At 71.8% G+C, this 55,683-nt stretch carries 54 protein-coding genes and 1 pseudogene (2 of these 55 only partly in view); 23 read left to right on the top strand and 32 right to left on the bottom strand.

The window, feature by feature from the left end; all coding sequences use genetic code 11:
- The 4 genes from M2163_RS42410 to M2163_RS42395 form a co-directional block, all read right to left on the bottom strand.
- Positions 1-1,170: the 5' portion of a hypothetical protein gene (locus M2163_RS42410; protein WP_280847542.1), read on the bottom strand. Its footprint begins 309 nt before the window's first position; the window shows 1,170 of its 1,479 coding nt (coding positions 1-1,170); it begins with the start codon at positions 1,168-1,170; the stop codon falls past the left edge of the window.
- Between the two features lie 163 nt (positions 1,171-1,333).
- A complete protein-coding gene (locus M2163_RS42405; RefSeq protein WP_280847543.1) occupies positions 1,334-3,688 on the bottom strand; it encodes a glycosyl hydrolase family 65 protein in 2,355 nt (784 codons plus the stop codon).
- A complete protein-coding gene (locus M2163_RS42400) occupies positions 3,685-4,422 on the bottom strand; it encodes a beta-phosphoglucomutase family hydrolase (protein ID WP_280847544.1) in 738 nt (245 codons plus the stop codon). The genes M2163_RS42405 and M2163_RS42400 overlap by 4 nt, the downstream gene beginning before the upstream one ends.
- Before the next feature lie 43 nt (positions 4,423-4,465).
- Complete coding sequence (locus M2163_RS42395; RefSeq protein ID WP_280847545.1) at positions 4,466-4,906, bottom strand: SgcJ/EcaC family oxidoreductase; 441 nt, start codon at positions 4,904-4,906, stop codon at positions 4,466-4,468.
- A 78-nt stretch (positions 4,907-4,984) separates the two neighbouring features.
- Between M2163_RS42395 and M2163_RS42390 the strand changes: the two genes are divergently transcribed.
- A complete protein-coding gene (locus tag M2163_RS42390; protein ID WP_280847546.1) occupies positions 4,985-5,641 on the top strand; it encodes a nucleoside/nucleotide kinase family protein in 657 nt (218 codons plus the stop codon).
- Between the two features lie 16 nt (positions 5,642-5,657).
- Here M2163_RS42390 and M2163_RS42385 read toward each other — a convergent pair whose 3' ends face one another.
- The 6 genes from M2163_RS42385 to M2163_RS42360 all read right to left on the bottom strand — a co-directional run bounded on the left by M2163_RS42385 (position 5,658) and on the right by M2163_RS42360 (position 13,864).
- Positions 5,658-7,493 carry a hypothetical protein gene (locus tag M2163_RS42385; RefSeq protein WP_280896698.1) on the bottom strand — a complete coding sequence of 612 codons (1,836 nt, stop codon included), beginning with the start codon at positions 7,491-7,493 and terminating at the stop codon, positions 5,658-5,660.
- Between the two features lie 13 nt (positions 7,494-7,506).
- On the bottom strand, positions 7,507-9,195 hold the full coding sequence (locus tag M2163_RS42380; RefSeq protein ID WP_280896697.1) for a hypothetical protein: 1,689 nt from the start codon (positions 9,193-9,195) through the stop codon (positions 7,507-7,509).
- Between the two features lie 2 nt (positions 9,196-9,197).
- Positions 9,198-10,100, bottom strand: coding sequence for a carbohydrate ABC transporter permease (locus M2163_RS42375; protein ID WP_280847549.1), 903 nt, complete (start codon positions 10,098-10,100; stop codon positions 9,198-9,200).
- Positions 10,097-11,017: a sugar ABC transporter permease gene (locus tag M2163_RS42370; RefSeq protein ID WP_280847550.1), complete on the bottom strand. Its 921-nt coding sequence runs from the start codon at positions 11,015-11,017 to the stop codon at positions 10,097-10,099. Before M2163_RS42370 ends, M2163_RS42375 begins: the two co-directional genes overlap by 4 nt.
- A 125-nt stretch (positions 11,018-11,142) precedes the next feature.
- Positions 11,143-12,465, bottom strand: a complete 1,323-nt coding sequence (locus M2163_RS42365; protein WP_280896696.1) for an extracellular solute-binding protein — start codon at positions 12,463-12,465, stop codon at positions 11,143-11,145.
- A 277-nt stretch (positions 12,466-12,742) separates the two neighbouring features.
- A complete protein-coding gene (locus tag M2163_RS42360) occupies positions 12,743-13,864 on the bottom strand; it encodes an ROK family protein (RefSeq protein ID WP_280896695.1) in 1,122 nt (373 codons plus the stop codon).
- 309 nt (positions 13,865-14,173) lie between these two features.
- Here M2163_RS42360 and M2163_RS42355 point away from each other — a divergent pair, with 309 nt between their 5' ends.
- From M2163_RS42355 to M2163_RS42345, 3 genes are all read left to right on the top strand, one after another.
- A complete protein-coding gene (locus M2163_RS42355) occupies positions 14,174-15,073 on the top strand; it encodes a BadF/BadG/BcrA/BcrD ATPase family protein (RefSeq protein WP_280896694.1) in 900 nt (299 codons plus the stop codon).
- A 173-nt stretch (positions 15,074-15,246) separates the two neighbouring features.
- Positions 15,247-17,175 (top strand): phosphatase PAP2 family protein, encoded by a 1,929-nt coding sequence (locus M2163_RS42350; RefSeq protein WP_280896693.1) that lies wholly within the window; start codon positions 15,247-15,249, stop codon positions 17,173-17,175.
- Positions 17,176-17,219: 44 nt separating this feature from the next.
- On the top strand, positions 17,220-18,947 hold the full coding sequence (locus tag M2163_RS42345; protein WP_280896692.1) for a phospholipid carrier-dependent glycosyltransferase: 1,728 nt from the start codon (positions 17,220-17,222) through the stop codon (positions 18,945-18,947).
- Between the two features lie 29 nt (positions 18,948-18,976).
- On the opposite strand, the gene M2163_RS42340 is transcribed toward M2163_RS42345, so the two are convergent.
- Both M2163_RS42340 and M2163_RS42335 read right to left on the bottom strand, forming a co-directional pair.
- A complete protein-coding gene (locus tag M2163_RS42340; protein ID WP_280847555.1) occupies positions 18,977-19,378 on the bottom strand; it encodes a DUF3662 domain-containing protein in 402 nt (133 codons plus the stop codon).
- A gap of 43 nt (positions 19,379-19,421) precedes the next feature.
- A complete protein-coding gene (locus M2163_RS42335; protein WP_280847556.1) occupies positions 19,422-19,583 on the bottom strand; it encodes a hypothetical protein in 162 nt (53 codons plus the stop codon).
- A gap of 169 nt (positions 19,584-19,752) precedes the next feature.
- Between M2163_RS42335 and M2163_RS42330 the strand changes: the two genes are divergently transcribed.
- From M2163_RS42330 to M2163_RS42315, 4 genes are all read left to right on the top strand, one after another.
- The gene (locus tag M2163_RS42330) at positions 19,753-20,676 is read left to right on the top strand and encodes a MurR/RpiR family transcriptional regulator (protein WP_280847557.1); all 924 of its coding nucleotides are present in this window, start codon (positions 19,753-19,755) and stop codon (positions 20,674-20,676) included.
- A 350-nt stretch (positions 20,677-21,026) separates the two neighbouring features.
- Positions 21,027-21,413 carry a hypothetical protein gene (locus M2163_RS42325; RefSeq protein WP_280896691.1) on the top strand — a complete coding sequence of 129 codons (387 nt, stop codon included), beginning with the start codon at positions 21,027-21,029 and terminating at the stop codon, positions 21,411-21,413.
- A gap of 49 nt (positions 21,414-21,462) precedes the next feature.
- Entirely contained in the window at positions 21,463-22,029 is a 567-nt protein-coding gene (locus tag M2163_RS42320; RefSeq protein WP_280847559.1) for an antibiotic biosynthesis monooxygenase, read from the top strand.
- A 163-nt stretch (positions 22,030-22,192) separates the two neighbouring features.
- A complete protein-coding gene (locus M2163_RS42315) occupies positions 22,193-24,574 on the top strand; it encodes a SpoIIE family protein phosphatase (protein ID WP_280897402.1) in 2,382 nt (793 codons plus the stop codon).
- 35 nt (positions 24,575-24,609) lie between these two features.
- On the opposite strand, the gene M2163_RS42310 is transcribed toward M2163_RS42315, so the two are convergent.
- The 3 genes from M2163_RS42310 to M2163_RS42300 all read right to left on the bottom strand — a co-directional run bounded on the left by M2163_RS42310 (position 24,610) and on the right by M2163_RS42300 (position 26,727).
- On the bottom strand, positions 24,610-25,092 hold the full coding sequence (locus M2163_RS42310; RefSeq protein WP_280896690.1) for a flavin reductase family protein: 483 nt from the start codon (positions 25,090-25,092) through the stop codon (positions 24,610-24,612).
- Positions 25,093-25,109: 17 nt separating this feature from the next.
- A complete protein-coding gene (locus M2163_RS42305; protein ID WP_280896689.1) occupies positions 25,110-25,781 on the bottom strand; it encodes a peptidoglycan-binding domain-containing protein in 672 nt (223 codons plus the stop codon).
- A 112-nt stretch (positions 25,782-25,893) separates the two neighbouring features.
- Positions 25,894-26,727: a hypothetical protein gene (locus tag M2163_RS42300; RefSeq protein ID WP_280896688.1), complete on the bottom strand. Its 834-nt coding sequence runs from the start codon at positions 26,725-26,727 to the stop codon at positions 25,894-25,896.
- Positions 26,728-26,863: 136 nt separating this feature from the next.
- On the opposite strand from M2163_RS42300, the gene M2163_RS42295 reads away from it, so the two are divergent.
- The 3 genes from M2163_RS42295 (at position 26,864) to M2163_RS42285 (ending at position 31,305) form a co-directional block, all read left to right on the top strand.
- On the top strand, positions 26,864-27,553 hold the full coding sequence (locus tag M2163_RS42295) for a TetR family transcriptional regulator (protein WP_280896687.1): 690 nt from the start codon (positions 26,864-26,866) through the stop codon (positions 27,551-27,553).
- A 171-nt stretch (positions 27,554-27,724) separates the two neighbouring features.
- Positions 27,725-28,138 carry an OB-fold domain-containing protein gene (locus M2163_RS42290; protein WP_280847564.1) on the top strand — a complete coding sequence of 138 codons (414 nt, stop codon included), beginning with the start codon at positions 27,725-27,727 and terminating at the stop codon, positions 28,136-28,138.
- Between the two features lie 401 nt (positions 28,139-28,539).
- The gene (locus M2163_RS42285; RefSeq protein WP_280896686.1) at positions 28,540-31,305 is read left to right on the top strand and encodes a hypothetical protein; all 2,766 of its coding nucleotides are present in this window, start codon (positions 28,540-28,542) and stop codon (positions 31,303-31,305) included.
- 65 nt (positions 31,306-31,370) lie between these two features.
- Here M2163_RS42285 and M2163_RS42280 read toward each other — a convergent pair whose 3' ends face one another.
- Positions 31,371-31,751, bottom strand: a complete 381-nt coding sequence (locus M2163_RS42280; RefSeq protein WP_280896685.1) for a PPOX class F420-dependent oxidoreductase — start codon at positions 31,749-31,751, stop codon at positions 31,371-31,373.
- 354 nt (positions 31,752-32,105) lie between these two features.
- Here M2163_RS42280 and M2163_RS42275 point away from each other — a divergent pair, with 354 nt between their 5' ends.
- Entirely contained in the window at positions 32,106-33,473 is a 1,368-nt protein-coding gene (locus M2163_RS42275) for a S1 family peptidase (protein WP_280896684.1), read from the top strand.
- Positions 33,474-33,493: 20 nt separating this feature from the next.
- On the opposite strand, the gene M2163_RS42270 is transcribed toward M2163_RS42275, so the two are convergent.
- From M2163_RS42270 to M2163_RS42260, 3 genes are all read right to left on the bottom strand, one after another.
- Positions 33,494-34,315: a DMT family transporter gene (locus M2163_RS42270; RefSeq protein WP_280896683.1), complete on the bottom strand. Its 822-nt coding sequence runs from the start codon at positions 34,313-34,315 to the stop codon at positions 33,494-33,496.
- 54 nt (positions 34,316-34,369) lie between these two features.
- On the bottom strand, positions 34,370-34,555 hold the full coding sequence (locus tag M2163_RS42265) for a hypothetical protein (protein WP_007386663.1): 186 nt from the start codon (positions 34,553-34,555) through the stop codon (positions 34,370-34,372).
- Between the two features lie 111 nt (positions 34,556-34,666).
- Entirely contained in the window at positions 34,667-35,827 is a 1,161-nt protein-coding gene (locus tag M2163_RS42260; RefSeq protein ID WP_280847569.1) for an ROK family transcriptional regulator, read from the bottom strand.
- A 166-nt stretch (positions 35,828-35,993) separates the two neighbouring features.
- Between M2163_RS42260 and M2163_RS42255 the strand changes: the two genes are divergently transcribed.
- Genes M2163_RS42255 through M2163_RS42240 form a run of 4 tightly spaced genes read left to right on the top strand, consistent with a single transcriptional unit; the run spans position 35,994 to position 40,488 of the window.
- The gene (locus tag M2163_RS42255; protein WP_280847570.1) at positions 35,994-36,959 is read left to right on the top strand and encodes a sugar ABC transporter permease; all 966 of its coding nucleotides are present in this window, start codon (positions 35,994-35,996) and stop codon (positions 36,957-36,959) included.
- Positions 36,960-36,975: 16 nt separating this feature from the next.
- A complete protein-coding gene (locus tag M2163_RS42250) occupies positions 36,976-37,905 on the top strand; it encodes a carbohydrate ABC transporter permease (RefSeq protein ID WP_280847571.1) in 930 nt (309 codons plus the stop codon).
- 10 nt (positions 37,906-37,915) lie between these two features.
- Entirely contained in the window at positions 37,916-39,256 is a 1,341-nt protein-coding gene (locus M2163_RS42245; RefSeq protein WP_280847572.1) for a sugar ABC transporter substrate-binding protein, read from the top strand.
- Between the two features lie 29 nt (positions 39,257-39,285).
- On the top strand, positions 39,286-40,488 hold the full coding sequence (locus M2163_RS42240) for a Gfo/Idh/MocA family oxidoreductase (protein ID WP_280854005.1): 1,203 nt from the start codon (positions 39,286-39,288) through the stop codon (positions 40,486-40,488).
- A 29-nt stretch (positions 40,489-40,517) separates the two neighbouring features.
- On the opposite strand, the gene M2163_RS42235 is transcribed toward M2163_RS42240, so the two are convergent.
- Together M2163_RS42235 and M2163_RS42230 are read right to left on the bottom strand one after the other, a co-directional pair.
- Positions 40,518-41,213 (bottom strand): L,D-transpeptidase family protein, encoded by a 696-nt coding sequence (locus M2163_RS42235; protein ID WP_280847573.1) that lies wholly within the window; start codon positions 41,211-41,213, stop codon positions 40,518-40,520.
- Between the two features lie 105 nt (positions 41,214-41,318).
- Entirely contained in the window at positions 41,319-42,122 is an 804-nt protein-coding gene (locus M2163_RS42230) for an SDR family NAD(P)-dependent oxidoreductase (protein WP_280847574.1), read from the bottom strand.
- Between the two features lie 49 nt (positions 42,123-42,171).
- Here M2163_RS42230 and M2163_RS42225 point away from each other — a divergent pair, with 49 nt between their 5' ends.
- Positions 42,172-42,771 carry a hypothetical protein gene (locus tag M2163_RS42225; RefSeq protein ID WP_280896682.1) on the top strand — a complete coding sequence of 200 codons (600 nt, stop codon included), beginning with the start codon at positions 42,172-42,174 and terminating at the stop codon, positions 42,769-42,771.
- Here M2163_RS42225 and M2163_RS42220 read toward each other — a convergent pair.
- The 6 genes from M2163_RS42220 to M2163_RS42195 form a co-directional block, all read right to left on the bottom strand.
- Positions 42,714-43,628, bottom strand: coding sequence for an SDR family oxidoreductase (locus tag M2163_RS42220; protein WP_280896681.1), 915 nt, complete (start codon positions 43,626-43,628; stop codon positions 42,714-42,716). The two genes, M2163_RS42225 and M2163_RS42220, sit on opposite strands and share 58 nt — an antisense overlap.
- Positions 43,629-43,710: 82 nt before the next feature.
- Positions 43,711-44,085: a DUF4180 domain-containing protein gene (locus M2163_RS42215; protein WP_280847577.1), complete on the bottom strand. Its 375-nt coding sequence runs from the start codon at positions 44,083-44,085 to the stop codon at positions 43,711-43,713.
- Positions 44,075-44,704 (bottom strand): MBL fold metallo-hydrolase, encoded by a 630-nt coding sequence (locus M2163_RS42210; protein ID WP_280896680.1) that lies wholly within the window; start codon positions 44,702-44,704, stop codon positions 44,075-44,077. Before M2163_RS42210 ends, M2163_RS42215 begins: the two co-directional genes overlap by 11 nt.
- On the bottom strand, positions 44,704-45,789 hold the full coding sequence (locus M2163_RS42205; RefSeq protein WP_280847579.1) for an S-(hydroxymethyl)mycothiol dehydrogenase: 1,086 nt from the start codon (positions 45,787-45,789) through the stop codon (positions 44,704-44,706). Before M2163_RS42205 ends, M2163_RS42210 begins: the two co-directional genes overlap by 1 nt.
- Positions 45,790-45,845: 56 nt before the next feature.
- A complete protein-coding gene (locus M2163_RS46685) occupies positions 45,846-46,322 on the bottom strand; it encodes a hypothetical protein (RefSeq protein ID WP_348541368.1) in 477 nt (158 codons plus the stop codon).
- 262 nt (positions 46,323-46,584) lie between these two features.
- The gene (locus tag M2163_RS42195) at positions 46,585-46,872 is read right to left on the bottom strand and encodes a metal-sensitive transcriptional regulator (RefSeq protein ID WP_028807630.1); all 288 of its coding nucleotides are present in this window, start codon (positions 46,870-46,872) and stop codon (positions 46,585-46,587) included.
- Between the two features lie 104 nt (positions 46,873-46,976).
- Here M2163_RS42195 and M2163_RS42190 point away from each other — a divergent pair.
- Both M2163_RS42190 and M2163_RS42185 read left to right on the top strand, forming a co-directional pair.
- A pseudogene (locus M2163_RS42190) lies at positions 46,977-47,232 on the top strand (transporter); the annotation flags it as partial.
- Between the two features lie 80 nt (positions 47,233-47,312).
- On the top strand, positions 47,313-49,067 hold the full coding sequence (locus tag M2163_RS42185) for an ABC transporter ATP-binding protein (protein ID WP_280896679.1): 1,755 nt from the start codon (positions 47,313-47,315) through the stop codon (positions 49,065-49,067).
- Positions 49,068-49,144: 77 nt separating this feature from the next.
- Here the strand turns inward: M2163_RS42185 and M2163_RS42180 are convergent, their stop codons facing one another.
- Positions 49,145-49,438 (bottom strand): hypothetical protein, encoded by a 294-nt coding sequence (locus tag M2163_RS42180; protein ID WP_280847582.1) that lies wholly within the window; start codon positions 49,436-49,438, stop codon positions 49,145-49,147.
- A gap of 172 nt (positions 49,439-49,610) precedes the next feature.
- On the opposite strand from M2163_RS42180, the gene M2163_RS42175 reads away from it, so the two are divergent.
- The gene (locus M2163_RS42175; protein WP_280847583.1) at positions 49,611-49,976 is read left to right on the top strand and encodes a nuclear transport factor 2 family protein; all 366 of its coding nucleotides are present in this window, start codon (positions 49,611-49,613) and stop codon (positions 49,974-49,976) included.
- Positions 49,977-50,032: 56 nt separating this feature from the next.
- On the opposite strand, the gene M2163_RS42170 is transcribed toward M2163_RS42175, so the two are convergent.
- A complete protein-coding gene (locus M2163_RS42170; RefSeq protein WP_280896678.1) occupies positions 50,033-50,662 on the bottom strand; it encodes a helix-turn-helix domain-containing protein in 630 nt (209 codons plus the stop codon).
- Complete coding sequence (locus tag M2163_RS42165) at positions 50,659-50,799, bottom strand: hypothetical protein (RefSeq protein WP_280896677.1); 141 nt, start codon at positions 50,797-50,799, stop codon at positions 50,659-50,661. Before M2163_RS42165 ends, M2163_RS42170 begins: the two co-directional genes overlap by 4 nt.
- On the opposite strand from M2163_RS42165, the gene M2163_RS42160 reads away from it, so the two are divergent.
- The gene (locus M2163_RS42160) at positions 50,798-51,787 is read left to right on the top strand and encodes an alpha/beta hydrolase (RefSeq protein WP_280896676.1); all 990 of its coding nucleotides are present in this window, start codon (positions 50,798-50,800) and stop codon (positions 51,785-51,787) included. The two genes, M2163_RS42165 and M2163_RS42160, sit on opposite strands and share 2 nt — an antisense overlap.
- A 57-nt stretch (positions 51,788-51,844) precedes the next feature.
- Positions 51,845-53,068, top strand: a complete 1,224-nt coding sequence (locus M2163_RS42155; RefSeq protein WP_280897401.1) for a glycosyltransferase — start codon at positions 51,845-51,847, stop codon at positions 53,066-53,068.
- A gap of 15 nt (positions 53,069-53,083) precedes the next feature.
- On the opposite strand, the gene M2163_RS42150 is transcribed toward M2163_RS42155, so the two are convergent.
- Complete coding sequence (locus M2163_RS42150; RefSeq protein WP_280896675.1) at positions 53,084-53,746, bottom strand: TetR/AcrR family transcriptional regulator; 663 nt, start codon at positions 53,744-53,746, stop codon at positions 53,084-53,086.
- Positions 53,747-53,928: 182 nt separating this feature from the next.
- Between M2163_RS42150 and M2163_RS42145 the strand changes: the two genes are divergently transcribed.
- Positions 53,929-55,173: a YncE family protein gene (locus M2163_RS42145; protein ID WP_280847586.1), complete on the top strand. Its 1,245-nt coding sequence runs from the start codon at positions 53,929-53,931 to the stop codon at positions 55,171-55,173.
- A 98-nt stretch (positions 55,174-55,271) separates the two neighbouring features.
- Here the strand turns inward: M2163_RS42145 and M2163_RS42140 are convergent, their stop codons facing one another.
- Positions 55,272-55,683, bottom strand: partial view of a cellulase family glycosylhydrolase gene (locus tag M2163_RS42140; protein WP_280896674.1) — the final stretch only. The gene runs 1,448 nt beyond the window's last position; only the last 412 of its 1,860 coding nucleotides appear in the window; its start codon lies beyond the right edge, outside the window — the gene reads right to left on this strand; it ends in the stop codon at positions 55,272-55,274.

Below are 55,683 nucleotides of genomic sequence, written 5' to 3'. Positions count from 1 at the left end.
GCGTTTCACCGTGCGCTCCAGCACGGCGTACTGCACCGCCAGGTGCCCCGCCAGCCCGATCGCGAGCAGCACCGCCGGGACGGGCCGCCACCGGCCGGCCGGGGTGGTCGCCAGGTGGAACAGCGCGTCGGCGACCGGGATCGCCAGCAGGGCGTAGGCGGGCAGCAGGAAGCGCGGGGCCGCGTACCCGATCAGGAACAGGTAGGGCACGGCGGCCGTCCCGGCGCAGGCCAGCGGAACGAGGGTGGCCCGGGTGCGCCCGGCCCGTACGGCGACCACCAGTCCGACGGCGGCCAGCAGCGGGAGGACGGCCCACCAGGCCATGACGGCGGGGTCCGGCAGCGGCCCCGTGCAGGGACGGCACAGGGACCGGCCGCTCAGGCTGCGCAGCTGGTCGTCCACGGCGAACTGCGGGCCGAGCCCGCCCTGGATACGGGAACCCTCGTGCAGGCGCTCGGCGAGACCGCCGTAGTCGAGGTACGCCTCGATCACCCACTGCGCGCCGCCCGCCACCAGTCCGGCCACGAGGGCGAGGACGGATCGTGCACTGCGGCCGACGGCTGCGGCGGCGAGCAGCGGGAGGGTGACCCACACGGCGTCGGTGGGCCGCATCCACGCCATGAGGCAGGCGCCCGCCACCACCCCCCACAGGGCCCTCGGGTTCTCGCGGGCCCGCAGGAAGCAGCCGACCGCGCCCAGTCCGCCGACGGCGACCCAGTAGTTGGGCATGGCCTGGGGACCGTAGAACACGGTGATCCACAGGGAGGCGAACAGGGCGCCGCCGACGGCGAGCACGCGGACCGGGAAGAGGCCGCGCCAGGCGCGCAGGGCAAGCCAGAGGCCGAGACCGGACAGCACGGCGAGATACACCCGCAGGAGTTCCGTCGAGGTCGACCAGCTCGCGACCGGCGCGACCAGCAGGGAGACACCGCGGGCGCGCGGGGCGCTGAAGAAGGCCGCCGGGGCCTGGGTGCCGACCTGGCTGACGTACACCGTCTCGTCCCAGCCGAGGCCCATGCCGGGGCGGACGAGGACGAGTTGGGCCAGGGTGAAGACGGCGGCCACCGCCGCGAGCGCCCAGGAGCTTCCGGAGCGCCGCAGAGCGTCGGAGGCAGCCGACGGTGTGCGCCGGTTGCCTCCGACGAGCAGGGCGCTGTCACCGTGTGCCATGGTCCATCCCTCACCCCGTGTGCCTCGGGGACTGGTCCGGTCCTCGAAGGCTTCTGTCCTCGGGGACTTCTGTCCTCGAAGGCAGGGACAACCTAACCCGGGGCCGGAGGGGGTGCAGGGCGGAGTTCGGCCAAGCGGTGCCTGTCCGGATCTCCCGTCCGGCTCAGCGGGCGTGCGGGGCGCGGTGCCGGGGCTGCTCCGGAGCGGGGCGGTCACGCGGGGCCGGGACCGGGCGGACGACGGGCCCGTCGCCGTTCACGGTGAGCGCGGTGTCGTGGTGGCGGATCGTCAGGGGCTCGCCCGACATCAGGGTGTACGTCGCCTTCTCCGGACCGATCTCCACGCGCAGACAGCGGCCGAGGAGCTGGAGGTTGAACGCGAGACGGCTGAACCGCTCGGGCAGCCGGGGCGCGAAGCGGAGGGAGTCCCCGTCGCGCCGCAGTCCGCCGAACCCGGCGACCAGGGCCGTCCAGGTGCCGGCGAGGGAGGCGATGTGGAGTCCGTCGCGGGTGTTGCTCTCCAGGTCGACGAGGTCCATCAGCGCCGCCTCGGCCGTGTAGGCGTAGGCGAGGGACAGATGTCCCGCGCGGGCGGCGACGACCGCCTGGACACAGGCCGACAGGGAGGAGTCCCGTACGGTCAGCGGCTCGTAGTAGGCGAAGTTGCGGGCGATCTGCTCCTCGTCGTGGAACTCCTCGAACCAGCCGCTGCACAGGTACATCGCCAGCACCAGGTCCGCCTGCTTGACCACCTGCTTGCGGTAGATGTCGAAGTAGGGGAAGTGCAGCATCAGCGGGTACTGGTCGGCCCGGGTGCTCTCGAAGTCCCAGCGCTGGTAGCGGGTGAAGCCCGCGTGCTGTTCGTGCACGCCGAGCTCGTCGTTGTAGGGGATGTGCACGGCCTCGGCGGCGTCCCGCCAGGCCGCGCTCTCCTCGTCGTCGACGCCGAGCTCGGCGGCCCGCTCCGGGTACCGGCCGCAGGCGTCGGCGGCGGCGAGGAGGTTCGCGCGGGCCATGAGGTTGGTGTAGGTGTTGTCGTCGGCGACCGCGCTGTACTCGTCGGGACCGGTGACGCCGTCGATGTGGAAGACGCCGTGGTGGTCGTGATGGCCCAGCGAGCGCCACAACCGGGCCGTCTCCACGAGGAGTTCGACGCCGGTGTCGCGTTCGAACTCCGTGTCGCAGGTGGCCTCGGTGTAGCGCACGACGGCGTCCGCGACGGCGGCGTTGACATGGAAGGCGGCGGTGCCGGCCGGCCAGTACGCCGACCCCTCCGAGCCCTCGATGGTCCGCCACGGGAACGCGGCGCCGTTCAGGCCGAGTTGCGCGGCGCGCTCGCGGGCGGCGGGCAGGGTCTTCTGCCGCCAGCGCAGGGCCTCGGCCACGGCACGCGGCTCGGTGTAGGTGAGCACGGGCAGCACGAACGTCTCGGTGTCCCAGAAGGCGTGCCCGTCGTAACCGGAGCCGGTCAGTCCCTTGGCCGGAATGGCCCGTTGCTCCGCGCGGGCGCCCGCCTGGAGGACGTGGAAGAGGGCGAAGCGGACCGCCTGCTGGATCTCCTCGTCGCCGTCGACCTCCACGTCGGCGCGGGCCCAGAAGTCGTCGAGGTAGGAGCGTTGTTCGTCCAGGAGTCCGTCCCAGCCGCTGTGGGCCGCGGCCGCCAGGGCCGCGTCGACCTGGTCGCTCATCGCGGGCCGGGAGCGGGTGCCGGACCAGCCGTGGGCGACCAGCTTCTCCACCCGCAGCCGCTGCCCCGGCTCCAGGACGGAGGTGACGGTCAGCCGGGCCAGGTCCACCGTCTCCTCGCTGCCCGTGGTGGTGCGTTCGGGCCCTTCGATCACGTGGTCGGCGGCCACGGCGACCCGCAGCCCGCTGTGCCGGGTGCGGTGCACCAGGCGCAGCCGGGTCCCGTCGGCGAAGCCCTCCTCGTGTTCCAGCGGCGACTTCAGCGTCTTGGAGGCGCGCGGGTCGCCGTTCGGTCCGGGCAGGCTCTCGTTGGTGACCAGCTCGGACTGGATGACCACCCGGGTGCGGCTGTCGACGGGCTCCACCTCGTAGGCCACGGCGGCGATCGCCCGCTGGGTGAGCGAGACGAGCCGGGTCGAGCGCACCCGTATCCGCGAGCCGGCCGGCGAGATCCACTCGCAGGACCGCTCCAGGACGCCCCGGCGCAGGTCCAGGCAGCGCTCGTGGGCCACGAGACGGCCGTAGCGCAGGTCGAAGGGCTCGTCGTCGACGAGGAGCCGCACGATCTTGCCGTTGGTGACGTTGATGGCGGTCTGGCCGGACTCGGGATAGCCGTAGCCGGCCTCGGCGTACGGCAGCGGGTGCAGTTCGTGGACGCCGTTGAGGTAGGAGCCGGGCAGGCCGTGCGGTTCGCCCTCGTCGAGGTTGCCGCGCCAGCCGACGTGGCCGTTGGACAGGGCGAACACGGACTCGCTCTGGGCCAGGACGTCGAGCTTGAGGTCGGTCTCGCGGACCGCCCAGGGCTCGACGGTGTAGGAGCGCTGGGTGATCACGCGTGTCCTCCGAGCTCGGCGAGGCCCTTCACGACGATGTCGGCGCCGTGCTCGTACAGGGCGTCGGTCTGCCCGACGCGGTCGAGGCCGACGACGTACCCGAAACCACCGGCGCGGCCCGCGTCCATGCCGGCGAGGGCGTCCTCGAAGACGGCGGAGCGGGGTGCGTCGAGGCCCAGGTCCGCGGCGGCGGCGAGGAAGGTGTCGGGGTGCGGCTTGCCGGGGAGCCCGCGCTCCGCTGCGACCACGCCGTCGATGCGCACGTCGAAGAGGTCCTCGGCGTCGATCGCGCGCAGGACGTCACGGCAGTTGGCGCTGGAGGAGACGATCGCGGTGCGCAGGCCCTGGGCGCGGGCCGCGCGGATGTAGGTCAGGGTGTCGTCGTAGGCCTCGACGCCGTCGGTGCGGATCTTCTCCAGGACGAGGGCGTTCTTGCGGTTGCCGAGGCCGTGGACCGTCTCCGCGCCCGGCGGGTCGTCCGGTTTCCCGTCCGGCAGTTCGATGCCGCGGGAGGCGAGGAAGGTGCGCACGCCGTCGGCCCGCGGCAGGCCGTCGACGTACTCGTCGTAGTCGTGGTCGTCGAAAGGCCGGAAGTGTTCCCCCTCGCGTTCACGCAGGAACGCGTCGAACATCTCCTTCCAGGCCGCCGCGTGCACGACGGCCGTCCTGGTGACGACCCCGTCGAGGTCGAACAGGCAGGCCTTGATCTCTGCGGGTAGACCGAGCTCCGTCATACAGGACACGGTTCCCTGCCTTTCGCTTCGTCAACAGGTGGATTCAGTCGTGCGGGAAGGAATGGTGCTCGTGGGCCACCAGCCAGCGGCCGCGCTCCTTGCGCAGACCGAAGGTGAGCCGGAGCCGGAAGCCCGGGTGCGCGGCGACCTCCTCCGGCGTGCCGCAGCGCACCAGGGCGTGGGCGTACGCGACGTCCGCGCCCGCGGTGACGTGGAGGGACTCGATGTCGAAGCGGGCGCCCTGGGCCTGCCAGGCGAACAGCGGCGGCCAGGTGGCACGGTAGGCGGCGAGGCCCCGGATGCCGTGGTGGGGTGACGCCACGTCGAACATCACGATGTCCTGGGCGTGGCCCGCGCTCACGCCGGCGAGGTCGCCGCGGTGGACGGCCGCGGCCCACTCGGTGATCAGGGCACGGATCTGCGCCTCGTCGTCACAGGCGCCGGACGCGCCCGGGGCGCCGGACTCGTCGTAGTACTGGGGCACGACTGGGGCTCCTTTCTCCCCCTTGCGCCCTCCAGGGTGCCTGGCCGACCTGAAGTCATCGAATGACACACTCGGCGTGTGCCGCTGACCTTCGACGACCTTGTGACCCGCGCGCGTTCCCTCGCCGAGCCCGGACGGCGTGCCGTGCTCGGCATCGCAGGCTCCCCCGGCGCGGGCAAGACGACCCTCGCCGAGCATCTGGTGCGGGCGCTGAACGGCCCGGGCGAGCCCTGGGTGGCGCACGTCCCCATGGACGGCTTCCACCTGGCCGACGTGGAGCTGGAACGGCTCGGGCTGCGGGACCGCAAGGGTGCCCCCGAGACCTTCGACGCCGCCGGGTACGCGGCGCTGCTGCGGCGGCTGCGCGAGGAGACGGAGGGGGACGTCGTGTACGCGCCGGGCTTCGAACGGATGCTGGAGCAGCCGCTCGCGGGGGCGATCCCGGTCCCGCCGACGGCCCGTCTGGTCGTGACCGAGGGGAACTACCTGCTGCTCGGCACCGGCGCGTGGGCGCGGGTCGGGCCGCAGCTGGACGAGGTGTGGTTCTGCGCACTCGACGAGGACGAGCGGCTGCGCCGGCTGATCGCCCGGCACGAGGAGTTCGGCAAGACGCACGAGGAGGCGGTGGCGTGGGTGCGGCGCTCCGACCAGGCCAACGCTGAGCTGGTGGCGGCCACGCGGGACCGCGCCGACCTCGTGGTGCCGCAGTCGGCGCTGCCCGGCGTGGACGTGTGACCGCCGCACCCTCGGCTCAGCGGGCGGACAGGGTCAGTTCCGGCTCGCCGTGGGCGTCGCCCGCCGGATCGCCGAGCCGGGCCGTGAACGCCTCGGTGCGGACCGTCAGTCCGGCGCCGTCACGGGCGAAGGCGGCCGTGACCGGGGCGCCTCCGGGGCCGTAGCGGACGGCGAAGGCGTGCAGGTCGGCCGGGGCGTCCGGGGCGGGGCCGGCTTCCAGGGCCGTGGAGCGGACCAGGTGGCTCCAGCCCTCGTCGGGGTTCCCGTAGCCGCGGGGGTCGGCGGCCAGCGCGAAGGCGGCCTGCTCCTGGGTCGTCTGCGAGCGGGCGTCGAAGTGGTCGATGCCCTCCGCCTCGGGATGCGTCAGCCGCAGGGCGCCCACGGAGCTCACCTCGCCCTCGGCCGTCCGGCGCACCCGGTCGCCGTCGTCCTCGGCGTACGGCAGCCCGGCCAGCAGGTAGGGCGTGCCGGGGAGGCGTTCCACGGTGACCGTGGTCCACAGCGTCGTGCCGTCGGTGACGTACAGGGACAGGAGGTGTCGCAGGACGTGGTCGCGGCCGACGACCGGCTTGGTGACCAGCTTGGCCGCGAGGCCGTCGGCGCGCACGTCGCGCACCCGGACCTCGCCCATGGGACGGCACAGCAGGAAGCCGTCCACGACCGGGCCGAAGCCGTGCTGGCGGTTGACGGCCGCGGGCAGGTAGTAGGTGCCCGCGGCCTCGACGACCGCCGGGGTCATCCTGGAGTCGAAGGCCACCGAGACGGTGCCCGCGCGCAGTTGGTGGCGGGCGCTCGCCGTGGACGGCTGCCGGTGCCAGCGTGCGGTGTCCTGGATCTGCCAGACGAGCATCCAGGCGAAGTGGCCGTCCACCCCGCCGTCCTCCTTGACCGCGTGCCGGGCCCAGCGGCTGTCGCCCCGGTAGCGGCCGAGGTCGGCGCCGATGCGGGCGCCGAAGTAGCGCAGTCCCAGGACGGACTCGAAGGCGGAGTGCTGCTCGCTGTAGCGCGGGCCGCCGTTGTCGAAGCCGCCGTTGGTCAGCCGGGCGTCGATGTAGCGGGCCAGGGTGTCGCCGTCCTCGGCGAACATCTCCTCGCCGCTGATCCGGTGGGCCTGGGCGAGGAAGGACAGGGAGATCGGGCCGTAGTTGTTGTCGTAGGCGCCGCCGTGCTCGGGAGGCAGGGCCGCGCCCCGGTCCTCGACCCGGTGGGCGCGGATCTCGTCCCGATACAGCCGCAGCGCCCGCGCGCGCACCGACTCCCCCTCCGGCTCCGGCAGATGGGCCGCCAGCATCAGGCCGCCGACCACACACCCGATCGCCTGGTTGCCCGCCTCCTGCGGGTTGAAGAAGGTCGCCTCGGTCAGCCAGCGCCAGTATCCGTGGGCCACGTCGAGGAGTTCGGCCTTCTGACCGTCGTCGACGAGGCCCTCCGCCGCGTCGAGCACGTTCACCGCCTGGAGCAGCGCCCACACCGTGCTCGGCCAGTCACCGATGGGGTGCGCTCCCGCGGCCAGGGTGTAACGGGCGTACGGCAGGCCGGAGTTGCGGATCCTGAGGTTCGGGTAGCCGGGGTTGTCGTCGACGTGGACGCGCTCGCGCAGATGGAAGGCGAGGCTGCGGCGGACCGCCTCCGGCAGGCGGTCGTCCTTGGTGCGCTGCCAGGCGAGGGCGAGCAGCGAGGTGATGCCGAGCGAGGTGTCGCCGATGTCGTCGACGCAGTCGGGGTGTTCGAGGTTGCCCTCGGGGGTGAGGCGCGCGAGGGCCTGCTCGGTGACGTCGGCGAGGACGGCGTCGTACGCCTCAGGTGTGTCCGGCAGGTCGTGCAGCGGCCCGAGCTGGCGTGGGAGGTGCAAGGAGATCAGCCCTTCATGCCTGAGAGGTGGCGCGCAGTGCGAGGGTCAGTGTCTGCGGTCCGTGCCCACCGAGGTAGACGCGGTTCCCGGTCGTCGCGTCGGTGCCGCCGGCCACGGTGTAGTCCTGCCCCGGGTCGTAGCGCAGTACGTCGCTCCGGTCGGGTCCGGCGAGCGGTTCGCCCGTCTCGACGGCGGCTTCGACCCGGATCTCGTCGTCACCGACCCGGTAGGTCATCGGCCCGGTCGTCAGGCACCAGCGTCCGTCGCCGAGCGGTACGGCGCCCTGCGGCTCGCCGCCCGGCCGGAAGGTCAGTTCGAGGGCCCAGGGCACCGCGGGTCCACTGATGTCGATGCGCAGGTCGGCCCCGTCGTCCCGCAGGTCGACCTCGATGCGGGTGGTGTGGGAGACCTCGTCCTGAGGGCGGTCGGGGAAGCTCATCGCCGCGGAGAAGCGGCCCTCGTCCACCAGCCGGTAGGCGCCGTCGTCGCGCCTGCGGTCCTTCGGGAGCGGCTGGTAGTAGGCGGTGGTGAGGGTCTGGGTGAGCCGGTACCGGTGGTCGGCGAGCCGTTCCATGTCGGCGGCGCGGAACGGGCCCAGGTCGAAGAACACCCGCGAGAGACGGACCGCGTCGAGGACGGCGGCACCGGCGTACATGCGCAGGAAGGTGGGGTTGCAGGCGAGCCCCGAGCGGATGCGCCGGTGCTCGGGCACGTCGGAGCCGCCGTACACCACGGTGTGCGCGGTGGCCGAGGCATGGTGCGCGAGGCGTGCGGTGGGGAGGTACCGGTCGCGCGGGAGCTTCTCCGCGTCCGGGGCCGGGAGGGGGCGGCACAGATCCGGGGTGAGGAGGGTCTGGGCGAGCAGGTCGGGGTCGTGGATGCCGCCGGCGGCCGCCAGGCGGGCCGCGCGGGCGAAGTCGCCCCGGCCGGTGCGGATCGCGAGCAGCCGGTAGTGCGGCAGGTAGGGCCACAGCGCGAACGACATCCGCTGGTCCTGGCGGCGCGAGTGGACGGTCTCCACGGTGCCGTCCGGCCTGATCAGGTCCAGGGTCGCGGTGAGGTTGCGTTCGACGGCGTCCACCAGGTCGGGGCGCCCGAGCACCTCGGCCAGCAGCAGCGCCGGGTTGGTCACGATGGACGCGTAGACGGCGCTGCGTTCCGAGTACAGGCCGTCCGCGTCGATGTCGACGCCCTCGGCGAGCCACTCCTCGGCGCGGGCGAGCAGCCGGTCGTCGGGGAACGACCGGTGCAGCCGGGCGAGCGCCGCGGACAGCTCCCAGCGGTGGTTCGGGGTGTGCACCCCGCCGTTCAGGAGGCTGTCGGTGGCGGCGCCGGCGATCTCGGCGAGCGCCGCCGTGACGTCGGCCAGTTCGGGTCCCGCGCCCGCCGCGAGGACGTACGCGTCGCACACGTCGTTGACGGTGAACGCGGAGTCCGGCGGCGACTGCACGTTGTCGCCGCCCGAGAAGAGACCGGAGGGCGTCTGCACGGCCCGCAGGGCACGCAGGTGCGTCAGCGCCGCGGCGACGGCCCGCTCGCTGCCGTGCAGGGCCGACTCCGGCGAGCGGTACGCCGCGACCAGGGTCTTCACCCGCCGGGCCAGGGCGCGGTGCGGCTCGATGAATTCCGCCGACGGGTCGGCCGACCCGTCGGCGGCGAGCGCCGCCGCGCGGACGAACTCGTGGTCGATCGGGGCCGCCAAGGTCAGTCCTTCAGACCGGCGTTGATGTCGGCGCCCATCACATAGCGCTGGAAGACCAGGAAGATCGCGATCAGCGGGATCATGGAGATGACCGACGCGCCCAGCAGGACCGACCAGTTGATGTTCTGCGCGCCGACAATGCTCTGGATGCCGATCTGCACGGTGAACTTGTTGGGATCGTTGAGCATCAGCAGCGGCCAGATGTAGTCGTTCCACCGCCACTGGAAGGACAGGATGGCCAGGGTCAGCATGATGGGCCGGGAGAGCGGCACCATGATCCGCAGGAAGATCGACAGCTCACGGGCGCCGTCGATGCGCGCGGCTTCCACGAGTTCGTCGGGCACCGTCAGGAAGAACTGGCGGAACATGAAGCATCCGGTCGCGGTGAGCACGGCCGGGAGGATGATGCCGGCGAAGGAGTTGTAGAGGCCGAGGTTGCGGACCACCAGGAACTCGGGGGCGAGCATGACCTCGCCCGGCAGCATCGTGGTGGCCAGGATGCAGATGAAGAACGCCTTGAGCCACCGGTTGTCGTACTTGGCCAGCGCGTAGCCGGTGCAGCAGCTGACACCCACCGTGAGGATCGTCGTGATCACGCACACGATGGCCGTGTTGATGAAGTACTGGGAGAAGTTGGCGCTGTCCCACGCGGCCTTGAATCCCGACAGGGTGGGGTTGTGCGGGACCAGCGTGAGCGGATAGGAGAACAGGTCGCTGGCCGGCTTGAGCGAGCTGAGCACGAACCACAGCACCGGGAACCCGTACAGGCACGCCATGATCCACAGCAGTGTCGTCGCGGACACCGCCTGCCGGATCCCGCCGGTGGACGTCTTGCGGGGCCGCTTCCTGGAGACGCTGCGACCGGAGTCGACGTCGGCCGGGCGCGGGATGTCTGTGGTTGTCATCGGTTCTCCACCCGCCGGTTGACGATCAGCTGGATGATCGCGACGGCCATCAGGATGAGCATGAGCACGAACGACGCGGCACTCGCGTAGCCGATCTGCCCCCGTTTGAAGCCGGTCTCGTAGATGTACTGGACGAGCAGGTTGTTCGAGGTGCCGGGGCCGCCGTTGTTGAGGGCGACGAACACCGGGTACTCCTTCATCGAGTTGATCGTGTTGAGCAGGATCACGATGAACGAGGTGGGCGCGATGCTCGGCAGGGTGATGCTGAAGAACTGGCGCCAGGGGCCGGCGCCGTCGAGCGAGGCGGCCTCGTAGTACGACACCGGCACGTTCTTGATCGCCGCGATGAACAGCAGCATCGTGAAACCGGTCCAGGCCCAGGCCGCTGCCATCACCACGACGAGCAGCGAGAGGTCCGCGTTCGACTGCCACGGAACGGCGTCTCCGCCGAACTTCTCGATGACGTAGTTGACCAGTCCGAAGTTCTCACCGAACATCCACCGCCACAGGACACCCACGACGATGGGCGACAGCAGCCACGGGATGAAGAAGACGACGCGGGCGACGGACCCGCCCTTGGCGTGCTTGCTCACCACCAGGTTGGCGGCGAGCAGCGAGACGACGAAGTTCAACGGCACGAAGAGGACGGTGTAGAGCAGCGTCCGGGTCAGCGCGTCGTAGAAGGTGGAGTCCCCGAACAGGTTCTGGTAGTTGTCCAGTCCGACCCACTGGAACACCCCCACGCCCGTGTAGTTCGTGAAGGAGTAGACGAGCCCGATCACCGCCGGCCAGACGAAGAACAGCGCGAAGAGCACGACGTTGGCCGCGATGAGGACGAGCGGCGCAAGGGTGTACTTACTGCGTCTCCTGGGCGGACTCGGCGGGCTCACAGACACGTCCGCGGCGCGTTTTGTCATCTTGCTGACTCCGTGCTGGTGGAAGGGGTTGCGGTGGGCTCAGGCCATGAGCCCGGCATCACGTGGGCGGCCGGGGCCGGGCGGTGGGGTCGGGACGCCGCCGCCCGGGCCCGTGGGGCCTGTGATCAGCCGCCGACCTGCTGGTTGTAGCCGTCCACGATGTTCTGCAGGGCCTTGTCGGCCGACTGCTGGCCGTTGATCGCCTTGCCGAGCTCCGTCTTGGTCGGGTCCTCGGTGAGGCTCTTGCCCTTCAGCACCCACTCTGTCTGCGCGTTGTTGAAGTAGCCGGAGATCGGGGCGTAGAGCGGGATCGACTCGTTGTAGAGCTTGAACGCCGCCTGCGCCGCCTCCGACTTGAAGGGGTACGTCGGGTTCAGCCCGCTCTCGACCGGCAGGAACCCGGACGCCTCGCACAGCGCCTTGTAGTGGGCCGGCTCGTACAGCCAGGACAGGAAGCTCGTGGCGGCCTTGGCGGCGTCGCCGTTGTTGTTGAAGCCGACCACCATGCCGCCGCTGTTGACGTCACTCGCCTGGACCGGCTGGGCGGGGGTCGGAACGCTCGCCCACTCGAACTTCTTGATGCTGTCCGCGAAGGAGGCGACCTGCCACACACCGGACCAGTACGCGACCACGTCACCGCTCTGGAACATGGCGGACGGGTCGGCGCCGGACGTCCACACCGACTTCGGCATGGTCTTGTCGTCGTTCCAGCCGACGAAGGTGTTCACGGCCTTCTTGGTCGCCGCGTCCGCCGAGAACTTGCCGGAGTCGTCGGCGTGGACGTACTTGCCGCCCATCTCGTACACCATGGCGCGCAGTCGCGACGGTGACTGGTCGAAGGTCAGGGAGTACTTGGCGCCGGTCTTCTCGCGGACCTTGTCGGCCGCGGCGATGAAGTCGGTCCAGGTCCAGGTCTTCGACGGCTCGGTCGGGAAGGAGACGCCCGCCTTCTCGAACAGCGACTTGTTGATGAACAGGCCGGACGCGGTGACGTCCGAGGGGATGGACAGCACCTTCCCGGACGAGTCCTTCGCGAGGAAGTTCTGGTTGATGTTGTTGCTCTTCTTGTCGGCGATGGAGCTGAGGTCGAGCAGCTTGCTCGACCAGATCGGGTCCAGCGCCGGCACGGCCGCCACGTCGGGCAGGGAGTTCGCCTGCGCGGCGTTGTGCAGCTTCGTGGTGTAGCCGTCGTAGGGGATGTTGACGAGCTTGAGGTTGACGCCGGTTTCCTTCTTGTACTGCGCCACCATCTTCTTCCAGCCCGCGTCCTGCCCCGGAACCGTGGAGATCCAGAACGTCAGCGACTTGGAGGTGCCGCCGGAGCCGCCGTCCCCGCCGCAGGCGGTGAGCGTCAGAGCACCTGCCGTGACAGCGGCAGCGAGGGAGATCAGGCGGCGCGTGCCGCCGCGGCCGAGACGGCGAGAGCGCCGCACACCCACAGTGGTCATCTTCGATCCCTTTTTTTCGAGGTAGGGGACGGAGCACGGCGCCGACCGAGGCGGCACGGGTGCATTGTGCTGGAAGGTTCGCTTTCCGAGGGCGCGGCCTCGCCCGGCCGCGTCATCCTGACGGGCGAGGGTCCCCGGCCGCTGTGGCCGCCGCCGCACGGGCACGCCCTCGTGCGGTTGCCGTACGTCGAGTACGGGCGGGACGCTCGCCCAAGCCGGCGTCCCGGCCGACTTAGAAAGCGCTTGTCCGGACATTGGCAGACCGAGTCCGAACCCGTCAATCCTTCGTCCGCGCCGCCTGGGTCACGGTTTGGACTCCTCGGGCCACCGCGAGCCGTGCCGCACCCACGACGGTGCCGAGATCACCGACCTGGCTGCTGACCACCTCGGTGGGCCAGCTCAGCCGCTCCAGCTCGGCCCGCACACCGGGCAGGAGCTGCGGATACGCGCCGGTGCTGCCGCCCAGCACGAGCAGCCCCGGGTCCAGTACGGCGGTCACGGCGGCGGCCAGCCGGCCCACGTCCACGGCGTGCCGGTCGACGACCGCGCGGGCGGCGGCGCTGCCCTGGCCGGCCCGGGCGAAGAGCTGCTCGGCGGTGCGCGGGCAGTCACCGTCGGCTTCCGGCCAGGCCTCGGCGGCCCGGCGCAGCAGGGAGCGGGAGCCGATGTACTCCTCCAGCGCCTCGTGGCGGGGCTCCAGGTCGTCGTCCCAGGGGTAGGGCAACCTGGCGAGCTCTCCGGCGGCCCCGTTGGCGCCGGCCAGCACCTGTCCGCCGACCACGATGCCGAGACCGATACCGACGCCGATCCGCAGGTAACCGAAGGTGTACCGGCCGCGGGCGGCGCCCTCGTGCAGTTCGGCGAGGGCGGCGCAGTTGACGTTGTTCTCCAGGTGGACGGGCACGCCGGGCGGCAGCGCGACGGTCACGGCGTCGAAGACGGGTCCGGCCTTGGCCGTGGCGGGGCGCATCTTCTGCGGCGCGGTGACGTCACCGACGGCCACGACGATGGTGCGCAGCGGGGCGTCGGGGGGCAGTGCCGAGAGGGCGTCGCGGACGACGTCGGCGGCCTCGTCGCGGGGGCCGGTGGCCTCGGCGAGCAGGGTGCCGTCCAGCGCGCAGCCGCGGACCCGGGTGAGGGCGGGGCCGAGGTCGACGGCGAGCACGGCGCCCGCGGCCGGGCCGAGGCGGTAGACGGCGGCGCTGCGTCCGGTGGCACCGGACGAGGTGCCGGAGTGGGCCGCGAGATGGACGCCCTCCAGTTCGGCGACGGCGGAGGAGACCGTCGGCTTGGACAGGCGCGCCAGGCTCGCCAGCTGTGGCCGGGTCGCGGTGCCCGCCTGGGCCAGCACGGCGAAGACCGCGCTCGCGCTCTCGGTCAGACGGGGGGCTCTCGCCACGTCGTGTTCCACACTTCCCCCAGGTCACAGGCCGCCCTTCCGGGCCTGGCGGCACGGCGGGGGACGGCGATGGGTTGCTCCGGCGCCGTGCGCTCCCGCCCGGGACGGGGAGCCCGGGAAGACGGGTGCGCGACGCCTATTGACAGGCACTGTACTTCGTTAGTTAACTTCCTAACGAACGTCACGGTACTCGCCTGCCGTGGTCCGTCAGAGGCCCGTCCCGGGGCTTCGCTAGACCTTCAACTGCCCTGCCCTCAGGCACGGTTCGCCCACCGTCGCAGCACACAGCGCAACGACGAAAGAGGTTCCGTGCAGGACACCGCACCCCTGGTTGTCGGCATCGACGTGGGCGGCACCAAGACACAGCTCCGCGCGTTCGCGGGCGACACCCCTGTCGCAGATCACGTCCGGTCCAGCAGCGGCTGGCGGCCCCACGACCCGGTGGCCGCCGCCGGATGGCTGGCCGCACTGGCCGCCGACGCGCTTCCCGCGGGCGCCCGCCCGTCCGCCCTCGCCGTCGGCGGGCACGCCTGCGAGACCCCGCGCCAGTGCGCGCAGATCCGCACCGCCCTCCAACTGCACTTCGCCGCGCCCGCGCTGGTCGTCGGAGACGCCGAACTGCTCGTCCCCGCCGCCGGTTTGGACAAGGGAGTCGGCCTGGTCGCCGGCACCGGCTCGGTCGCCGTGGGCCGCTTCGCCGACGGCACCCCGGTCCAGGTCGGCGGCTGGGGCGCGCTGCTCGGCGACGAGGGCGGCGCCGCCGGTCTGGTCCGCGAGGCCGTACGGGCCGTGTGGGCGGCGCACGACCGCGGCGAGGAGCCCGACGCGCTGGCGCTCGGCCTGCTCTCCGGGTTCGACGTCCCCGAAGTACCCGCGCTCGGCGCCGCCCTGGAGCACGCCACGGCCGCCTCCGCCGACTGGGGCCGGCACGCCCCGGCCGTCTTCGCCGCCGCCGAGGCCGGATCCCCGCTTGCCCGCACCGTGATCGCCGAGGCGGGCCGCGCCCTGGCCGCGCTCGTCGAACGGCTCGCCGCCCGCGGGGTGGTGGTCGACGACGTCGTGGTCGCGGGCAGTACCGTCCTCGCCCAGCCGTCGCTGTACGACGCCTTCGCGTCCGCGCTGGCCGAGGGCGTGCCGTCGGCACGGCCGCGCCCCCTGCGGGCACCACCGGTGGACGGCGCGGTGGCGATGGCCCGTTCACTTCTGTGACATCCGCCGGACGCCGGGTCTCCTCCGCTCCGACATGACCCGCCCGTAGTTCTTCGCCCGTACGACTTCAGAAAGCGCATTCGGCGCACGTGCCGTCCGGCGCATCATGAGTCGCATCCGCACCACCTCCCCCGGCCGCACGGCCGCAGAACTCCAGAGAGAGGCAGACACCCATGCCGTCATCCGCCGGGCAGCACTCCCCCGCGCCGCTCACCGAACGTGCCATGAAGCGGAGGGGTTTCCTCAAGACGTCTCTCGGCGCCTCGGCCGGCGTCCTGGCCGCGCCCACCTTCGCCTCCTGGCTGGGCGCCGCGGACGCCAAGGCCGCCACCGCCGCGGTCGCGTTCGTGGACGACTACAAGTCCAACGTCATGGCGAACCTGACGGCCGAGACCAACGCGGTGGTGCGGGCACTCGGCGGCTTCGCCCGCATATGGAAGACCGGCGACACCTGGAACACCGGCACTGCCCTGCGGCCCGAGATCCTGCGCGCCAACATGCGCTACTGCGCCCGCGTCACCCAGGCGCGCACCGAGGCACAGGCCAAGGAGGCCTTCCTCTACGACCGCCAGCACCAGAGCTACGCCATGATCGGCGGCCTCGGCCCGCTCGCCGGCCTCTACCGGTCCGGCGCCAGGGCGGTCACCTCGATCACCGGCGCGCCCGACTCCACCCCGCCCACCACGATCAGCGACGCCGTACCGGCCGACGCCCCCGCGGGCTCGGCGCTCGGCGCGGGCTCCTACGACTCCTCGCTCGGCCAGGTGGCCAAGCTGGTCGACACCGTCCGCGGCCCCTACGCCTCGGGCAACCCCGCCAAGTACTCCTTCCAGTACCCGCGCCCCTGGCGCATGAACGAGGACAGCCAGGTCGTCGACACCGGCGCCAAGGACGCGCTCGGCTACCCGGTCTACGACTCCCAGGTGGTCGTCGCCCCCCAGCTGCTGCGCCAGCGCAGCACCTCCCCGGTGGACGACGGCGGTTTCCCCAGCGGTCACACCAACGCCTTCCACCTGGCGGCCCTGGCGTTCGCGTACGCCGTGCCCGAGCGTTTCCAGGAACTGGTCACCCGTGCCTTCGAGCTGAGCCACACCCGCATCATGTCCGGCATGCACTCGACGGTCGACGTCATGGGCGGCCGCATCATGGCCACCGCGCTGGCCGCCGCCGCGCTGGCCGACCCCGCGAACGCCGGCCTCAAGGCCGCGGCCCGGGCGCAGGCGCTGACGTACTTCACCGAGCGGACGGGCACCACGGCCGACACGCTCTTCGCCTACGCCCACTCGGACCCCGCCGACGCGTACGCGGACCGGGAGGCCAACGCCCGTTCCGTGCGGCCCCGGTTGACCTATGTGCTGCACCGGGACGGCGGCAACGAGCCGTTCACCGTGCCCAAGGGCGCCGAGGTGCTTCTGGAGACACGACTGCCCTACCTGGACGCGGCACAGCGCCGTGAGGTGCTGCGCACCACCGGGCTGCCCTCGGGCTACGTCCTGCTGGACGGCTTCGAGCAGTGGGGCCGGCTGAACCTGTTCGCCGCGGCGGACGGCTACGGTTCCTTCGCCTCCGACGTCACCGTCACGCTGGACGCGGCCTCGGGCGGCTTCCACGCGGCCGACGCCTGGCGCAACGACATCGACGGCTGCGGCGGTCTGACCAAGCGGGGCAGCGGCACGCTCACCCTGACGGGCCACAACCGCTACACCGGCGGGACCGTGCTCAAGGAGGGTGCGCTGGTTGCCGGTTCGGCCCACGCGCTCGGCCACGGCGACGTGCGGGTGCAGGGCGGGACGCTGACGGTGGGCGAGTCGCTCCAGGTGCACGGCATGTACAGCCAGGAGTCCGGCGCGCTGGAACTGACCCTGCGCTCGGGTCAGGAGCCGGTCCTGGAGGTGACGCGGCGCGCGGTGCTCGGCGCGGGCAGCGTGCTCTCGCTGACGCTGGACGCGCACAAGCCGCCGAAGGCCGGACACACGGTCCGGGTCCTCGGCTGCCGCGGACTGCGCGGCCAGTTCGACCGGATCGAGCTGAACTCCGACACCCTGCGGGCCGTACCCGTCTACACGGCGGAAGGTCTGTCGGTACGACTCCTGAAGCGGTGACGCCCGCCGGGGGCGGGAGCTGATGCGAGAGTGGCCCTCATGAGGTGCCTCCGGATCGCTCCCGCCGCCCGGCCGGTCCCACCGCGGGGCGGATGATGGCGAGCGAGCAGCAGACGGTCCTGGACGCGGCTTCCGTGCCCCGGCCACGCGACGACGCGGTGCGACCTCCGCGGCCGGTCCGACGATGGCTCGTGCCGCTCCTCGTCGTCCTGCTGCTCGCGCAGATGGCGGCCGTGATGGTGACGACCGCCGTGCAGCAGACGCCCACGATCGACGAACCGGTCTACGTGGCCACGGCCGCCGACTACCTGCACGGCCGGGGCGTGCGCCACAACCCGGAGCATCCACCGCTCGGCAAGCTGGTGATCGCCGCCGGGGTGGCGATCGCCGCCCCGCACGTGGACACGGCGTTCGACGGCCCCCAGGTGGACCTGGGCCCGCATCTGCTGTACGCGTCGGGCAACGACCCCTGGCAGCTGATGTTCTGGGCCCGGCTCCCGGTGATCGTGCTGACCCTGCTGTCGGGGCTGGTCGTGTTCGCCTTCGCCCGCGAACTGGCCGGACGGGCGGCGGGGCTGACGGCTCTGGCCCTGTACTCCTTCTCTCCCGACGTCGTCGCCCACGGATCGCTGGCCACGCTCGACGTGCCCATGGCCGGTTTCCTGCTGACCTCGGTGTGGCTGCTGTGGCGGGCCCGCGTCCGGCCACGTCTGTACGTGCCCCTCGCCGGACTGGCGCTCGGGGCCGCCCTGGCGACCAAGATGAGCGCACTGCCGGCCGTGCCGGTCCTGCTGGGACTGGCCGCCCTCTCGGTGTGGAGCGCGCGTCCCGGTGACGGGACGCGTGCGCGACTGCTGCGGGTGCTCACCGGGACCGCGGTCCTGGCCCTGGCAGCCGTCGCCGTCGTCTGGGCGTCGTACCTGGTGGTCGATCCGCGGCTGCGGGGGACCGCCCAGGACCAGGTGCCGGTGGTGCACGGGCTGCGCGGGACCCTGGCCGATCTGCTGCCGTTCCCGCGGGCCTACGCGGACGGGATGCGCATCCAGTTCCGCTTCGAGAACCACCCGTGGGAGGGCTTCCTGTTCGGGCGGGTGTACACCGGGCACCTCTGGTACTACCTGCCGGCCGCGCTCCTGGTGAAGACCCCGCTGGGCCTGCTCGCACTGTGGGCCGCCGGTGCCGCCGTGCTGGTGGCGGTACGACGGCTGCGGCCCGCCGCGCCGTATCTGCTCGTGCCCGCCGGGGTGCTGCTGGCCTCGGCCATGACGGGCTCACGCGACTTCGGCACCCGGTACACCCTGTTCCTGCCCATGTTCCTGACGGTGGCCGCCGGTTGCGTCCTCGCGGTGCGCCGGCGCTGGGCGACGGTCGTGACGGGAGCACTGGTGCTGTTCGTCGCGGTCAGCTTGGCACGGACCTTTCCCTACTATCTGCCGTACTCCAACGAGGCGTTCGGCGGACCGGCCCGCACCCATCTGCGGCTGCACGACTCCAACGTCGACTGGGGCCAGGACCTCGGCCGGCTCGCCGACCGGCTGCGCGAGCGCTACCCCGACGAGCGGATCTGGCTCGTCTACAAGGGCAGCGGCGTGCCGTCCTCCTACGGCATCGAGGCGGCCGATCCGCGCGAGGTGCCGGTGGACGAGGTGCGCGGACTGCTGGTCGTCTCGGACTCCTCGGTCGCCAAGGCGAAGGGCCGGCTGGCCGAGTTGATCGACAGCAGCCGGCCGGTCGACGAGGTCGGCCACTCGATCACGATCTACCGCCGATGACCACCAAGGCGAGAGGAAGCAGAGTCCGCTCAGCGCACCGCGTCCTGGAACCCCTCGGCGCTCACGTGCGCCATCGCCCGGCTCGTCACACGGTAACGGCCGTTGGGCACCCGGTCGGACCGGCTGATGTGCACGGCGAGCGGGCCCGCCCATTCATATCCCTGACGCTCGCCGTGCCGGGCCAGGCTGTCCGTGAGCTCCTGCCCCACATCGCTGCCCCGGCGCACCAGTTCGTCGTAGGCGAAGTCCGCGAGCTCGACGTCGTACGCGTTCGGGACCACCACCCTGCTCTCGCTGCACACGACCACGTTGCTGTCGCACTCGCGTCGCAGGGCGTCGAGGAGTTCGACCGGCTCCCGGTCGACGACCCGCGCCCACAGCGCCTCCCACCCGTGCTCCATTGCCTGTTCCAGCGCGCTCAGCGCACCCATTGCGTCTCACCTGCCGATAGCCGTGGTTTGCCGTGCGGTGCCGTCATTGCGCGAAGTCGTCGGGGCGTACCCGCGCCTCCTCGAACGCCTCGCGCAGGGTGCGTCCGCTGCCGCCGGGGGCGGGGGCGCCGCCCTCCTCGTGCTGGTTCTCCAAGAGCCGGTCGGTGGTGTCCGTCTTGCGCCGGTTCTCCTCGGGGACCGTCATACGGGACTGCTCCTCAGGTGTCGTCGAAGGCCTTGCCCAGCGGCGGGTTCCCGCTCGGGCGCCGCGTACCCGTCCCGATCGGCGGTGGCCGGACGCCTTCGTACAAGCGCTGGTCACCGGGGGGTGTGAGCTATGTTGACTCCCCGTGGCAGACGAAGGAGGCGCCCCGGTGTCATCGCCCCAGCAGGCACGCGCACAGGCATCCGCGATCACCTCGGGCAAGACCGCACCGGAAACGGAGGCGGCCCCGGCCTCCCAGCTCAGGACGCTCTTCGACAGGCCCCGGCTGTCCCCCGGGCAGCGGCGCATCGCGCAGTACCTGATCGAGCACATCACCGAGGCGGCGTTCCTGTCCATCACCGATCTCGCGGAGCGCGTGGGCGTCAGCCAGCCCTCGGTGACACGGTTCGCCGCGGCCGTGGGCTTCAGCGGCTATCCCGCGCTGCGGGAGAAGCTCCAGTCCATCGCGCTCGGCACGCTGGCCGGCGGGCCGGTCACCGACGACGAGTCGCGCGGCAACGAACTCCAGGCCGCGGTCGACGCGGAGATCGAGAACCTGGAGAACCTGCGCCGCGACTTCGCCGACCCCGACCGGGTGATCCAGCTCGGCCGCGATCTGTCCGGGTCGACCCCGCTGACCGTCCTGGGCCTGCGCATCTCGGCGTCCCTGGCCGAGTACTTCGCCTACGCGGCCCGCCGTATCCACCCCGACGTACGGCTGGTCACCCGCGGTGGCAGTGTCGCCTACGACGCTCTCCTTCAGTCACGCGAGGCGGGCGGCACCTGGGTGCTCGCCTTCTCGATGCCGCGGCACGCCCAGGAGACCCTCACGGCCCTGCGGGTCGCTCGCAGCGCCGGACTGAGGATCGCCCTCGTCACGGACCTGGCGCTCGGGCACGTGGCCGACGAGGCGGACGTCCTGTTCTCCACCGGCACGGGCTCCCGGCTGGTCTTCGACTCCTACGCCGCGCCCGGCGTGATCGCCGCGGCCCTGCTCCAGGCGATGACCGACGCCGACCCCGAGCGCACCCAGGCGCGGCTCGAGGAGTACGAGCAGATCTCCGACCAGCACCAGTTCTTCCTCCGGGACTGACCGCACCCACCCCGGTCAAACACCTTCAGACCGGGGCAGCCGTAATAAATCGAGCATGAATGTTTTCATACGTCTTGCCAAGCGGACGGCATATATAAATACTGCTCACGGATCACCCCCGGGACCTCCGGGACCGTCCGCACCCCTGTCCCCGTCCCCACCCCCACCCGCCCGAGAGGGCTCCTTCACGGACATCCCGAGCCGTCGTCACCTACCCGCGTCGGCGCCCGGGGTGTTCGGTAGGGCCTCGCCTGCACGCGAGCCCATGGCGGCCCCGGTCATCCCCTAGGCCGGGGCCGCCCAAACCGTCGGACCACCCGCACGACGCCGCACACCCGGAAGCGATCACCATGCCCCTGACGACCACGCGGACCACCACCCGTCCCGGCCCGGACTGGCCCTGCCAGGTCAAGACGCCCGGCAGCTACGACTGGGAGCGCTCGGCCGCCAAGTGGCTGCGCGAGCTGGTGCCGGCGCGGTACGCCAGTTATCCGGCCCTGACGCGGCACACCGTGCTCCTCGCCCGGCACGCGCAGATCCAGGTCCAGCACGAGATCCGGGTCGCCCGCACCGCGCTCCAGACCGCCCGCGCGGACCTGCCCTCGCTCGGGCTGCCGGAGTCGGTCATCGAGCACACGATCAAGCTGTACGCGGCCGAGGTGCTCCAGCTCCAGCACATCGCCCGCAGCATCCGCGCGGTCACCCGGGCCCTGGTCGACCACCACCACGGGCGCTGAACCCGCCCGCGGGGCATGACCCACGCCGTACGTGAAACCCGTGGTGAGCATGAGCACCACCGACGTACGACGAGGCGATCCGGTCACCACGGTCCTCACCTGGGAGGTGCGCCCCGGCCGGGAGCGCGAGTTCGAGCGCTGGACGCACGGGATCACCCGTTGTGCCAGACGGTTCCCGGGCAACGAGGGCGTCTCCTGGCTGCGTCCCGAGGACGGTCACCGCTTCCACGCCGTGCTCCGCTGGTCCGACGCGCACCGGCTCAGCGCGTGGCTGGAGTCGGACGAACGGGCGGACTGGCACGCGCGGGTCCACGACATCGCCACGGAACTCGGCAGTGAACGGCAGTCGACGACCGGCCTCGAGACCTGGTTCAGCCTGCCGGGCACCACCGTGCGGCCCCCGGTCCGCTGGAAGATGGTGCTCACCACGTTTCTCGGCGCCTTCCCGTTCACGCTGCTCATCCAGTGGCTGGTGTCGCCCCGCACCGCCGCCTGGCCCCTGCCGCTGCGGGCCGCCGTCTTCCCCGTGCTCCTGCTGCCGGTGCTCACCTACCTCGTGATGCCGCTGCTGAGTCGGGTGCTGCGCAGGTGGCTCTACCCGCCGCCCGACCACTGACCCGGCCCGGAACGGGGAGCCCGGCCGCTTTCGTCAACCGGGACGGTCACCGGTGTGTGGGATGCGCGTTCGCATCGGCGCGATCGACCCGTGACGCATGTGCCATGCTCAACCCGTGACGAGCGAGTCGACCGGCCCCACGCACGCCGGCACCACGCCCGACATGGCCGCGCTGGCCAAGGTCGTGGCCCGACAACGTGCGGAAATGGACCGGTTGCGGGACCAGGCCGCCACTTCCGCGGTACTGGAGCGCGCCAAGGGCGCGATCATGGCTCTGACCGGGTGCACACCGGACGCGGCCGGCGAGGACCTGCTCCAGCGTGCCAGGGCCGGCCGGCGCACACTGCTGGAGGAGTGCTGGCTCACCCTCGGCTCCCTGCCCCCGCTCGGCACCACCACCGAGTCCCCCGCCGGTGACGACGCCCCGCTGTCCGCCATCCCCGGCCCGGCCGGCCCGCGGTCCGCCCCACCCGCCACCGACGACTCCGCCCTGCGGGAAGGCTGCGATCCCGACGACGGCTTCAGCGTCCTCGCCCGCCTCGGCAAGGCCCTCGTCCATGCGGCCACCCCCCAGGACCTGGCCGGCTGTCTCCTGGAGGAGCTCACTGCGGACGTCGACGCCGACGCCCTCCTGCTCTTCCGGTCCCTGCCGGCCGGAGGGCTCGAACTGATCGGCCACGCGGGCATCGACCCCATCCTGGCCTCCCAGTGGGCGCGGGTTCCCCCGCTGAACGGCATCGCCGCGCTCGAGGCGCTGCGGGCACGGGAGCCGCGCTGGCTGGAGGACTTCGCGACGGACCGGGAGCGGCACCTGCTCATCGGGGACCCGCCCGAGCGCTGGCTGTCCCGCGCCTGGCTGCCGGTGCCGGCCGGCGACGGGGCCGAGGTCTGCCTCGGGATCCTGCGTACCCGCGGCGGGCCGTTCCCGCCCCGGACCCGGCACCTGTTGCAGGCCGTCGTCCGGCTCTGCGCCGGCTGGCTGCGCTCCTTCGGCACCCGACCCGAGCACAGTGACACCGCCCCGGCCGCCACCGCCCAGCCCGTGTTCGACTCACTGCCGGGCTCGGCCATGCTGCTCACCCCGCTGCGCGGCCCCTCGGGAGAGCTCGTGGACTACCGCATCGACGCCGCCACCGAGGAGGCGGTCGACGTCGTGGGCCGCACCGGCAGGCAGCTGCTCGGCCGACGGATCCTGGAGTGCTTCCCGAGCATGGCGGACGAGGCGGTGTGGCACGGCTGTCTGCGCACGCTGACCACCGGCGAACCGTTCGAGGGCGAGCCCTTCGCCTGTCAGGAGGTCGTGGACGGCTCCGCCGAACTGTCCACGTACGCCGTGCGCGCGGCCCGCCTCGGTGGCGCCCTGGTCGTCACCTGGGTCCGCCACGCCTCCTCCGACCGTCAGGAACAGCGGCTGGCGGACGTGCAGCGGCTGGGGAACCTGGGCTGGGCGAACTGGAACCTGGTCACCGGCGAGGGCAGTTGGTCCTCCCAGACCTTCCTCGTCATGAACCGGGACCCTGCGCTCGGACCGGTCCCCCTGGCCGACCTGCCGCGGCTCGCGCTGCCCGAGGACGTACCGGTACTCGCCGACGCCGTGCGGGAACTCGTGCGCTCCGGGCTCCAGTTCGACGTCCCGTTCCGGATCCGGGCCGGTGACGAGGTCCGCCATCTGCGGATGGTCGCCGAGGTCGTGACGGACACCGAGGGCGAACCCGTCGAGGTGCACGGCTTCGTGCAGGACCTCACTGCACAGCGCAGCGCCGAACTGGCCCTCGTCAAGAGTGAGCAGGCGATCGAGACCCAGCACGGCGTACTGCACGCCGAGCGAGCCCTGGCCGCCCGTCTCCAGCACGCGCTGCTGCCCCTGCCCACCCGGCCGGTCCGCCTCGCCGGACTGCGCGTCGAAGTGGCCTACCTGCCCGCCCAGTCGGGGATCCATGTCGGCGGGGACTGGTTCAGCGCCATAGAACTGCCCGACGGCGACGCCCTGTTCGTGGTCGGTGACGTCGCCGGGCACGGCATCGACGCCGTGGCCACCATGGCCCAACTGCGCTTCACGGCCAAGGGCATGGTCATCACGGGCTCGTCGCTGACCGGTGCGCTCGCCCGTCTCAACACCCTGCTGCTGCACTCGCGCGACTCCCATGGCACCGCCACCATGGTCCTGGCCCGCTACGACCCCGGCGAGCACTGCCTGGTGTGGGCGCAGGCCGGCCATCCGCCGCCGCTGCTCGTGCGCGGCGGGGAGGTGCGCTACCTGGACCGCCCGCTCGGCATACTGCTGGGGGCGAGCTCCGATCCGGACTTCCAGGAGGCGCGCTGTCTCCTGGAGCCGGGTGACCGCGTCCTGCTCTACACCGACGGACTGGTCGAGAGGCCCTCGGAGGGCATCGACCACGGTCTGGACCGGCTCGCCGCGGCCGTCGCGGCCCACCACACGGACGAGCCCGGCTCCCTGGCCCCGCTGCTGGGCTCGGTGCTTCAGGGCGACCGGCGCGACGACGTCTGCGTCGTGGACATCCGGGTGCCGTCCGGCCCGGAGTGAGCCCGCCGGCACCCGCGCGGTGCGTCCGGCCGGGCTCAGCCGGCCGGGTGGCCGGGCGAGATGGAAGTCGCGTCGGACAGCCGCAGCAGCCTCGCGCCCCCGGTGTCCTCGCGCCCGCCCCACGTCTGCGGTTCCAGGACGAACCCGACGTGGTCACCCCCCTCGACACGCCGCACGACCGTGCCGACGAACCAGGCCGCCGCCTCCTCCAGCACGACGGCCCCGCCCGCCTCCTCCCGCCAGCGGACCCGGGCGAACTTGTCCGTGCGGTCCCCCGTCCGGCCGCCGAACAGCTCGGCCAGGGCCCGCTGTTCGCGGGTGAGCAGATGAACGGCGAGGCGGCTCGCGGTGCGGGCCACCCGGTAGGTGCGGTTGGCCTTCGACAGCCACACCACGTACCGCACGGGCTCCATCGAGCACTGCGAGGCGAATCCGACGAGACAGCCGGCGCGTTCGCCGTCCGCTGCGGCGGTCACGACGCACATGTCGGGGTCGAGGCGGTCGATGAACACGTCCATGCCGCCATCCTCCTCGATCAGCCGCCGGTGCGGGACTCCAGGTCCCGCCGTGTGTCGTCGCCGTACACGCCGTCCTCGTCGCCGCGGATGCCGTACCAGAGCTGGAAGCGGGCCACGGCGGCGGTCAGGGTCGGGTCGTAGGTGCCGTCGGTGGAGCCGTTGTCGTAGACGTTCGGGATGCGGCGCAGGCGTTCCTGCAGGTCGGTCACGTCGGGGCCGCTGTCGCCCTGGCGGAGGGTGCCGGGACCGTCGGGGTCGGTGGCGCCGGAGGCCGTCGGGGTGGGTGTGGGGGTCGCGGGCGCGGTGGCGGTCGGCTGCGGGTCGGCCGCCGCGGCGGAGTGCTCGCCGCGTTCGACGAGCAGGAGCGCGCAGCCGAAACCGATCACCGCGGCAGCCGTCACGGCCCCCGGGACGGCCGTGCGGCGCAGTCCCGGCACCCGCCCGCGCGGGATGTCCCGGGGACGCCGGGTGCGTTCGCGGCCGTCGCGGACCGGCGGCAGTTCCTGGGTCGCGTCCTCGGTCCCGGACGGCGGGCCGGACAGGGCGAAGGACTCGTATCCGACGGCCGCCCGGGGCGGCATGTCCTTCATCAGCTCCGCGAGCGCGTCGGTGCGGCGAGGCCGCAGCACCCGGACGGGTTCGATGGGCGGCACGCTCGGCGGCACCTCCCGGTCGGACGGTGTCGGCATCCTGGTCTCCTTCCGTCCCGCACACACGGGGTGTGGACCGTCCCCCGGGGAGTGATACGGCGCCGCGGGCCCGGGAGTTCAGCTCGTCCGCTGCGTTGCCCGGGCCCGCCGCTCAGCGGGGAGCGGCGGCGAGGAAGCCGTGCAGGGATGCCTTCACGGCCGCGACGAACGCGTCCCTGCCGCCGTCGTCCAGGGCGTCCAGGGACAGGTACGGGTTGAGGTCCTCGAGTTCGACCAGCAGGAGTCCGCCGCCGGGCGCCCGGCAGGCGTCCACGCGCTGGATGCCGTGACCGAGAGCGTTCCACTCGATGAAGCGCCGGGCGAACTCCAGGTCCTCCGGGGTGGGCCGGTACGGTTCCAGGGCCCAGCGACGGTCGGGGTGCGGCGCGTACAGGGCGTACTGGAAGTCGTGATCGACGAAGTAGAAGGACACCTCGTAGGCGAAGTCGACGCACGGCTGGACGAGGACCTGTCCGTCGATGTGTGCGCGCACCTCGTCGGCGGACACGATCCGCAGGCCTATGGAGTCGGCGCCGAGCCTGGGCTTGACGACGTACCGGTCCGTTGTGGGCAGCCGGTCCAGGTCCTCGGCACGGTCGACGGTAGGGATGACGGGGTGTCCCGCGGCGGTGAGGTCGAGCAGGTACTGCTTGCCCGCCATGTCGGCCTTGCCGGACAGCGGGTTGTACACACGCGTGCCGTTGCGCAGCGCCTGCTCGCGGAACGCGTCGTACGCCTCCTGGTGGGCCAGGACCGGCCCGCTGTTGCGGACGACGACGGCGTCGAACCCGTCCGCCAGCGCGGCGGCGTCCCGGGGATGGCACAGGGCCAGGTCGAAGTCCTCCCTGAGGCGCGCGGTGAGGAGGATGTCCTCGTCGCAGTAGCGGCGCCCGCGGGCCTGGTAGGCGAGGTCGGTGACGTACAGGAGGGCGGGGCGGCGGAACATGCGGGACTCCTCGGCGGGCGGGCGCCGATCGTATGCGGCGGAACCGGCGCCCGACAACGCGGAGGAAGAGCACTCAGTTCCCTCTCGGCGCAGCACCCAGTGCCATCCCGAGCGTTCAGGTGCTACGTTCGCGACCATGAGCTCCACCAAGCCCGCCATGCGGGACGCGCTGGTCGCGGCAGCCTTCCAGTTGTTCCTGGAACGGGGTTACGAGCAGACCACCGTCGACGACATCGTCGCGCTCGCCGGGGTCGGACGCCGCTCGTTCTTCCGGTACTTCCCCTCCAAGGAGGACGTGGTCTTCCCGGACCACGAGCGCTGCCTGGCCGACATGACGGCCTTCCTGGACGCGAGCGACCCCGGGTGCGACCCGCTGGAGCGGGTCTGCGAGGCGGTCAGGCTGGTCCTGCGCATGTACACCGAGAACCCGACCTTCTCGGTGCAGCGCTACCGCCTCACCAAGCAGGTGCCGGGTCTGCGCGCCTACGAGCTGTCCGTGGTGTGGCGCTACGAGCGGTCCTTCGCCGAGTATCTGCGCGGGCGTCTGAAGGGGCTCCACGACGGGACGCTGCGGGCCGACGTGATCGCCGCCGCCGTGGCCGCGGCCCACAACAACGCTTTGCGCTCCTGGCTGCGCTCGGACGGGCAGGGCGACGCCGAGCAGGCCGTGGAGCACGCGCTCGGCTATGTGCAGGCGGCCTTCGGGGCGGCGGGGGCGCCGGCCGCCGAGGAGCCGGCCGAGGACGTGGTGGTGATCGTCTCCCGCCGCGGCGCGCCGCTGTGGCGGGTGGTCCAGGAGATCGAGTCCACGCTCGACGGGGACTGAGCGCCTCGGCCACCCCCGTCGTTCCGCGCAAGTTGAGGGTACGCAGTACCTTTACGGCTGACACTCAGTGCCATACGCTGACGGTGTGCACGGCGGCACGGGAGCCGCGCACGTCCGTGCACGGTTACCCGAGCACGTGGGATTCCGGCCGAGCGCAGGGAGTTGACCAGCGTGTACCACCCCTCAGGAAGCATTGCTCGTCAGGCAGCCGGTTCCGCGGCGGGCGTACTCGAGCCCGCCGCTCCGGCCACGGACGCGATCCTCTTCCAGCGCTGCACCTGGTGCGGCACGGCGATGTACCACCGGCTGCTGTGTCCGGTCTGCCAGGGCGGCGACCTGCGTACCGAGCGCAGCGAGGGCGTGGGCACGGTCCGGCACTCCACGGTGGTCCACCGCAACACCCCCGCCGCACGCAATGTGTCGCTGATCGAGCTGGCCGAGGGATTCGTCGTACGGGGCCGGGTCATGGGCCCGCCGGCCGCGATCCACAGCGGTGACCGGGTGCGGATGTCGACGGCCAAGGACCCGGTCCGCGGTGAGCCGGTCTTCCAGCTGATCGACGAGCCCTACCGCGCCTGGAGCTGACACCCGGTCCGTCCCGGGCCTCACCACGCCGCGCACCGGCTGCCCCGTCTCGAAACCCCGGTCTGCCGCGATGCCCACGCCCGACGCCGGGGCACTGTCCCGTTCAGGGGTTGTCGCACGCGTCGCGGCACCGGTGTCCACGGGCCCGAACAGCGCGTCGGGCATGCGCGGGTCTTCCCCGCCGTGGGCCTCGTGCGAAGAAGGCGACGGTGAGGGAGTTGCCGGTCTCCTCGACCGCCTCCAGGAAGTCCCCGTGACCCCCGTGGCTTGATCGCGTCGCCCACCCGCGGACAGCGGCGGTGCACAGACAACCCACAGACACCCCTCTCCCCTCCTACGTGACGCGAGAGGCGCCCGGGACCGACGGGACGCCTGCGCACGGGGTTTTGAGGAGAGAACCATTGATCCGTGCCCGGCGAATATGTGTGACCGCCGTGGCGGTGCTGGCGGCCCTGGCGGGCTCGCCCGGACTGGCACAGGCTCAACAGCCGCACACTGCGGGGCCGTTGAGCGCGACGGACGACCAGCCACTTCCGCGGGGGTGGCGGATCGACGGGGAGCGCGGGGCGCGTGAGCTGGTCTGGCGCGCGCCCGAAGCCGTGCCCATGGGGGACGCGCGCGTCGAGTTCCGCACCGGGGACCGGCTGCTCGGGGTGCCGAGACCGGCGAAGGACGGCCGGACCTTCCGGCTCCCCCTCGCCGACGCGCGGCCCACGCGGCTGACGGACCTCCAAGTGACGGCGGCGGGGCGCCGGTTGGACGCGGCGCAGGACACGGACGCGTCCCGCCCGCCCGCGCCACGGGTGCCCGCGCCGGCACCGGCGAACGGCGTCGATCCGGGCAGGCCCGGCTCGTACCGGACCGTCACCGGCAGTTACGACCTCGCCCCGGTGCGCCTGCCCGGGTTCGCCACCCCGGTGGAGATGACCGCCGAGGTCGTGGCGCCGAAGAACGCCACCGGCAGCCGGCCGCTCGCCCTGTTCCTGCACGGCCGTCACAACACCTGCTACAAGCCGGGCTCCGAGGACGACGTCACGGGCGACTGGCCCTGCGCGGCCGGCTACAAGCCGATCCCGAGCCACCTGGGCTATCTGCGCGACCAGCGACTGCTCGCCTCCCAGGGCTATGTGACGGTGTCGATCTCGGCCAACAGCATCAACGCCCAGGACTGGGAGGCCGAGGACGCCGGGGCGCAGGCGCGCTCCTCGCTGGTGCGGCAGCACCTCGCCCGCTGGGCCGACTGGGGCGCCCACCGCTCCTCCGCCCCGGCCGTCGTCCGAGCGGCGGCGAAGGCGGATCTCTCCCGGGTCCTGCTCGTCGGGCACTCGCGTGGCGGCGAGGGCGTCAACCGGGCCGCCATGGACAGCCTCTACCCGCCGCCCGCCGCGGAGGACGGCTACCGGGGCCCGGTGCGCTGGAAGGTGCGCGGAACCGTGCTCGTCGGGCCGACGATCTTCGGCCAGAATCCGGTCGCCGACGTGCCGTCCGTGACGCTGCTGCCGGGGTGCGACGGTGACGTGTCGGACCTCCAGGGCGAGGACTTCGTCGACGGGACGCGCGGGGTCAGCCGGGGTGCGGCGCTGCACAGCGCGGTCTACGTGGTCGGCGCCAACCACAACTACTTCAACAGCGAGTGGACCCCGGGCGAGGCCCAGGCACCGGCCCAGGACGACTTCGGGAGCGACCCGGAGCAGCCCGACCCGGTGTGCTCCCCGGGTGCCGCGACCCGCCTGACCGCCGCCCAGCAGCACAAGGCGGGCGCCACGTACATCGCCGCCGCGGCCCGCCTCTTCCTCTCCGGGGACGACCGGGTGCGCCCGCTGCTCGACGGTTCCGGCAAGCGGGCTCCGTCCGCCGACCCGGCCCGGGTCCTCACCCACGCGGTCGGCGGCCGCCGCAGCGGCGGCTTCCTGCCGGACGGCGGCGCCAAGGTGACCGGCGCCCGGCTGTGCTCGGCGGTCGACCCCGACCCTGCCGTGGCCTGTCTGGACCCCGAGGCCCCCGGATCCTCACCGCACTTCGCGCAGTGGGAGACGGGCAAGGAGACCGGCCGCAGCGCGGTGGACCTGAAGTGGTCCGCGCCGGGCAGGGCCGCGCGCATCACCGCGGCCAAGCCGCTCTCCCTGCGCGGCTCGCAGCAGCTCGCGCTGCGCGTCTTCGTACCCCCGAACACCACCGGCACCAAGTTCGACGTGGCCGTCACCGACTCCTCCCACCGCCGGGTGACGCTCGGCCGGGTCACCATGGCCGGTCTGCCGGGCTCCCGGTACACCGCCTCCTACTGGGCGCAGGAACTGCGCCTCCCGCTGACGGCGGCGGCCCGGGCGGGGCTCGATCTGCGGCACGTCACGTCCCTCGATCTGACGCCCCGTTCGCGGTCCGGGCGGGCCTGGCTGATGGACGCCTGGGGCTGGGCGCCCGGCACCCCCGCGGTCAAGGCGGCCGCGCTGCCCCGCGTCGACGTGGGCCGCACGGTCGTCAAGGAGGGCGACTCGGGCACCCGCACCTACCGCGTCCCGGTGAAGATCTCCGGCCACGGCAGCGGTCAGGTCCGCGTCTACGTCCTCGACCCGGGCAGCGGCCGCGCCGAGAACAGGCTGGTGACGGTACGGCCTGGCAGCCACGCGATCGACGTGCCGGTCGAGGTGAAGGGCGACACCACCTACGGCGAGGACGTGCAGCACGACATCGCCGTCAAGGCCGTTCGGAGCTCCGTCGTCGGCAAGTACCGGGGCGGCGTCACCGTCGAGAACGACGACCCCGAGCCGGTGATCACCCTGTCACCGGTCGCGGACCGGGTCACCGAGGGCGAGACGCTGACCTGGCGGCTGTCCATCGACGCGCCCGCGACGGTGGACATCTGGCAGCCGGTGCGGGTCCTTCCGGTCACCGAGGGCACCGAGCTGTCCACCAAGGACGTGGACCCGCAGTGGCTCAGGGACTGGTCCGGTGACGTGCCCGACCCGGAGCGGCGGCTGTCCGACGCGAGCCTGTGGGTGTGGCTGAACATTCCCCCCGGCAGCACCAGCGTGGACTTCGTCGTGCCGACCGTGCGGGACCAGGTCGCCGAGCCGACCGAGTCGATGCGCCTCGCGCTGACCGACCGCAACGCCGAGCCGCTGCCCGACCGGCCGGCGCTGACCGGCACGGTGCTCGACCGGCCGTGAGCACGCCGTACGAACGAGCGTGAGCACCCTCTCGTGCGGGGTCCGGTCCGTCCGGGCCCCGCACGTCACAGGGTCACGCGGATCCCGACCGTCCCGTCGAGCCCCCGGCGCAGCCTGCTGCCGAGGAGTGTGAGCCGGCCCAGGAGGCCGTACTTGCGGGCCAGGAGATCCCGGTAGCGGGCGGTGGTCGTCGCGTCGCCGATCTCGGCCGTGGCCGGGATCTGGTCGCCGGTCGGGTTGCCCCGCGCGTCGCAGGGGCCGACGAGGACGTCCGCGCGGGCCCGGATCCGTTTCACCTTCCCCGTGTCGGCGGCGGTCCACACGCCGAGCGTGTCCCCGTCGCGGACCACCCACACGGGGGTGGCGACCGGCGTGCCGTTCTTGCGGAAGCTGGTGAGCAGCAGGTACTTGCCCGCACCGAGCCGCTCCAGCGGCGTGTCGTCCATGACCGAAGTCTAGGCAAACATGTTCGATCCGCGCAGGTGCGGTGCGTGTGCGTCATCGGTGGTGGGGCACGAGGCGGCGCGCGGGACACGGGTTGGTGCCTACGGGGCCGGGGTGGCGGACGGCACCCGACCGCACTCACGCGTCGACTCGACCGAGCCGGGTCCTCAAGTCACGGGGATCCGGCCAACGCGCTTGTGAACAAGGCCGATTGAGGCACCTCAACGGGATCTCGCCCCACTCGAACACCCGCTGTCGTGAACGCGTCCGGCCCCGGCCGCGTATGCAAGGAGGGCGCTCAACGACCGGAGGGCCCCGCGGTGCAGACACCGCTTGTTCGGGTTCGGGAGCCATGCATGAGGCACGCACGACGACGGGTCGTCCGGCGAGTGACACGGCTGGCGGCAGTCGGCGGACTCCTCCTGGGAGGTGTGATGGTCACGCGGGCCGTCGCGAGCGAGCCTCCCGCCACCGCCGGCGTACCGCACACGTACGCCATGAAGGCCGGGCAGACGGGTGCGGACCTGGTGGCGCGCCTCGGCTCCGCCCGTACCGCCGGCACCTGGATCGGCGCCGACGGGAAGCCGGTCGTCGCGGTCACCGACGAGCAGGCGGCCGCCGAGGTGCGCAAGGCCGGGGCGCGGGCGAAGGTCGTCGGACACAGCATGGACGAGCTCAAGTCGGCGGCGAGGACGCTGCGTTCCGCGCCCCGGGTGGCGGGGACGGCCTGGTCCATGGACTACCGGACCAACGAGGTGGTCGTGCAGGGCGACAGCACCGTCTCGGCGTCCGACTGGGCCGCGATGACGAAGGTCGCGGACGGCATCGGCGGCTTCGTCCGCATGGAGCGCACCGAGGGCACCTTCACTCCGCGCCTGAACGGGGCGCAGCCCATCCTGTCGACCGGCGGACGCTGTTCGGCGGGCTTCAACGTGACCAACGGCCAGAGCGACTTCATCCTCACCGCCGGGCACTGCGGCCCCACCGGTTCGACCTGGTTCGCGGACACCGGGGGCACCAACCAGCTGGGCAGGACGGTCACCCAGAGCTTCCCGGGCAACGACTACTCCCTGGTCCAGTACGCCGACGGGAAGGCGGGCGACGGCGCCGGTGTCGTGTTCATCGGCAACGGCAAGGGCGTGCAGATCACCGGCGCGGGCGATCCGGCCATCGGGCAGCGGGTGTTCCGCAGCGGCAGCACGAGCGGGCTGCGCGACGGCCAGGTGACGGGGGTCAACTCGACGGTGAACTACCCGGAGGGCACGGTCACCGGGCTGATCGAGACGAACGTGTGCGCCGAACCCGGGGACAGCGGCGGGCCGATGTTCTCCGAGGGGATCGCGCTCGGCATCACCTCCGGCGGCAGCGGTGACTGCACCCAGGGCGGTACGACGTTCTTCCAGCCGGTGACGAAGGCGCTGTCGGATCTCGGCATGCAGTTGATCGTGTCGAACCCGGCCGCCGCCGGCGGGGCCTCTCCCGCGCCGTCGGCCACCTCCGCGCAGGGCTCGATCGCTCCCGGTGCCGCCTCCCCCGGTTCCTCGGCGGCGGTGCAGGGGGCCGAGGGCACGCCCCTGCTGAGCCGGCTCACGGACACCCGCAACGTCGGGCCGGGGCTGCTGGTTCTCGGAGGCAGCCTGATCGCGCTCGTGGCGACCCGGTACATCCGCTCGGAGCAGGACCGCAAGGCCTACCAGCGGTACTACTCGGCCACCTGGGGCTGAGACGCGGTCATCCAACGGGGTCATCCCAGGGTGAGCAGTACCGTGGCCAGTCCCGCTCCCACGAGGCCCACCACCTGTTTCCGGCTCAACCGCTCGTGCAGCAGGGCGAGTCCGAGGACGACGGGGAGTGCCGGGTAGAGCGAGGCCAGGACGACGGCCACGGCCAGCAACTGCCGCTGGGCGGCGAGCAGATAGAGGATGAGCCCGAGGGCGGCGCCCGCTCCGACGAGCAGGGCCTGGACGGCCCGCACGGGCGGCAGGTGCAGCCGCCGGGGGCGCCGTGCCGCCGCGGGCAGCAGGACGAGTACGGCGGCGGCCCGTCCCGCGGCCACCGGCCACAGTCCCCCCGAGGCACCGGCCTGGGCGAGGGCGATGTACTGGAGCGCGACGCCGGCGCTGGCGAGCAGCCCGTCGGGGACGCCTCCGCCGCCGTCGATACCGCCGCCGCAGACCATCCAGAGCGCGGGCACGGTGAGAGCGATGCCCAGCCAGGCCACCGCGGTCGGCCGGTCGCCGAGCAGCACCCCGCACACCACGGACAGGCCGACGCCGGTGACGGCGCTGACGGGTACGACCACGCTCATCGCGCCATGGCTGAGACCGCGGTTGAGGAAGTGCATGGCGGCGCCGCTTCCGATGCCGGAGAGGGCGCCCCACAGGAGGTCGGCAGGGTGCACGGCCTCGGCGGGAAGGAGGAGCGCGGCGACGGTCGCGAGCAGGAGGCCGCCGATCTGGCCGAGGAAGGTGACGGCGGCGAAGTGGGCGCGGCGGGACAGCAGACCGCCGGTGAAGTCGACGATGCCGTAGCAGACCGCTGAGGCCAGTGCGAGGAGAGGGCCCATCCCGTCAGGGGTGCCCAGGGACGAGGCGGTGATGCCCCGCGCAGGTCGCCGGGGTCAGGCCGCCCGGACCGGCTGCGGAGCGGCGGCGGCCCACTCCAGGACGAGGCGCTGGTACTCCTCACGCTGCTCGCCGCTCAGTGTCCCGCCCGCCCGGCGCCACAGGGCCCGGATCTCCTCGTTGACCTCGTCGGCCGATCGATCGGTCACGGGTTCAACAGTGGTGGACATGGTGTGAAGCATACGGCCCCGGAAGTGAAGGCGCCGTGAGTAATCACACCAGAAAAGGGCATATCGGACCGTGTTGCTGATCACGTCCGACTGTGGGCCACCTGTCAAGAGGTGTGGCCCGGTTCACACTTCGGCCACACCGAGCACCAGCACCTGGATCGCCAGGACGGCGGCACCGCGGGCCCAGTCGTGAAAGTCGGACACCCGGGTCTCCAGGTCGACGGGGGTGGCCAGGGGGTGGCGGTGGGAGCGGATCGCCTCCTCGACGGTCTTGCCGGCCACGTCCATCAGCCCCACCCCTTCCCCGGCCAGCATGATCTTCTGCGGCATGGCGAAGTTGGCGATCTGGGCGATCAGGACGCCGAGCGCGCGCCCGGCCTCGGCGATGACGCGGGCGGGCATGGGGTCGCCCGCCGCGGCGAGGGCGAGGATCTCCTCGTAGGTGTGGTCACGTCCGGTGGCGGCGTGCACCTGGTAGCGGATGCTGGGGATGGTGAGCAGGGAGACGGCGCTGCCGCGGTTGCCGTCGGGCGTGAGGGGTCCGCCGGGGTCGATGATCCAGTGCCGTCCGAAGCCCCGGTCCTCCTCGGCGTAGGGGACGCGCCGGCCGCCGAGGACCAGGCCGTAGCCGATGCCGGCGCCGATGGTGAGGACGACGAAGCGGTCGAGGCCGCGTCCCGCACCGAACCAGGTCTCCGCCTCGACGAGGGCGGCGACGTCGTTCTCGACCACCACCGGCAATCCCGTGCGCTCCTCGACGAGTTCACCCAGGGGGACGTCACGCCAGTGCAGGAAGGGGGACTCGCCGACCACGGCACGCTCCTGGACGAAGCCGCCGACACCGATGCCGATGCCGGCGAGCCGGGGGTGGACGCGGGCCAGTTCGCTCGTCATCTCCGCTAGGAGGTCGGCGACTTCGGCGGGGTCGTGGCCGGCGAGGGGCCGGTCATGGCGGGCGACGATCTCGCTCCTGAGCGTGGTGACGACGCCGTACACCATGTCCTCGGTGATCTTGAACCCGACGAAGGAGCGGGACCCGACGACCACGTCGAGGGGCTGCGAGGGGCGCCCCTGGCGCACCTCGGCCGGGGCGCCCGCCTCGGGGACCTCGATCAGCAGCCCCGACTCGATGAGCGGTTTGGTCAGCCGGGTGAGGCTGCCCGCGGAGAGGTCGAGGCGGCGGGCGAGCTCGGTGCGCGACAGCGGGCCGTGGACGAGCACCTCGATCGCCACCGAGCGCTCACCGGCGCTCAGGGGTAGCCAGCTGGCGGCAACTGCGGTCATGGAGATCAGACTCCCACACGATTTCTTTCGCCATAAAACCAACATGACCATGTTATGGCCGAACGGCCGCCCTGAAAAGAAACTCGCAGGACCCTTGACGCCTGGATTCTTTCGCGACAAAAGTAAGTGGCCGAGGACGAGCCACCGAAGACGAGGGAGTCTCCCGATGACCATCGCCTCCAGCAGCCCTCCGTCGCGGTTGCCGCTGAGCGGCACCGAGGGGGCACGGACCGAACCGGGTGAGGACCCGAGCCCGGACAGGTCCCACGGGGGCGACGGCCGCCTGGCCGCGGTGTTCATCGCCCCGGCCCTGATCGGCTTCGTGGTCTTCCTGCTCTGGCCGACCCTGCGGGGCATCTACCTGAGCTTCACCCGCTTCAACCTGCTGACCCCGGCGGAGTGGGTCGGGTTCGCCAACTACGACCGGATGATCCACGACCCCGTCTTCTGGGACTCGCTGAAGGTCACCGTGGAGTACGTGGTCATCAACATCGGTGTCCAGACCGTGTCCGCCCTCGCCATCGCCGTGCTCCTGCAGCGCCTGACCCAGTCCCCCGTACTGCGCGGGATCGTGCTGACGCCGTATCTGATGTCGAACGTCGTCGCGGGTCTGGTCTGGCTGTGGATCCTCGACAACCAGCTCGGCATCGGCAACGAGATCATCGCCGGGCTCGGCTTCGACCGGATCCCCTTCCTCGCCGACGAGACCTGGGCGGTCCCGACGATCGCCCTGATCAACGTGTGGCGGCACGTCGGCTACACCGCGCTGCTGCTGTTCGCGGGCCTCATGGCCATCCCGAACGACATGTACGAGGCGGCGAAGGTGGACGGCGCGAGCGAGTGGCGGATGTTCTGGCGGATCACCATGCCGCTGCTCAGGCCGGTCCTGGCGGTCGTCCTGATCATGACGGTGATCGGTTCGTTCCAGGTCTTCGACACGGTCGCCGTGACGACCGGGGGCGGCCCGGCCAACGCGACCAACGTGCTCCAGTTCTACATCTACCAATCGGCCTTCGGCCGCTTCCAGTTCGGCTACGCGTCCGCGATGTCCGTCGCCCTCCTGGTGGTGCTGAGCGCGATCACCGTCCTGCAGTACCGGCTCACCCGGGCCGGCCACACCGATCTCGGCTGACGCGGAAGGAGTCGACATGGCTGCCGTGACCACCACCACGACCACGACACGGATACGGCCCACCCGGCGCCGCGCGCTTTCCCCCGGCCGGGTCCTCGCGTGGACGGCGATGGGTGCGATCGTGCTCGTGACCCTGCTGCCGTTCTACTGGATCCTGCGCACCGCGCTGTCCACCAACTCCGGACTCGCCGCCCACGCCTCCGACCCGCTGCCGGTGGATCCGACCGGTACCGGATTCGCCCGCGCCCTGGGCCTGGAGTCCACGAAGGACGCGATCGCGCAGGGCGGCGCGGGCGGCGGGCTGAAGTTCTGGCGCTATCTGCTCAACTCGGTGATCGTCTCGACCCTGGTCACCGGCTGCCAGATCTTCTTCTCCGCGATGGCCGCCTACGCCTTCGCCAGGCTGCGCTGGCGGGGCCGCGACAGGGTGTTCGCGCTGTTCCTGGCCGGGCTGATGGTGCCGACCATCTTCACGCTGCTGCCGAACTTCGTGCTCATCAAGGAACTCGGCCTGATCGACAACCTGTTGGGCATCGCCCTGCCGACGATGTTCATGACGCCGTTCGCGGTGTTCTTTCTGCGGCAGTTCTTCATGAACGTGCCCCGCGAGGTCGAGGAGGCCGCCCTGCTGGACGGCGCCGGGAAGGTACGGATCTTCTTCCGGGTGCTGCTGCCGATGGCGTCCGCACCGGTCCTCACGCTGGCCGTACTGACGTACATCACGTCCTGGAACGACTACTTCTGGCCGCTGATGGTGTCCTACAGCGACAGCTCACGTGTCCTGACCGTGGCGCTGGCCATCTTCCGGGCCCAGACCCCGCAGTCGGGCGTCGACTGGTCGGGGCTCATGGCGGCGACGCTCATCGCCGCGCTGCCGATGCTGGTGCTGTTCGGGTTCTTCGCCCGCCGCATCGTGTCCACCATCAGCTTCACCGGGATCAAGTGAGGGACTCCTGATGCGACTTCGTACGCTGACCGCACTGGCCGGCGCACTGGCCCTGAGTCTGACCGGCTGTGCGGGGAGCGGCTCCGCCGGGTCCTCCTCGAACACGGTCACCTACTGGCTGTGGGACGCCAACCAGCAGCCCGCCTACCAGGCCTGCGCCACGGCCTTCGAGAAGCAGAACCCCGGACTCCACGTCAAGATCACCCAGTTGGGCTGGGACGACTACTGGACCAAGCTCACCGCGAGCTTCATCGCGGGCACCGAGCCGGACGTGTTCACCGACCACATCCAGAAGTTCGGCCAGTTCGCCGACCTCAAGGTCCTCGAACCCCTCGACGACCTGGGCATCGACGACACCGCCTACCAGCCCGGACTCGCGGCCAACTGGATGGGCCAGGACGGCCATCGCTACGGCGCACCCAAGGACTGGGACACCGTCGCCCTCTTCTACAACAAGAAGATGACCGACGCGGCCGGGCTCACGGCGGCACAGCTGGGCGACCTCGCCTGGAACCCCGAGGACGGCGGCAGCTTCGAGAAGGCCGTCGCCCACCTCACCGTCGACCGGAACGGCAGGCGGGGTGACGAGCCGGGTTTCGACAAGGACCACGTCAAGGTGTACGGCCTCGCCACCAACGGCGGCGGGGACGGCGACGGCCAGACCCAGTGGAGCCCCTTCACCGCCTCCGCCGGCTGGAACTACACCGACAAGAAACGGTGGGGCACCGAGTACCAGTACGACAGCCCCGCCTTCCAGTCGGCGGTCAAGTGGTACTTCGGACTGGCGGAGAAGGGCTACATGGCGCCCTTCACCGACTACAACTCCCAGTCGAACCAGGCCAACACCCAGATCGCGGCAGGCAAGGCGGCGACCGCCTTCGACGGGGCCTGGATGATCTCGACCTACGCCGGGTTCAAGGGCCTCGACATGCGCACCGCCGTCACCCCTGAGGGCCCCACCGGCAAGCGCGCCACCATGATGAACGGCCTCGCCGACTCCATCACCAGGAACGCCCGCAACAAGGAGGGCGCCCGCAAGTGGGTGAAGTACCTCGCGTCCGACGAGTGCCAGCGGACGGTGGGCGGCTACGGCATCGTCTTCCCCGCCACCCCTGACGGCACCGCGGCCGCCGTGGCCGCCTACCGGAAGAAGGGGATCGACGTCACCGCGTTCACCGAGCCGGTGGCCGACAAGAAGGACTTCACGACCTTCTCCTACCCCATCACCACCTACGCGGCGGACGTGTACGCGCTGATGCACCCCGCCATGCAGGACATCTTCGGCAACGGCAGGTCCGTGACCAGCCTCGACGAGACCAACGACCAGATCAACCTGATCCTCTCGCAGTGATCCCGCCACCAGTGAAGGGCACGCACTTCATGACGTTCTCCCTCGGCATCGTCGGCGCCGGCCAGTTCTCCGGCCAGTTCGCCACGCTGTTCCAGGCCCACCCCGGTGTCGGCGACGTCTACGTCACCGATCTGCTGCCCGAGCGCGCCGAGCAGCTCGCCTCGGCACAGGGCCTGGCCGGCACCTTCCCCACCTATGAGGCCATGCTGGAGTCGAAGGAGGTCGACGCCGTCGCGATCTTCACCCAGCGCTGGACTCACGGCCCCCTGGTGCTCCAGGGCCTGAACGCCGGCAAGCACGTGTACTCCGCCGTCCCCATGGCCATCACCACCGAGGAGATAGCAGCCATCATCGACACGGTCCGGGCGACCGGGCTGACGTACATGATGGGCGAGACCAGCCAGTACAACCCGGCGACCGTGCACGCCCGCAACCAGATCGCCGAGGGCGCCTTCGGACGGCTCTTCTACGCCGAGGGCGACTACGTCCACGACATGGACCTGGGGTTCTACGAGGCGTACCGGTACAGCGGCGGCGAACGGTGGAAGGAGACCGCCAGCTATCCCCCGCTGCTCTACCCGACGCACTCGGTGGGCGGGGTGCTGGGTGCCTGGCAGACGCACGCCGTGAGCGTGTCGGCGATCGGTGTGGTCGACGACCGCGGGGACGGCGTGTTCGACAAGGAGGTCAGCCGGTTCGGCAACGACTTCTCCAACGCGACCGCTCTGTTCGAGGTGGCGGGCGGCGGTTCGTTCCGCACTAACGAGTTCCGGCGGGTGGGCTACCCCTCCCACATCCGGGAGTCGCGCTTCCGGTTCTTCGGGACCGAGGCGAGCATGGAACAGCTCGCCACGGTCGCCCTCTGGCAGGACAAGAAGGGCGTGAAGGACATCAGTGAACTCCTGGAGCCCAAGCCCACCCTGGCTCCTGACGACCCGTCACTCCAGCACATCGCGCCGGACCTGCGGGCCGCGTTCACGTCCGGGTCGGCCCCGGTGCACGACCGGACACGGCTGCCCCGGTCGTTCGACAACCTGCACAACGGCCACGAAGGCAGCCACCACTTCCTGGTGGACGACTTCGTGACCGCGGTGAACACCCGCACCCTGCCGTCGGTGAACGCCTGGGTGGCGGCCCGCTACACCCTGCCGGGCATCATCGCGCACGACTCGGCGCGGCAGGGTGGAGCCAGGCTGGAGATCCCGGACTTCGGGGACGCGCCCGAGGCGTGAGCGTGTCGTCACGCCGGGCGCCTGGTGTCTCAGGTGCCCGGCTTGCGGCCGTACACGAAGACGTCGTCGCCCTTCTTCAGGAGCGACCAGTACTTCTTGGCGTCCTTGGGCGTCATGTTGGTGCAGCCGTGCGAGCCGGGCGGGTTCCACATGCTGAGGTTCACGGAGTGGAAGGCCTGGCCGCCGTCGAAGAACTGGCTGTAGGGCATCGGCACGTGGTAGATCGACGAGACGTGATCGATGTCACGCCAGTAGATCTTCTTCAGGCCGGTGCGGGTCTCGTAGCCGTCGCGGCCGGTGCGGACCGGGACCGGGCCGTAGACGAGCCGGTCGCCGTCCTGGATCCAGCTCAGCTGGAGGGTGAGGTTCACACAGGCGATGCGGCCCTTGTTCGTCGGGCACTTGCCGTCGCGGTTCGGGTTGCTGCCGACCGCCTTCTGCTTGGTCATGAGGTCCATCACTCCCCAGGTGACGGATCCCGCGTAGCCGATGTTCGGGCTGATGCCGTGCTTGGTCTGGAAGGCCTTGATCGCCTTGCAGTCGGCGGTGGACTGCCGGCCGTCGACCGGGCGGCCGAGGAACTTCTCCACCTTCTTCTGGTACGGCCCGGCCTGTGTGGTGCAGCTCGCCGCCTGCGCGGGCGCGGCGCCCAGTGCGATGGTCAGCGGTGCGACCAGTCCGGTGATCCCGAGCGCGACGGCACCCCGTCTGCGTATGTCCCCCATGGGTCCTGTCCCCTTCGTAAGGTCCTGCGATCTCTACCAGCTAGACGGGTGTGCCTGCCCGATCGTTGTACCGCCAGGCCTGCTGGGACGGAACGGTGACAAAGCTCACGACACCGTGCCCCGGTCCGGATGGACCGTGGCGTGGAAGCCGGTGTTGACCGCGGTGAGCCCGCCGTCGACGACCAGCGTGGTGCCGGTGATCCACGCCGCGTCGCGGGAGGCGAGGAAGGCGACCGCGGCGGCGATGTCCTCGGGTTCGCCGACCCGGCCGAGGGGGTACAGCCGCCGCATCCCGGCGAGCTCGGCCTCCCGCCCTTCCCAGGCGGAGGTGCGGACCGTGCCCGGGACGACCAGGTTGACCCGGACCCCGCGGGCGGCCGCGTGCCCGGCGAGGGTGCGGGTCAGGGAGCCGAGGCCCGCCTTGGCGGCGCTGTAGGCGTGGTTGCCGAAGTCCTGGAGGCCGTTGACGGAGCCGATGTTGACGATCGCGCCGCGCCCCGAGGCGACCAGGTGCGGCAGCGCGGCCCGCGAGCAGCGGTACGGCCCGCCCAGGGTGACGTCCAGGTCCCGCGCCCACTCGTCGTCGGAGTCGTCCTCGAACAGCGGGGTCTCCGGAGTGCACCGGGCGGCGCAGTTGACTAGGACGTCGAGGGAGCCGAACGCCGTCACGGCGTGGTCGACGGCCGCCTCGACAGCCGTGCGGTCCGCCACGTCGCACTCCAACGCCTGCGCGGTGAGACCTTGTTCGCGCAGACGCGCCGCCGTCTCCTCGACCACCTGCCCGTCGCGGTCGGCCAGCACGACGCGCGCCCCCTCCTCGGCGAGCCTGCGGGCGGCCGCCGCGCCGATTCCGCGGGCGGCGCCCGTGACCAGTGCCGTGTGTCCCTCGAAGCGCTTGGTGTCGGTCATGCGCCGAAGATAGCCGCTCGGTGATCAACGGGGCAGATACCGTGCGTCCATGTCCGCGTTCATACAACAGCTCCCCGCGCTCATCGGCGTCGTCATCGGCGCGCTCGGTTCGTACGTGGCGGTCGTGCGGGGCGACCGGGTGCGGTTCCAGCGGGAGCAGGCGGCCCGCTGGGAGGAGCGCAAACTCGCCGTGTACGGCGACTACGCGAGAACGTTGAAGAAGTCCGTCACCCTCGCGTACCGGGCCGCCGCCCACTTCGGCAACGACCGGCACCCGCATCCCCTGACCCCGGAGGAGGCCCAACCGCTGCTCGCCCAGGCCACGATCGAGCGGGACCCCGCCGGGGAGGCCCTGATCCTGCTGGGCAGTCCCGAGGTGGTGGAGCGGGCCCGCGCCTGGGTGGTCGTCCTGCTGGAGATGGAGGCGTTCCTGCGCGCGGGCACACGTGATCCGGCGGCGTGGCAGGCGATGGTGGAGCGCCAGCGCGCCGGACGCGAGGGGTACTACGCGGCCGTTCGGGAGGATCTCGCGCTGCCGCCCGGGCACTCGGCGCGCTGGCCGCTGTCACCGGCGCTCCAGGGCATGCCGGATCAGCGGTATCCGGTCACGTCCGCCGGCTTGCCCGTGTCCTGGACCTCGACGAGATAGCGCCAGGCGTCCGGGCGGCTGCCGTCGAGGTCGGTGAAGCCGTAGGTCCGGGCGAGCGAGCCGCTGTCGAGGGACTGGCCGTTCCAGCGGGCCACGTCGGGGTCCGCGGCCAGCGCGGCCACGGCGCGGCCCACGTAGCGTGGGGTCTCCGAGATGGCGAAGTGGGGGACGCGGTCCAGGGCGTCGCGCCAGTTGTCCTCCCGGACGCCGAAGTGGTCGAGCATCAACTCCGAGCGCAGCCAGCCCGGGGTGAGCGCGAGGGCGGTGGCGCCGCGCGGGCCGAGTTCGTGGCCGAGGGCGAACGCCATGCGGATGACGGACGTCTTGGCGAGGTCGTAGAAGAAGGAGACGCGGTAGTTCTCGCGGTTGTAGGCGTCGGTGCCGTCGGTCATCTCGACGACCAGGCCGCCGGGGCTGCGCAGCAGCAGCGGCAGGGCGTGATGGCTGGTGATCGCGTGGGTGTCGATCGCGAGCCGGAGCAGCCTCAGGCCGTTGTCGAGGTCGTGCTCCCACACCGGGCTGTCCCATGCGAAGAGGTGTTCGCCGCCCCAGATGTCGTTGACGAGGACGTCGAGGCGGTCCTGTTCGTCGGCGATGCGGTCGACGAGGGCGCGGACCTGGGCGGGGTCCAGGTGGTCGGTGGGTACGGCGATGCCCCGGCCGCCGGCCGCGGTGACGAGGTCGGCGGTGTCCTCGACGGTCTCCGGGCGGTCGTACTCGGAGCGGCGGGCGCGGGTGCTGCGTCCGGTGACGTACACGGTCGCTCCCGCCGCCCCCAGTTCCACGGCGATCCCGCGTCCGGCTCCCCGTGTGGCTCCGGCGACCAGCGCGACCTTGCCCCGCAGTGGTTGTGACATTGTCCGACCTCCCGTTTGTGCCCGTTGACTCGTCGAGCATGGCCGGGAAGCCGGACAACCTCTGTCGTGATTTACGGGAAGGTCACCCGGTCGCGCGCAGTTTCCCGTCCAGGGCGTCCAGATCCGGCAGGAACCAGATGTGGCCGCCCTGGTTCGTCTCGTGGACGAAGTCCCTGAGGGCGGTGCTGTCGTCGAGGTGGCGGGTGACGTCACCGACGACCGCCAACCGGACCCGGTAGGTCACGAACTTCTGCATCACCGCGCCCGCGACACCCGACCGCAGCCGGAAGAAGTCCTCGGCGACCCGTGCCACGGGGACGGCGACCACCTGGGCGTCGCGGCCCATCGCGTCGCCGATCAGGTCGAGGGCGGCGCGCTCGCCGTCCAGCGGTGGTCCGTCGGGGGTGCAGTGCAGGACGTTCACCCCGCTGCGGTGCACCACTTCGTCAGTGGCCACGGTCGATCCATTCCTGCAGGTGCGGGGCCTCGGCACCGATGGTGGTGGGGTCGCCGTGACCGGTGAGCACCTTCGTCTCGGGCGGCAGGGCCAGCAGCCGCTCGCGGATCGAGTCGATGATCGTCGGGAAGTGGGAGAAGGACCGGCCGGTGGCGCCCGGGCCGCCCTGGAAGAGGGTGTCACCGGTGAAGACGGTGCCGAGACCGGGGTCGTAGAGGCAGACCGCGCCCGGCGCGTGGCCGGGGGTGTGCAGCACCTGGAGGTCGGCGCCCGCGGCCTCGATGACCTGGCCGTCGCGCAGATGGGCGTCGGGGTCCCGGTCGGGATGGGTCTGCTTCCACAGCGGCAGGTCGTCGGGGTGCAGCCAGATGGTGGCGCCGGTGCGCTCGGCGAGGGCGGGGGCGGCGTCGATGTGGTCGTTGTGGGCGTGGGTGCAGACGATCGCGGTCAGCCTGCGGTCGCCCACGGCCTCCAGGATGGCGTCGGCGTCGTGGGCGGCGTCGATGACGACGACCTCGTGGTCGTCGCCGACGATCCAGACGTTGTTGTCGACGTCCCAGGTGCCGCCGTCGAGGCTGAACTGTCCCGAGGTGACGAGGCGTTCGATGCGGGCGGCCATCAGAGCACCACCACCGAGCGCAGGACGTCGCCGTGGTGCATGCGCTCGAACGCCTTCTCCACCTCGTCGAGTTGGATGGTCTCGGTCACGAACGCCTCCAGGTCAAGGCGGCCTTGCAGATGCAGGTCGATCAGCATGGGGAAGTCGCGGGAGGGCAGGCAGTCGCCGTACCAGGACGACTTGAGCGAGCCGCCGCGCCCGAAGACGTCGAGGAGCGGCAGCTCCAGCTTCATCTCGGGGGTGGGCACGCCGACCAGGACGACGGTGCCGGCGAGGTCGCGGGCGTAGAAGGCCTGCTTGTACGTCTCGGGGCGCCCGACGGCCTCGATGACGACGTCGGCGCCGAAGCCTCCGGTCAGTTCCCGGATCGCCTCGACCGGGTCGGCGTCCTTCGAGTTGACGGTGTGGGTCGCGCCCATGGTGCGGGCCTTCTCCAGCTTCCGGTCGTCGATGTCCACGGCGATGATCCTGGCGGCGCCCGCGAGGTTCGAGCCGGCGATCGCCGCGTCGCCGACGCCGCCGCAGCCGATGACGGCGACGGTGTCGCCCCGGCCGACGTTCCCCGTGTTGATCGCGGCACCGATGCCCGCCATCACGCCACAGCCGAGGAGGCCCGCGACCGCGGCCGAGACCGAGGGGTCGACCTTGGTGCACTGTCCCGCGGCCACCAGCGTCTTCTCGGCGAAGGCGCCGATGCCCAGGGCGGGCGAGAGCTCGGTGCCGTCGACGAGGGTCATCTTCTGCTTCGCGTTGTGGGTGTTGAAGCAGTACCAGGGGCGACCGCGCAGGCAGGCACGGCAATTGCCGCACACGGCCCGCCAGTTGAGGATCACGAAGTCGCCGGGCGCGACATCGGTCACCCCCTCGCCGACCGACTCCACGACACCGGCGGCCTCATGGCCGAGCAGGAAGGGGAAGTCGTCGTTGATCCCGCCCTGCTTGTAGTGCAGATCGGTGTGACAGACCCCGCAGGCCTGCACCTGTACGACGGCCTCCCCCGGTCCCGGATCGGGCACGAGGATCGTCTCCACCCGCACCGGCTCGTCCTTGCCGGGTGCGATCACTCCGCGTACCTCCTGCGCCATGGCCCTGACCCCTTCTGTCGCCCGGTGTACGTCCCTCCGACCCTACGCGTAACTGATCAGTAAGGGCACGGCCTCACCGGTTCGGCGCTCGCGCGCTCGGGGGCGGCGGCAGCATGCTCGCCGTACCCGCCCTGATCCACCTGCTCGGATTCAGTCCGGTCGCGGCCACCACCGCCGGGCTCGTCGTCACCCTCACCTCCGTGACCGACCTGGTCACCCACGCCCGAGGGGGTGCGGTGCGCCGGCGTGAGGGCGTCCTGTCCGCGGCGGCGGGACTCGTACCTGCGGCCGTCGGCGGGGCGGTGTCCGGGTGGCTGCCGTCCGCTGTGCTCACGGGCGCGTTCGCCCTGGTCGCCACCCTCGCCGCCGTCCGGATGCTGCGGCCCTCGGCATCCGTACGACCGGACGGTGTACCGGTGCGCACCGGTCGCGTCGCCCGGACCGGGGCGGGGCTCGGCGCGGTGACCGGTGTGCTGGGCGTGGGCGGGGGGCCTCGCCGTGCCGACCCTGGTGAATGTGGTCGGACTGCGCATGCGGCCGCCGTCGGCACCAGCCTGCTGGTCATCACCGTCAACTCCCCGGCCGCGTCGGCGGCCCGCGCCGGCACGACGGTGGGCGTCGTCTGGGGCGCGGTCGCCCCGGTCGCGGGCATCGCGCTGCTCGGTGCGGGGGTGCAGCAGGCGCCTGGCGCCAAGGCGTGCGCCGGCGGACGTTCGCCGTGGCGCCGCCTGCCGTGGCCGCGTTCCTGCTCGCGGACGCCGTCCTGTGACGGTGGTCAGGCCGATGGAGTGACGGTCACGCCAACGACAGGAACAGCTTCTCCAGCCGGGCCTTCATCTGCTCCGTCGTCTCGCCGTCGACCCGGTTCCCCTCGGGATCGGTCAGACACTGCTGAAGCCCCGTCGCGATGATCGCGAAGCCGGCCCGGTCGAGGGCGCGGGAGGCCGCCGCGAGCTGGGTCACCACGTCCTCGCAGTCCCGGCCCTCCTCGATCATCTTGATCACCCCGGAGATCTGCCCCTGCGCCCGGCGCAGCCGGTTCAGCACGGACTTGAGCTCATCGCCCTCGAACTGAAGCTCCACCATCACTCCTCTGCATACCCTTGGGGGTATTTTACCTCCCCGCGGTCTCCACCGGCTGTCACCAGCCTCTCAGGAAGGATCAGGTACGACATGCCCTCCACGGGAACGCGTGCGAGCTCCTGGCCGAGCACGGCGTGCGTACAGACCCTCATCCTGACCGGCGGTACACACGGCTGGGCGGCGGCCGGACAGCGGCTCGACCGGCCGGCCTCGGGCACGCGTACCGTCCGGGCCATGGAACGCCAGGTCCGCCTCACCGCGGGTGCCCTCACCAACTCCTATGACGTGGCGGCCCTGTTGGGGAAGCTGCCGCACAACCGGCCGCGCGCCACCGACCTCGACAGGACCCTGGCCGCGCTCGCCCCCCCCGCCGATGACCCCGAGGGAGAGCGCCGACGTAGCCTGAAGCCTCCGCAGACCACCGGGACCCGAGGAGCACCGTGAGCAGCACCCAGAAGGAGACCGGGCCGCCTGCCTGGCGACTGCTCCTCGGATACGTACGGCCGCACCGGTGGACCCTGCTGGCGGGTGCCGTGCTCTCGCTCCTGACGGGGGCCACCGGTCTGCTGCTGCCGCTGGTGGCACGGGAGTTGATCGACGACCTGTCCCACGACCGTACGATCACCGGCGCGTTGCTCGTCATGTCGGGGTTGGTGGTCGCCAACGCGGCGGTGGGCGCGCTGGGTTCGTACGTGCTGCGGCGCACCGCGGAGTCGGTGGTGCTCGGTGCGCGACGCGCCCTGTCGTCGTATCTGCTGCGCCTGCGCATCACGGCCGTGGACCGCACCGAGCCCGGCGACCTGATGGCCCGGATCACCTCGGACACCACGCTGCTGCGCGAGGTCACCACGGACTCGCTCGTGGGCCTCGGGACCGGCGGGCTCACGCTGCTGGCGACCGTGGCGATGATGGGCCTGGTCGATCCGGTGCTGCTGGGCATCACCCTGGCGGTGATCCTGGCGGCGGGCACGGTCGTCGGGGTGATCGTCCCGCGTATCAACCGGGCGAGCCGGCAGGCCCAGGACGCCGTCGGCGTGATGGGCGCCGCGCTCGAACGCATCCTCGGCGCGCTGCGCACGGTGAAGGCGTCCGGCGCCGAGCACCGGGAGGAGCTGACGCTGCACGCGGCGGCCGAGGAGTCCTGGCGGCAGAGCGTGCGGGCCGCCAAGTGGTCGGCCGCCGCGGGCAACACGGCGGGGCTCGCGATGCAGATCGCGTTCATCACGGTGCTCGCGGTGGGTGGCGCGCGGGTCGCGACCGGTGCCGTCGACGTCGGCACGCTGGTCGCGTTCCTGCTGTACGTCTTCTATCTGATGTCGCCGATCCAGCAGGTCGTGGGGGCGGTCACGCAGTACCAGACCGGGGCCGCGGCCCTCGCCCGTATCCAGGAGGCGCTACGGCTGCCCGCCGAACCGGCCGCGCCGCCCGCGCCGTTGCCGGCCGACGGGGCGGCGCCGGCCGCCGTCGCCTTCGCGGACGTCCGGTTCCGGTATGCCGATGACCTGCCGTACGTCCATCACGGGGTGACGTTCGATGTGCCCGCGCGGGGCATGACGGCGTTCGTCGGGCCGTCGGGGGCGGGCAAGACGACCGTGTTCTCGTTGATCGAGCGGTTCTACGACCCCGAGGCCGGGATCGTGACCCTGGACGGACGGGATCTCGCGGAGTGGGACCTGCCCGAGCTCCGTTCCGCCATCGGCTATGTCGAGCAGGACGCACCCGTCCTGTCGGGGTCCCTGCGGGAGAACCTGCTGCTCGGGAATCCGGAGGCGGACGCGGACGCGGTCGCGCGCGTGCTCGCAACGACCCGGCTCGACGGTCTGGTGGCCAAGCTGCCCAGCGGGCTGGAGACGCTGGTCGGCCACCGGGGGACCAAGCTGTCCGGTGGCGAACGGCAGCGGGTGGCGATCGCCCGGGCCCTGCTGCGGCGGCCCCGGCTCCTGCTGCTGGACGAGGCCACGTCCCAGCTGGACGCGGTGAACGAGGCGGCCCTGCGGGACACGGTGGCCGACGTGGCACGGACCACCACGGTCCTGGTCGTCGCGCACCGGCTGTCCACGGTGACCATGGCCGACCGGATCGTGGTCATGGACGCGGGACGCGTACGCGCGGTGGGAACCCATCGGGAGCTGGTCGCCGGGGACCCCCTGTACGCGGAGCTGGCGGCGACGCAGTTCCTCGCCACCGCGGGGTGATCCCGGGTGCGCCCCGGACATGCGTCGAGGGCCGCCCGGTGCTCCAGGGCGGCCCTCGGTTCTCCCCTACGGGGGCATCAGTGGACGGCCGGCACCAGCCCGGTGACCGGGGCGACGAGGCCGGTGAGCTGGCCCAGCTGGTTCAGGTCGTTGAGCTGGTTGAGGCCGGCGAGCTGCCGGGAGACCGGCGGGATCTCGTCCTTGTGCTCCGCGGGGATGTCGCTCGAGGCGAGCGAGTCGAGCACGGCGATCGGGTTCACCCGCCCGGCGTCCGGGGCGGCCGCCTCGGCCGCGTTCGCGAGGGGAGCGGTGAGTCCGGTGACGCCGACGGCGAGACCGACGGCGGCGACCATACGTCGAGTTGAGATCATGTTGTCAGCAACGCGGGCGGGGCCCTGCCGGACACGGCCGGCCCACAGCCCTCACCCGTCAGGCGGAGCGCCCGGTCTGCGCTTGCCGTGGCCGCCGGGGCGGAGGAGTCTCGAAGAGACAGCCCCACGCGACCCGCTCCTCGTCGGGCCGCTGCCCTTACAGGAGGTCATCATGGGCACCGCGGCACACTCCGGCTTCAGCACCGAAACCCTCCGCAGCGGCGTGGAAGGAAAATCCGCGGCGAATCTTCTCTCGCTCTACGCGGACGACGCCGAGATACGCGTCGTGGACCGCAACAGCCAGCCCAGCCACCCCACCGTGCTGCACGGCAGGGACCAGATCAGCGCGATGCTCGACGACGTGTACAGCCGCGACATGACGCACAAGCTGGAGCAGTGCGTCATGGAGGGCGACCACGTCGCCTTCAGCGAGTCCTGCCTGTACTCCGACGGGGTACGCGTCCTCTCCGAGTCGATGCTGACGCTCCGGGACGGCAAGATCGTCGAACAGACCATGATCCAGGCCTGGGACGAGTAGCGAAAAGGACGCCGAAGGTCCAGCTCACGAACGACCTGGACCTTCCCGGCGCCCGCTCACTCAGCGGCCTTGCCGTCACCAGTCCCGCGAGCAGTGGCTGAAGGGGTGCGCTGCCGTTGGCGTTCGCCCTGCGGTCCGAACATGACCAGGTACTCGACCGGGCCGCCTGGGCTGGTGTTCGCCACCCCGTGCGGGGTGCGGGTGTCGAACTCGGCGACGTCCCCGGGGGTCATGACGAGGTCCTGGTCGCCGAGGGCGAGCCACAGCCGTCCGTACAGGACGCACAGCCACTCGTAGCCGTCGTGGGAGACCTGCCGGGGCCTCGCGGGCGGGTTCTGGAGGGCGGGCAGGACGTGCTTGTGGGCGTGCAGGCCGCCGACGTACCGGGTCAACGGCAGCACCGCCTTGTCGTCGCCGAAGCTCAGCGGTGCCGTGGCGCGCGGCTCGGCCGCGGGGGCGGGTGCCGTGCCGGCCAGCTCGTCCAGGGAGACGCCGTACTCCTTCGACAGCTGCAGCAGCACCTCCAGCGTGGGCTTGCGCCGGCCGGTCTCGATCCGGGACAGCGTGCTGGGCGAGATGCCGGTCGCGCAGCTGACACCGGCGAGCGTCGCACCGTGGTGCTCGCGCGCGGCCCGCAGCCGGGGCCCCATCGCGGCCAGTGTGCCGTCCACGTCGTCGACTGTCACCGCTCACGCTCCTTCTCGCGGCGCTGCACCGCTCCATCCTGCAAGGTTGCCAGATTGGCAAGGCCGATCGCGCCGGGCGGGTGCTGCGCCGCATGATCGACGGGTAGCCGCGCGCCGCGATCCGAGGAGAAGCCCATGCAGCCCGAGCCGACCGCCGACCTCCGCCACCGCACCGTCGAGGCCCCGGCCGGGCGCCTGCACCTGGTCGAACAGGGCACCGGCCCGCTGGTCCTGCTCGTGCACGGCTTCCCCGAGTCCTGGTACTCCTGGCGCCGCCAGCTCCCGGCCCTCGCCGCGGCCGGCTACCGGGCAGCGGCGATCGACGTGCGCGGTTACGGCCGTTCCTCCAAACCGGAGGCGTCCGATGCCTACCGGATGCTCGACCTGGTGGAGGACAACGTCGCCGTCGTGCGTGCCCTCGGCGAGGAGAGCGCGGTGGCCGTCGGCCACGACTGGGGCTCCAACATCGCCGCCGCCTCCGCCCTGCTCCACCCCGAGGTCTTCCGCGCCGTCGGGCTGCTGAGCGTCCCCTACGCGCCGCCCGGCGGGCCCCGCCCCAGCGACGTGTTCGGCCGGATCGGCGGCCCCGAGCAGGAGTTCTACGTCTCCTACTTCCAGGACCCCGGCCGCGCCGAGGCGGAGATCGAGCCCGACGTCCGGGGCTGGCTCGCCGGCTTCTACGCGGCTCTGTCCGCCGACACCATGCCCGCCCGGGGCGAGCCCGACCCGCACTTCGTCGCCCGTGGCGGCGGCCGGCTGCGCGACCGCTTTCCCGCAGGCCCGCTCCCGGCCTGGTTGAGCGAGGAGGATCTCGACGTCTACGCCGGGGAGTTCGAGCGCACCGGTCTGACCGGCGCACTCAACCGCTACCGCGCCATGGACCGGGACTGGGAAGACCTTGCCCCGCACCGCGGAGCTCCGATCAAGCAGCCGTCCCTGTTCATCGGCGGCGCCCTGGACGCCTCCACCACCTGGATGTCCGACGCCATCGACGCCTTCCCCACCACCCTCCCCGGTCTGTCGGCCCGTCACCTCCTGGACGGCTGCGGCCACTGGGTCCAGCAGGAGCGCCCCGACGACGTCAACCGCCTGCTGACCGGCTGGCTCGCAACGCTCCGGGGATGAACCGTGCCCGGGACGGTAGGAGCCGGGGCCATACTGTCGGGCGTGCGAGTAGCGATCATGACGGCGGGTTCCCGGGGCGACGTGGCCCCCTTCACCGGACTGGGACACGCTCTGGCGCGGGTCGGACACCAGGTCACGCTGGTCACCCACGGCCGCTTCGCACCGCTCGCGGCGCGGGCGGGCCTCGGCTTCCACGCCCTGCCGGTCGACCCCCGTGCCGAGCTGGAGTCCGCACGGGGGCGGGCCCTGCACCGCAGTACGACCGGCGTGGGCAAGCTCATGCGGGTGGTCTCCATGGCACGGGCGCTGGCCGTGGAGATGACCGACGACCTGGTGGCCGCCGGCCGCGCGAGCGACGCGCTGCTCCTGTCCGGCTCGGTGGCCCCGCTGGGCCACGCCGTCGCCGTGGGCCTGGGCCTGCCCAGCCTGGGACTCAACCTCCAACCCCTCGCTCCCACACGGGAGTTCGCGCCTCCCATGCTGGGCACCGCCTCCATGGGCACCCTGGGCAACCGGGTCGCCGGGCTGGGCCTGAACCTGGCCGTGGAGCAGGTCTTCGCCGCGGCCCTGCCCCCGCTCCGGGCCCGACTGGGCCTGCCGCCCATGGGCACGGCCGCGGCACTTCGCGCCCGCGAGCGACAGGGCTGGCCGGTCCTGCACGGCTTCAGCCCCCAGGTGGTCGCCCGGCCCGGCGACTGGCGGCCCGGGCTCGACGTGGCGGGCTACTGGTGGCCGTACGACGGCGACGAGCCGCTCCCCGACGACCTGCTCGGGTTCCTCGACTCCGGCCCGCCACCGGTGTTCGTGGGTCTGGGCAGCGCGACCGTGCCCGACCCGGCGCGGACCAGCGCCGAGATCGTACGGGCGCTGCGCCGGGCCGGTCTGCGCGGGGTGATCCAGCGCGGCTGGGCGGGCCTCTCGGCGACGGGCGACGACATGCTGACCGTCGGAGAGGTGCCGCACTCCGCGCTCTTCCCGCGGACGGCTGCCGTGGTCCACCACGCGGGTGCGGGCACGACGGCGGCCGGTCTGCGCGCCGGGGTTCCGGCCGTACCGGTACCGGTCCAGTTCGACGAGGGCTTCTGGGCGGCGAGACTGGTGGCGTTGGGTGTGGCGCCGCAGGCCGTACCGCTCAGGCGTCTGAGCGCCGACACACTGGAGGCGGCGCTGGTCCGGGTCACGCGGGACAGGAAGTACCGGGAGCGGGCGCGTGCCCTCGGGGCGGGCATCCGCGCGGAGGACGGGGTGACGCCCGTACTGGCGGCCGTTGACCGGCTGTGAGGCAGCGGACGCGGCTCACGCCCGGGTCGGCTCCCATCCGGGCGGCCGCAGAATGCCCAGCAACTGCCGCACCAGTTCCTCCACCACCTCGTCCAGGGTCGCGTCCACCCATCCGGCGTTCCAGTCGTGCAGCAGCCCGTTCACGCTGCCGATGAACCCGGTCGCCGCGAGCCGGTAGTCCCGCTGGGCCGCCTCGCCCCGCGCGACGGCACGGTCGGCCTCGGCGCACACCAGATCCACCCAGTGCGCCCGGCGGGCCAGCCGTTGCTCCTCCAGCCGGGCGCTGACGCCGATGATCTCCACGAACGTGATCCGCACCCGGCGGGGATCGGACGTGACGTTCGCCGCGTACGCGCGGAAGATCGCTGCCGCGCGCTCGGCGAGCGGCAGGTGGTCCGCTTCGGCCACCGCGGCCACCACGGCCGCCGTCGCCCAGTCGTTGACCTCCAGGTGCAGCGCGGCCAGGACGTCCTCGAGGGTGCGGAACTCCTCGTAGAACTGGCGGGTGGAAAGGCCCGCGGCCTCGCTGAGGGCCGCGACGGTCGTGGCGCGGTAGCCGGGAGCGTCCCCGAAGAGCTGGAGCGCCGCGTCCAGGAAGCGGCGGCGCCGCTCGGCCTGCCGTTCCGCGGCCGTCTTGCCGCCGTAGCGACCGGTCGGGGCCTTGAGCCTGCCCGTCACCGCACCTCCTGTCCGGCCGGAGAGTCCGGCCTCGCCATGAGCACCAATTTTGTCGTGTACGCAGTCTTGTGGAGAAGGGCGCCTCTTCCTTACTTTGCAGTAAGTTCACTCTGAAAGCACACGTCTTCAGTTTCGTCGTCTTGGCATGCCCCCGTCACGAGCCGCCCAGAGGGAGACCTGTCATGCCTGCTCTCAAGCCCCGGCACCTGTGTGCCATGGCCGCCGCCGTCGTCCTGACCGTCACCGCCCCCGCGACCGCCGCCTCCGCCGCGGACAGCGCCGCCCTGCGCGAGGTGCTGTTCGTGGGCAACAACTGGGACGGCACGGCCGACGTCATCAAGTCCTCCGGGGACCTGGCGAGAATCGGCCGGATCAACGTCGTCCCCGACAAGGACGCGCGGATGGCGGAGATCAACGCCGATCCGATCAAGTGGATCTACTTCATGGCCATCCGCAACAGCGTCGGCGAGGGCCACGACCAGTTCGTCGACGACATGTACTCCACGCCGGACGGCAGGTCGGTGGTCGTCTCACGGCCGAGCTTCGCGGACGTGGTGTCGATCGACCTGGCCACCGGGAAGATCAACTGGCGCTTCAAGGTCTCGGGGTACCGGGCGGACCACATGGCGGTCTCCCCCGACGGCACCCGGGTCGCGGTGTCGGCCTCCACGGCGAACACCGTGCACGTGCTGAACATCAACACCGGTCAGCAGCTCGGCTCGTTCGCCACCGGCGACAAGCCCCACGAGAACATCTTCAGCAGGGACGGCAAGTACATCTGGAACATGGCGATCGGGGACGTGAACACCGACTCCGACGCGCCCTGGCTGGACTGGACGAAGGGCGACCGGCACATCACGGTGGTGGACGCGACCACCTACAAGCAGGTCAAGACCATCGACATGCGGGACAGGCTGAACGCGATCGGCCTCACGGACTACTCCGACGCCGTCCGTCCGGCCGTCTTCTCGCCGGACGAGTCCAAGCTGTACTTCCAGGTGTCGTTCTTCAACGGCTTCTTCGAGTACGACGTCGCCACCGACAAGATCACCCGCACCAAGACCCTGCCGAAGAACCCGGCGACCAGCGACGACCGCACCACCATGGTCAACGACTCGCGCCACCACGGCCTCTCGATCAGCCCGGACGGCAGCAAGCTGTGCGTCGCGGGCACGATGGACGACTACGCGACCGTCGTGAACCGCAGCACCCTCCAGGAGGGCCCGCTGGTCACCGCCTCGAAGCCCTACTGGGCGACCGTCAGCGGCGACGGCAGGAGCTGTGTCGTCTCCGAGAGCGGCGCCGACCAGGTCACCGCGATCGACTTCGCGACCGGGCAGAAGACGGCGTCCGTGCCGGTGGGCGACCACCCGCAGCGGGTGCGGCTGGGTCACGTGGCGGCGGACTGGACCAGCCCCTCCTCGTAGACCGCGGGAATCCTGCACATACCGGGCCGGGTACCGCCTCCTCACCGAGGCGGTGCCCGGTCTCGCGTGCGGGCCCGAACGAGCCCGTACCGCCGTGCTCAGCCGATCTTCTGGGCCACCCAGGCCGCCAGCTCGACCTTGGCCGCGCTCAGCGCGGACGCGGAGGGCGAGGTCGCCCCGTTGGTCACCAGCGCGTAGTGCGGGACGCCGGAGTCCGAGTCGGTGAGCAGCAGGCGGCGACTGCCCGTGCCGCCCGGTTCGGAGGCGGCGCCGACCGGCGTCGACGAGGTGTACGCGGGCGGACCCGAGACCGTGCCCAGGTCGGAGACCACTGTGGTCGTCGCGGTCGGGAAAGAGGCGGGCAGATGGAGTTCGGTGGGCGCCGAGCCGCTCGCCGAGCGCCACACCAGCACCGCGTACTGACCGGACCCGACGAGGGACGACACCTTGGGCAGGCCGCTCGGCACCGGGTTCCAGGTCAGGGTCGTGGAGCCGTCGCGCGAGCGGTCC

The sequence above is a fragment of the Streptomyces sp. SAI-135 genome (assembly GCF_029893805.1).
Classification (GTDB): Bacteria; Actinomycetota; Actinomycetes; order Streptomycetales; family Streptomycetaceae; genus Streptomyces.
The sequence above is the reverse complement of the archived record's forward strand: the minus strand, read 5'-3'. Positions and strand labels throughout refer to the sequence as shown.

Excerpts from the sequence above, each read along its gene's own strand:
- M2163_RS42210 (WP_280896680.1), bottom strand. The coding sequence starts at position 44,704 with ATGGCCGCCCGCATCGAACGCCTCGTCACCTCGGGACAGTTCAGCCTC.
- M2163_RS42260 (WP_280847569.1), bottom strand. The coding sequence starts at position 35,827 with ATGACCGCAGTTGCCGCCAGCTGGCTACCCCTGAGCGCCGGTGAGCGC.
- M2163_RS42235 (WP_280847573.1), bottom strand. The coding sequence starts at position 41,213 with ATGGGGGACATACGCAGACGGGGTGCCGTCGCGCTCGGGATCACCGGA.
- M2163_RS42375 (WP_280847549.1), bottom strand. The coding sequence starts at position 10,100 with ATGACAACCACAGACATCCCGCGCCCGGCCGACGTCGACTCCGGTCGC.
- M2163_RS42220 (WP_280896681.1), bottom strand. The coding sequence starts at position 43,628 with ATGTCACAACCACTGCGGGGCAAGGTCGCGCTGGTCGCCGGAGCCACA.
- M2163_RS42365 (WP_280896696.1), bottom strand. The coding sequence starts at position 12,465 with ATGACCACTGTGGGTGTGCGGCGCTCTCGCCGTCTCGGCCGCGGCGGC.
- M2163_RS42310 (WP_280896690.1), bottom strand. The coding sequence starts at position 25,092 with ATGGACGTGTTCATCGACCGCCTCGACCCCGACATGTGCGTCGTGACC.
- M2163_RS42270 (WP_280896683.1), bottom strand. The coding sequence starts at position 34,315 with ATGGGCCCTCTCCTCGCACTGGCCTCAGCGGTCTGCTACGGCATCGTC.
- M2163_RS42205 (WP_280847579.1), bottom strand. The coding sequence starts at position 45,789 with ATGGCGCAGGAGGTACGCGGAGTGATCGCACCCGGCAAGGACGAGCCG.
- M2163_RS42240 (WP_280854005.1), top strand. The coding sequence starts at position 39,286 with ATGACGTTCTCCCTCGGCATCGTCGGCGCCGGCCAGTTCTCCGGCCAG.
- M2163_RS42175 (WP_280847583.1), top strand. The coding sequence starts at position 49,611 with ATGGGCACCGCGGCACACTCCGGCTTCAGCACCGAAACCCTCCGCAGC.
- M2163_RS42295 (WP_280896687.1), top strand. The coding sequence starts at position 26,864 with ATGAGCTCCACCAAGCCCGCCATGCGGGACGCGCTGGTCGCGGCAGCC.
- M2163_RS42400 (WP_280847544.1), bottom strand. The coding sequence starts at position 4,422 with ATGACGGAGCTCGGTCTACCCGCAGAGATCAAGGCCTGCCTGTTCGAC.
- M2163_RS42340 (WP_280847555.1), bottom strand. The coding sequence starts at position 19,378 with ATGGGTGCGCTGAGCGCGCTGGAACAGGCAATGGAGCACGGGTGGGAG.
- M2163_RS42255 (WP_280847570.1), top strand. The coding sequence starts at position 35,994 with ATGACCATCGCCTCCAGCAGCCCTCCGTCGCGGTTGCCGCTGAGCGGC.
- M2163_RS42245 (WP_280847572.1), top strand. The coding sequence starts at position 37,916 with ATGCGACTTCGTACGCTGACCGCACTGGCCGGCGCACTGGCCCTGAGT.
- M2163_RS42250 (WP_280847571.1), top strand. The coding sequence starts at position 36,976 with ATGGCTGCCGTGACCACCACCACGACCACGACACGGATACGGCCCACC.
- M2163_RS42335 (WP_280847556.1), bottom strand. The coding sequence starts at position 19,583 with ATGACGGTCCCCGAGGAGAACCGGCGCAAGACGGACACCACCGACCGG.
- M2163_RS42325 (WP_280896691.1), top strand. The coding sequence starts at position 21,027 with ATGCCCCTGACGACCACGCGGACCACCACCCGTCCCGGCCCGGACTGG.
- M2163_RS42320 (WP_280847559.1), top strand. The coding sequence starts at position 21,463 with ATGAGCACCACCGACGTACGACGAGGCGATCCGGTCACCACGGTCCTC.
- M2163_RS42280 (WP_280896685.1), bottom strand. The coding sequence starts at position 31,751 with ATGGACGACACGCCGCTGGAGCGGCTCGGTGCGGGCAAGTACCTGCTG.
- M2163_RS42275 (WP_280896684.1), top strand. The coding sequence starts at position 32,106 with ATGAGGCACGCACGACGACGGGTCGTCCGGCGAGTGACACGGCTGGCG.
- M2163_RS42155 (WP_280897401.1), top strand. The coding sequence starts at position 51,845 with ATGACGGCGGGTTCCCGGGGCGACGTGGCCCCCTTCACCGGACTGGGA.
- M2163_RS42180 (WP_280847582.1), bottom strand. The coding sequence starts at position 49,438 with ATGATCTCAACTCGACGTATGGTCGCCGCCGTCGGTCTCGCCGTCGGC.
- M2163_RS42370 (WP_280847550.1), bottom strand. The coding sequence starts at position 11,017 with ATGACAAAACGCGCCGCGGACGTGTCTGTGAGCCCGCCGAGTCCGCCC.
- M2163_RS42145 (WP_280847586.1), top strand. The coding sequence starts at position 53,929 with ATGCCTGCTCTCAAGCCCCGGCACCTGTGTGCCATGGCCGCCGCCGTC.
- M2163_RS42300 (WP_280896688.1), bottom strand. The coding sequence starts at position 26,727 with ATGTTCCGCCGCCCCGCCCTCCTGTACGTCACCGACCTCGCCTACCAG.
- M2163_RS42160 (WP_280896676.1), top strand. The coding sequence starts at position 50,798 with ATGCAGCCCGAGCCGACCGCCGACCTCCGCCACCGCACCGTCGAGGCC.
- M2163_RS42230 (WP_280847574.1), bottom strand. The coding sequence starts at position 42,122 with ATGACCGACACCAAGCGCTTCGAGGGACACACGGCACTGGTCACGGGC.
- M2163_RS42265 (WP_007386663.1), bottom strand. The coding sequence starts at position 34,555 with ATGCTTCACACCATGTCCACCACTGTTGAACCCGTGACCGATCGATCG.
- M2163_RS42315 (WP_280897402.1), top strand. The coding sequence starts at position 22,193 with ATGGCCGCGCTGGCCAAGGTCGTGGCCCGACAACGTGCGGAAATGGAC.
- M2163_RS42305 (WP_280896689.1), bottom strand. The coding sequence starts at position 25,781 with ATGCCGACACCGTCCGACCGGGAGGTGCCGCCGAGCGTGCCGCCCATC.
- M2163_RS46685 (WP_348541368.1), bottom strand. The coding sequence starts at position 46,322 with ATGCGCAGTCCGACCACATTCACCAGGGTCGGCACGGCGAGGCCCCCC.
- M2163_RS42350 (WP_280896693.1), top strand. The coding sequence starts at position 15,247 with ATGCCGTCATCCGCCGGGCAGCACTCCCCCGCGCCGCTCACCGAACGT.
- M2163_RS42225 (WP_280896682.1), top strand. The coding sequence starts at position 42,172 with ATGTCCGCGTTCATACAACAGCTCCCCGCGCTCATCGGCGTCGTCATC.
- M2163_RS42165 (WP_280896677.1), bottom strand. The coding sequence starts at position 50,799 with ATGGGCTTCTCCTCGGATCGCGGCGCGCGGCTACCCGTCGATCATGCG.